General features: G+C 49.6%; 59 protein-coding genes and 4 pseudogenes (1 of these 63 running past the window's edge). 14 read left to right on the top strand and 49 right to left on the bottom strand.

From position 1 onward, the window contains the following. From IPG22_05415 to IPG22_05445, 7 genes and pseudogenes are all read right to left on the bottom strand, one after another. Positions 1-685, bottom strand: a pseudogene (locus IPG22_05415) (ABC transporter ATP-binding protein). Positions 686-1,013: 328 nt separating this feature from the next. Then, the gene (locus IPG22_05420) at positions 1,014-1,505 is read right to left on the bottom strand and encodes a hypothetical protein (GenBank protein ID MBK6587741.1); all 492 of its coding nucleotides are present in this window, start codon (positions 1,503-1,505) and stop codon (positions 1,014-1,016) included. Continuing rightward, a complete protein-coding gene (locus tag IPG22_05425) occupies positions 1,450-1,917 on the bottom strand; it encodes an ABC transporter permease (GenBank protein MBK6587742.1) in 468 nt (155 codons plus the stop codon). Before IPG22_05425 ends, IPG22_05420 begins: the two co-directional genes overlap by 56 nt. After that, positions 1,914-3,323: an efflux RND transporter periplasmic adaptor subunit gene (locus IPG22_05430; protein MBK6587743.1), complete on the bottom strand. Its 1,410-nt coding sequence runs from the start codon at positions 3,321-3,323 to the stop codon at positions 1,914-1,916. The genes IPG22_05425 and IPG22_05430 overlap by 4 nt, the downstream gene beginning before the upstream one ends. Positions 3,324-3,399: 76 nt before the next feature. Further along, a complete protein-coding gene (locus tag IPG22_05435) occupies positions 3,400-3,801 on the bottom strand; it encodes a hypothetical protein (protein MBK6587744.1) in 402 nt (133 codons plus the stop codon). Positions 3,802-4,030: 229 nt separating this feature from the next. Continuing rightward, entirely contained in the window at positions 4,031-4,411 is a 381-nt protein-coding gene (locus IPG22_05440; protein MBK6587745.1) for a hypothetical protein, read from the bottom strand. 152 nt (positions 4,412-4,563) lie between these two features. Beyond that, positions 4,564-5,145: a Crp/Fnr family transcriptional regulator gene (locus IPG22_05445; protein MBK6587746.1), complete on the bottom strand. Its 582-nt coding sequence runs from the start codon at positions 5,143-5,145 to the stop codon at positions 4,564-4,566. 413 nt (positions 5,146-5,558) lie between these two features. On the opposite strand from IPG22_05445, the gene IPG22_05450 reads away from it, so the two are divergent. The 11 genes and pseudogenes from IPG22_05450 (at position 5,559) to IPG22_05500 (ending at position 15,991) form a co-directional block, all read left to right on the top strand. After that, a complete protein-coding gene (locus IPG22_05450) occupies positions 5,559-6,647 on the top strand; it encodes an MFS transporter (GenBank protein ID MBK6587747.1) in 1,089 nt (362 codons plus the stop codon). A 6-nt stretch (positions 6,648-6,653) separates the two neighbouring features. Further along, positions 6,654-8,885 (top strand): nitrate reductase, encoded by a 2,232-nt coding sequence (locus IPG22_05455; GenBank protein MBK6587748.1) that lies wholly within the window; start codon positions 6,654-6,656, stop codon positions 8,883-8,885. Positions 8,886-8,888: 3 nt separating this feature from the next. After that, complete coding sequence (locus tag IPG22_05460; protein MBK6587749.1) at positions 8,889-9,539, top strand: 4Fe-4S dicluster domain-containing protein; 651 nt, start codon at positions 8,889-8,891, stop codon at positions 9,537-9,539. Continuing rightward, positions 9,529-9,810 carry a hypothetical protein gene (locus IPG22_05465; GenBank protein MBK6587750.1) on the top strand — a complete coding sequence of 94 codons (282 nt, stop codon included), beginning with the start codon at positions 9,529-9,531 and terminating at the stop codon, positions 9,808-9,810. The genes IPG22_05460 and IPG22_05465 overlap by 11 nt, the downstream gene beginning before the upstream one ends. Continuing rightward, the gene (locus IPG22_05470) at positions 9,807-10,115 is read left to right on the top strand and encodes a Rieske (2Fe-2S) protein (GenBank protein MBK6587751.1); all 309 of its coding nucleotides are present in this window, start codon (positions 9,807-9,809) and stop codon (positions 10,113-10,115) included. The genes IPG22_05465 and IPG22_05470 overlap by 4 nt, the downstream gene beginning before the upstream one ends. Beyond that, a complete protein-coding gene (locus IPG22_05475) occupies positions 10,105-10,356 on the top strand; it encodes a hypothetical protein (GenBank protein ID MBK6587752.1) in 252 nt (83 codons plus the stop codon). Before IPG22_05470 ends, IPG22_05475 begins: the two co-directional genes overlap by 11 nt. Further along, positions 10,352-10,810, top strand: coding sequence for a cytochrome c nitrite reductase small subunit (nrfH, locus tag IPG22_05480; protein ID MBK6587753.1), 459 nt, complete (start codon positions 10,352-10,354; stop codon positions 10,808-10,810). Before IPG22_05475 ends, nrfH begins: the two co-directional genes overlap by 5 nt. Positions 10,811-10,846: 36 nt before the next feature. After that, a pseudogene (locus IPG22_05485) lies at positions 10,847-12,349 on the top strand (ammonia-forming cytochrome c nitrite reductase subunit c552). 55 nt (positions 12,350-12,404) lie between these two features. Continuing rightward, positions 12,405-13,892: an MFS transporter gene (locus tag IPG22_05490; GenBank protein ID MBK6587754.1), complete on the top strand. Its 1,488-nt coding sequence runs from the start codon at positions 12,405-12,407 to the stop codon at positions 13,890-13,892. An 11-nt stretch (positions 13,893-13,903) separates the two neighbouring features. Next, the gene (locus IPG22_05495) at positions 13,904-15,247 is read left to right on the top strand and encodes a NarK/NasA family nitrate transporter (GenBank protein MBK6587755.1); all 1,344 of its coding nucleotides are present in this window, start codon (positions 13,904-13,906) and stop codon (positions 15,245-15,247) included. 102 nt (positions 15,248-15,349) lie between these two features. Next, positions 15,350-15,991 (top strand): molybdenum cofactor guanylyltransferase, encoded by a 642-nt coding sequence (locus IPG22_05500; protein ID MBK6587756.1) that lies wholly within the window; start codon positions 15,350-15,352, stop codon positions 15,989-15,991. A gap of 107 nt (positions 15,992-16,098) precedes the next feature. Here IPG22_05500 and IPG22_05505 read toward each other — a convergent pair whose 3' ends face one another. From IPG22_05505 to IPG22_05555, 11 genes are all read right to left on the bottom strand, one after another. Next, complete coding sequence (locus IPG22_05505) at positions 16,099-16,488, bottom strand: VOC family protein (GenBank protein MBK6587757.1); 390 nt, start codon at positions 16,486-16,488, stop codon at positions 16,099-16,101. A gap of 145 nt (positions 16,489-16,633) precedes the next feature. After that, entirely contained in the window at positions 16,634-17,284 is a 651-nt protein-coding gene (locus IPG22_05510) for a methyltransferase domain-containing protein (GenBank protein MBK6587758.1), read from the bottom strand. An 18-nt stretch (positions 17,285-17,302) separates the two neighbouring features. Beyond that, the gene (locus IPG22_05515; GenBank protein ID MBK6587759.1) at positions 17,303-17,716 is read right to left on the bottom strand and encodes a hypothetical protein; all 414 of its coding nucleotides are present in this window, start codon (positions 17,714-17,716) and stop codon (positions 17,303-17,305) included. A 14-nt stretch (positions 17,717-17,730) separates the two neighbouring features. Continuing rightward, a complete protein-coding gene (locus IPG22_05520) occupies positions 17,731-17,952 on the bottom strand; it encodes a hypothetical protein (GenBank protein MBK6587760.1) in 222 nt (73 codons plus the stop codon). Beyond that, entirely contained in the window at positions 17,949-18,467 is a 519-nt protein-coding gene (locus tag IPG22_05525) for a sigma-70 family RNA polymerase sigma factor (protein MBK6587761.1), read from the bottom strand. The genes IPG22_05520 and IPG22_05525 overlap by 4 nt, the downstream gene beginning before the upstream one ends. A gap of 374 nt (positions 18,468-18,841) precedes the next feature. Further along, positions 18,842-19,909, bottom strand: a complete 1,068-nt coding sequence (locus tag IPG22_05530; GenBank protein ID MBK6587762.1) for a site-specific integrase — start codon at positions 19,907-19,909, stop codon at positions 18,842-18,844. Between the two features lie 1,142 nt (positions 19,910-21,051). After that, positions 21,052-22,671 (bottom strand): PD40 domain-containing protein, encoded by a 1,620-nt coding sequence (locus IPG22_05535; protein ID MBK6587763.1) that lies wholly within the window; start codon positions 22,669-22,671, stop codon positions 21,052-21,054. Further along, complete coding sequence (locus IPG22_05540) at positions 22,646-23,275, bottom strand: RHS repeat-associated core domain-containing protein (GenBank protein MBK6587764.1); 630 nt, start codon at positions 23,273-23,275, stop codon at positions 22,646-22,648. Before IPG22_05540 ends, IPG22_05535 begins: the two co-directional genes overlap by 26 nt. Before the next feature lie 65 nt (positions 23,276-23,340). After that, entirely contained in the window at positions 23,341-26,907 is a 3,567-nt protein-coding gene (locus IPG22_05545) for an RHS repeat protein (protein ID MBK6587765.1), read from the bottom strand. Further along, positions 26,862-27,293: a hypothetical protein gene (locus IPG22_05550; protein ID MBK6587766.1), complete on the bottom strand. Its 432-nt coding sequence runs from the start codon at positions 27,291-27,293 to the stop codon at positions 26,862-26,864. The genes IPG22_05545 and IPG22_05550 overlap by 46 nt, the downstream gene beginning before the upstream one ends. 62 nt (positions 27,294-27,355) lie before the next feature. Further along, the gene (locus IPG22_05555) at positions 27,356-27,907 is read right to left on the bottom strand and encodes a hypothetical protein (protein ID MBK6587767.1); all 552 of its coding nucleotides are present in this window, start codon (positions 27,905-27,907) and stop codon (positions 27,356-27,358) included. Between the two features lie 794 nt (positions 27,908-28,701). Between IPG22_05555 and IPG22_05560 the strand changes: the two genes are divergently transcribed. Next, complete coding sequence (locus IPG22_05560) at positions 28,702-29,697, top strand: hypothetical protein (protein ID MBK6587768.1); 996 nt, start codon at positions 28,702-28,704, stop codon at positions 29,695-29,697. After that, positions 29,691-30,122 (top strand): hypothetical protein, encoded by a 432-nt coding sequence (locus IPG22_05565; protein MBK6587769.1) that lies wholly within the window; start codon positions 29,691-29,693, stop codon positions 30,120-30,122. The genes IPG22_05560 and IPG22_05565 overlap by 7 nt, the downstream gene beginning before the upstream one ends. A gap of 953 nt (positions 30,123-31,075) precedes the next feature. Here the strand turns inward: IPG22_05565 and IPG22_05570 are convergent. The 23 genes and pseudogenes from IPG22_05570 to IPG22_05680 all read right to left on the bottom strand — a co-directional run bounded on the left by IPG22_05570 (position 31,076) and on the right by IPG22_05680 (position 49,425). Then, a complete protein-coding gene (locus IPG22_05570; GenBank protein MBK6587770.1) occupies positions 31,076-32,023 on the bottom strand; it encodes a hypothetical protein in 948 nt (315 codons plus the stop codon). Between the two features lie 190 nt (positions 32,024-32,213). Beyond that, positions 32,214-33,707, bottom strand: coding sequence for a hypothetical protein (locus tag IPG22_05575; protein MBK6587771.1), 1,494 nt, complete (start codon positions 33,705-33,707; stop codon positions 32,214-32,216). Continuing rightward, positions 33,667-34,248 carry an RHS repeat protein gene (locus tag IPG22_05580; GenBank protein MBK6587772.1) on the bottom strand — a complete coding sequence of 194 codons (582 nt, stop codon included), beginning with the start codon at positions 34,246-34,248 and terminating at the stop codon, positions 33,667-33,669. Before IPG22_05580 ends, IPG22_05575 begins: the two co-directional genes overlap by 41 nt. A 694-nt stretch (positions 34,249-34,942) precedes the next feature. Then, positions 34,943-35,104, bottom strand: coding sequence for a hypothetical protein (locus tag IPG22_05585; GenBank protein ID MBK6587773.1), 162 nt, complete (start codon positions 35,102-35,104; stop codon positions 34,943-34,945). A gap of 96 nt (positions 35,105-35,200) precedes the next feature. Beyond that, positions 35,201-35,503 carry a hypothetical protein gene (locus tag IPG22_05590; protein MBK6587774.1) on the bottom strand — a complete coding sequence of 101 codons (303 nt, stop codon included), beginning with the start codon at positions 35,501-35,503 and terminating at the stop codon, positions 35,201-35,203. Between the two features lie 236 nt (positions 35,504-35,739). Continuing rightward, positions 35,740-36,021, bottom strand: a complete 282-nt coding sequence (locus IPG22_05595; protein MBK6587775.1) for a hypothetical protein — start codon at positions 36,019-36,021, stop codon at positions 35,740-35,742. A gap of 65 nt (positions 36,022-36,086) precedes the next feature. Next, positions 36,087-36,731, bottom strand: a complete 645-nt coding sequence (locus tag IPG22_05600; GenBank protein ID MBK6587776.1) for a hypothetical protein — start codon at positions 36,729-36,731, stop codon at positions 36,087-36,089. 87 nt (positions 36,732-36,818) lie between these two features. Continuing rightward, positions 36,819-37,250 carry a hypothetical protein gene (locus tag IPG22_05605; GenBank protein ID MBK6587777.1) on the bottom strand — a complete coding sequence of 144 codons (432 nt, stop codon included), beginning with the start codon at positions 37,248-37,250 and terminating at the stop codon, positions 36,819-36,821. A 62-nt stretch (positions 37,251-37,312) separates the two neighbouring features. Next, positions 37,313-37,864: a hypothetical protein gene (locus IPG22_05610; protein MBK6587778.1), complete on the bottom strand. Its 552-nt coding sequence runs from the start codon at positions 37,862-37,864 to the stop codon at positions 37,313-37,315. 784 nt (positions 37,865-38,648) lie between these two features. Further along, on the bottom strand, positions 38,649-39,128 hold the full coding sequence (locus IPG22_05615) for a tyrosine-type recombinase/integrase (protein MBK6587779.1): 480 nt from the start codon (positions 39,126-39,128) through the stop codon (positions 38,649-38,651). Between the two features lie 31 nt (positions 39,129-39,159). Then, positions 39,160-39,489: a site-specific integrase gene (locus tag IPG22_05620; GenBank protein ID MBK6587780.1), complete on the bottom strand. Its 330-nt coding sequence runs from the start codon at positions 39,487-39,489 to the stop codon at positions 39,160-39,162. A 1,489-nt stretch (positions 39,490-40,978) separates the two neighbouring features. Beyond that, positions 40,979-41,365, bottom strand: coding sequence for a DUF302 domain-containing protein (locus IPG22_05625; GenBank protein ID MBK6587781.1), 387 nt, complete (start codon positions 41,363-41,365; stop codon positions 40,979-40,981). Between the two features lie 38 nt (positions 41,366-41,403). Then, the gene (locus IPG22_05630) at positions 41,404-41,643 is read right to left on the bottom strand and encodes a hypothetical protein (protein ID MBK6587782.1); all 240 of its coding nucleotides are present in this window, start codon (positions 41,641-41,643) and stop codon (positions 41,404-41,406) included. Between the two features lie 19 nt (positions 41,644-41,662). After that, positions 41,663-41,869, bottom strand: a complete 207-nt coding sequence (locus IPG22_05635; protein MBK6587783.1) for a hypothetical protein — start codon at positions 41,867-41,869, stop codon at positions 41,663-41,665. Positions 41,870-41,937: 68 nt separating this feature from the next. Beyond that, positions 41,938-42,195: a hypothetical protein gene (locus IPG22_05640; GenBank protein ID MBK6587784.1), complete on the bottom strand. Its 258-nt coding sequence runs from the start codon at positions 42,193-42,195 to the stop codon at positions 41,938-41,940. A 27-nt stretch (positions 42,196-42,222) separates the two neighbouring features. Then, positions 42,223-44,348: pseudogene (locus tag IPG22_05645) on the bottom strand (cation-translocating P-type ATPase). 246 nt (positions 44,349-44,594) lie between these two features. Next, positions 44,595-45,200, bottom strand: coding sequence for a class I SAM-dependent methyltransferase (locus IPG22_05650; protein MBK6587785.1), 606 nt, complete (start codon positions 45,198-45,200; stop codon positions 44,595-44,597). A 21-nt stretch (positions 45,201-45,221) separates the two neighbouring features. Beyond that, entirely contained in the window at positions 45,222-46,172 is a 951-nt protein-coding gene (locus IPG22_05655; GenBank protein ID MBK6587786.1) for a VWA domain-containing protein, read from the bottom strand. 85 nt (positions 46,173-46,257) lie between these two features. Next, positions 46,258-46,407 carry a hypothetical protein gene (locus tag IPG22_05660; protein MBK6587787.1) on the bottom strand — a complete coding sequence of 50 codons (150 nt, stop codon included), beginning with the start codon at positions 46,405-46,407 and terminating at the stop codon, positions 46,258-46,260. Positions 46,408-46,456: 49 nt separating this feature from the next. After that, on the bottom strand, positions 46,457-48,139 hold the full coding sequence (locus IPG22_05665; protein MBK6587788.1) for a ZIP family metal transporter: 1,683 nt from the start codon (positions 48,137-48,139) through the stop codon (positions 46,457-46,459). A 129-nt stretch (positions 48,140-48,268) separates the two neighbouring features. Then, positions 48,269-48,562, bottom strand: coding sequence for a winged helix-turn-helix transcriptional regulator (locus IPG22_05670; protein MBK6587789.1), 294 nt, complete (start codon positions 48,560-48,562; stop codon positions 48,269-48,271). Between the two features lie 315 nt (positions 48,563-48,877). After that, the gene (locus IPG22_05675; protein MBK6587790.1) at positions 48,878-49,234 is read right to left on the bottom strand and encodes a hypothetical protein; all 357 of its coding nucleotides are present in this window, start codon (positions 49,232-49,234) and stop codon (positions 48,878-48,880) included. Between the two features lie 50 nt (positions 49,235-49,284). Continuing rightward, on the bottom strand, positions 49,285-49,425 hold the full coding sequence (locus IPG22_05680; protein MBK6587791.1) for a hypothetical protein: 141 nt from the start codon (positions 49,423-49,425) through the stop codon (positions 49,285-49,287). A gap of 16 nt (positions 49,426-49,441) precedes the next feature. Between IPG22_05680 and IPG22_05685 the strand changes: the two genes are divergently transcribed. Continuing rightward, positions 49,442-49,672, top strand: a complete 231-nt coding sequence (locus tag IPG22_05685) for a hypothetical protein (GenBank protein MBK6587792.1) — start codon at positions 49,442-49,444, stop codon at positions 49,670-49,672. 51 nt (positions 49,673-49,723) lie between these two features. Here IPG22_05685 and IPG22_05690 read toward each other — a convergent pair whose 3' ends face one another. The 8 genes and pseudogenes from IPG22_05690 to IPG22_05725 all read right to left on the bottom strand — a co-directional run. Further along, positions 49,724-50,146: a hypothetical protein gene (locus tag IPG22_05690; GenBank protein MBK6587793.1), complete on the bottom strand. Its 423-nt coding sequence runs from the start codon at positions 50,144-50,146 to the stop codon at positions 49,724-49,726. 118 nt (positions 50,147-50,264) lie between these two features. Then, the gene (locus IPG22_05695; protein ID MBK6587794.1) at positions 50,265-50,558 is read right to left on the bottom strand and encodes a DUF3703 domain-containing protein; all 294 of its coding nucleotides are present in this window, start codon (positions 50,556-50,558) and stop codon (positions 50,265-50,267) included. Next, the gene (locus IPG22_05700) at positions 50,497-50,706 is read right to left on the bottom strand and encodes a hypothetical protein (GenBank protein ID MBK6587795.1); all 210 of its coding nucleotides are present in this window, start codon (positions 50,704-50,706) and stop codon (positions 50,497-50,499) included. The genes IPG22_05695 and IPG22_05700 overlap by 62 nt, the downstream gene beginning before the upstream one ends. Positions 50,707-50,713: 7 nt before the next feature. Further along, positions 50,714-51,610, bottom strand: coding sequence for a cation transporter (locus tag IPG22_05705; protein ID MBK6587796.1), 897 nt, complete (start codon positions 51,608-51,610; stop codon positions 50,714-50,716). An 8-nt stretch (positions 51,611-51,618) separates the two neighbouring features. Then, positions 51,619-53,544 (bottom strand): cation-translocating P-type ATPase, encoded by a 1,926-nt coding sequence (locus IPG22_05710; protein MBK6587797.1) that lies wholly within the window; start codon positions 53,542-53,544, stop codon positions 51,619-51,621. A gap of 57 nt (positions 53,545-53,601) precedes the next feature. Further along, on the bottom strand, positions 53,602-53,835 hold the full coding sequence (locus IPG22_05715; protein MBK6587798.1) for a hypothetical protein: 234 nt from the start codon (positions 53,833-53,835) through the stop codon (positions 53,602-53,604). A 313-nt stretch (positions 53,836-54,148) separates the two neighbouring features. Continuing rightward, a complete protein-coding gene (locus tag IPG22_05720) occupies positions 54,149-54,427 on the bottom strand; it encodes a P-II family nitrogen regulator (GenBank protein ID MBK6587799.1) in 279 nt (92 codons plus the stop codon). Between the two features lie 2 nt (positions 54,428-54,429). Then, positions 54,430-57,530: pseudogene (locus IPG22_05725) on the bottom strand (efflux RND transporter permease subunit); it runs 6 nt beyond the window's last position.

The following is a 57,530-nucleotide window of genomic DNA, read 5'->3' on the forward strand; positions in this document are numbered from 1 at the left end:
GAATTCAAATGTTCAACCTGAAGAATTCCATCGTTCAAGTGATAAATGCGGTCGAAGCCTTTAACCATGAGCAACGCCGGGTTACGACAATGACTGCTGCTCGTTTCTCGTGTCCGAGTTGCCGTAATAAATCCATCACGGCTTTGCCTCTTTCGGAATCAAGTGCGGCGGTTGGCTCATCGGCGAGAATCACTACCGGGTCGTTGACGACGGCACGAGCAACTGCTACTCGCTGTTGTTCACCACCGGAAAGCGTGGCTGGGTAAATATCTGCCCGATGAGCTAAATCAAGTCTTTCCAATAATGCTCTGGCGCGTTTTAGAGCTTCTCGATTTGAAACGCCGTTGAGGGTTAAGACAAGAGCAACATTTTGGACAACCGTTAGAAACGGAATCAGATTGTAGGATTGAAAAATGATTCCGTTCGCTGTCGCCGCAGCAATCGATCATCAATCAACTTTTCTTTTCTTCGAAAATCGTCTCTCCGGCAATTTCGATTTTTCCGCTGGTTGTGGATCAATCAGCGAAACAGCCCGTAAAAGTGTGGTCTTTCCTGATCCGCTCGGTCCCATTAAGGCGACCACTTCACCTGCTTCAACATCCAAACTCGCATCTTTGAGAGCGATAACCTCCGTATCACCTTCCCCGAAAATCTTGGTTAAATTTTGAGCCGAAACCTGCTGCATTATTCTCCAACAAGCCCGAAAAGTCTGAAATTTGCGTGAGTATTTTACCCCGCCATGGCCGTCGTCGCGTCAATACTCAGAGCTTTGTGTATGCCAATCCCACTGGCCGCGATACAAATACCAATTACGATTCCAAAAACCATTATTTGATCGCTGACCAGCAACACGAGCCGACGCGGAAAATACTCGTAAGTCAAACCTTAATTATGGTTTCGAATACAATCCAAGGAATCCCAAGATCAACGATTGCTGCAAAATCAAACCGACTATTTTGAGTTTGGGGCCCTGATAATTTTCAGGGTTGCAATATTCTGGTTTTCCTCAGGTGTCATCGTGTAGACGATGAAGGGCGATGATCTGCAGCCGCCACGACCAGAGAATTGTGGAATAGAAGGATTTGTTGTCTCGCTCTTTCGATTACATTTTTCGCTAAAAAATCTTCTTGCTGCTGGGTTGTCAAAACATTGTAATGCGTCCAGCGTGCTATATTTTTTGCCACTTCTTCGGCATTTGCCCAGGATTCCAGCCGAACCAAAATAACATTGGCGATATGTGAACTTTGGAGTAACGAAGAAAGATTCTCGGCAGAAACACCGGCAAGTTTGGGATTTTCTGACAAATCTGCTTGCAGACGTGCCCGGTCGTTACGAATCGCTTCATTGGATTTAAGAAACTGAAGCTCCTGTGCATCTTCAAGCGTGATAAACGCTGCTGAATCTCCCGAATTTGAAACAACGCCTCCGTCAATCCGACAACCTCTAAAGTTATTCGTCCGAATTCGAATTGAGTTCCAAGCGGAAACACCGGCTTTTGCGGTCAACTACCATCTCATATCGGTTCTTCAGAATTGGGCGCCCCGCAGCGATTGCGGGAGGACCGCCGAGACCACCCAAACGATAACCGATGACCTGAAGCCGCAGGATTTTCTCCTGATGTTCGATCTGCAACAATTGATAAGCAACAGGACTAGCTTCGCTCACACCCGAAACCGTGAGGATATTGCGATAGAGATCTTCGGGAACCCGAGAACTTTCCGCAAATGGACCATTGGTATCTTTTTGCACAACCCATAAATCAACTTTGGGGGCACGAACAATGCTCAACGCGTCTTCAACCATACCCGCGTAAATTCCATTCATCGCCATCACTGTTGTGAGCAGCAAACCGAGACCTACAGCAGTTAAAATAAACCGACCCAACCGATATTCAACATCATGGAGTGCGAGGTTCATTGTTTCACCTGCGGCTCTTCTTTACTTTCTTCGGCAGCGCTTGAAACTCGCCGACCTTCATTGCTCAAATCGGATAATTTACCCGGCGAAACGACAACCTTATCTCCGCTTTCAAGTCCTGAAATCACTTCCGCCCAGCCGCTTGCATCAACCATTCCGGTTTGTATTTTTCTAAACTGCAAACGATTTTCAATCACCAGCCAAACGCCGATTCCTTCTTTTGAGCGAATCAATGCAGATGCGGGAATAACCTTCAAAGTCCTTGTTTTTGGTCGAATTATTGCTTCTAGCTGTTCGCCAAGCCTGATATGTTCGGGTATTCGCTCAAACGAAATATCAACGGCAATTTGTTCGGTTACGCGATCACTTTCACGCTGAATCCGTGTTACTTTTCCCTGCAAATTCCCCGTCTGCATCGAACGCAAAGTAATTTCGGCAAGATCACCAACTTCAAAAGAGTTTGAATTGCTTTCATCAATAAAAACAGTCGCCCAAATTGTTGTTGGGTCGGCAATTTTGAGTATCGGGGTTCCGGGATTTACTACTGCACCGGGTTCTAGTTCACGACTGACCACATATCCGCTTATTTGACTGACGATCACACCTTCAGATTTCCGCGCATCTGCTGATGCAAGTGCAGCTTCGGCAACACTTATATCTTGCTCAATTACTTTCAACCCGGTTCTTAGCGTTGCGACATCGTCATTTGCAACTTTCAGTTGGGCTTGAGCCTGCTTAACATCTTCGCCGACTGTATTGATTTGAGCCTCGATGTTTTTCACATCTTCCAATGCTGTATTTCGTTGAGCTTCGGCATTTTTTACATCATCGTCAGCGGCTTTCTCCTGCGTCAGACGTTCTTCCAATTCCATTTTTGAAACATCGCCGGATTGATAAAGTTTTTGCCACCGATTAGCGTTGTTTTGTGCTTGTAAGCGAAGAGTGCGCAATTTTGAAATGGTTGAATCGAATGAGGTTACGGCAGATTTCGCCCGACGCAAAGACGCTCTTGGAACTTCCCTATTAGTCATTATTCGTTGAACAGATGCTCGCTGAACTTCAACGGCGGACAGCGCCCGTTGAATCTCCGCCCGACGAACTTCCGCAGTTGACCTTGAACGCTGCAATGTGGATTCGGCACGCTCCATTTCAGCCCGTAATTCAGAATCTTCGAGCGTCGCTAAAACCTGTCCATTTGAGACCGTATCGCCTTGATCCACGTCAATTGAAATTAATCGCCCAGGTATTTTCGAAGCAATATTTACAACGATTTTTGATTCAACCGTTCCAATGCCTTGAATCGATGGCGTGATTCTCCTCTCCGATATTTCTGTAACCGTAACTTGTGGCGGGCGCAGCCAAAACCACAAAAGCCCCCCGGCCAGAGCCAAAAATCCTACTGCCAAAAGGACTCTCAAGAACGATTTTGTGTATCCGCCTTTCATTAACTGCTCATCGTTTCCAGTAAGCTCTTTCGAAAAATCACTTCTCCTTGAATTTGGTCAATAATACGGAAACTTTTGATAAAGCTCTTATTTCGTGAACGACATTTGGTTCGATCGTAACCAACACACCTACTTTTAGTTCAACCTCTTCCTTTTCCTCGCCGACAATTAATAGGCCTTTTCCCGCAACACATTGAATCGTAATCGGTTCGGCGGCTTTATGAGCATCCAAAATGGCTTTATTGCGTAGCGTGATTTGGACGATTTTTCGGCGATCACCATCAAAAAGCGGCGTAACCTCTTTATCTTTGCCGTCGCCGATTTTAGTTTGTAAATTCAACTTTTGCATATTTCTTTCCTGACTATTGACATTAAAACCGATGAACGTAATCATCAGAGCAACTCCTAAAACTACAGTTAAAAACAAAATTCTCTTCATTTTTGACAAACCCCCAACCTGCCTCCGAAACTTTATTAAGATTCAGACAGTTGAAAAATACTCGATTAGCCGATCAGATCATTTCCATCTGGTTGAAATCCGAAACCGCGCGCAAAGCGGGCAAAAACTAATCAAACTCATCAGTAAAAACGCAATTCGGTCAATCGCCGGGCCGCAATGGTCGGACCGGGAAAATCCGTTGTTACCTCAGATGGTCGTATCATGCGGCTTAGCACGCGGCGTCGCCCTTGGGGTGAGGGTAGCGGTCAGACTGGTCTTCGTCGTTGTGGGCATTTAGACAAACAAAGTCCTTTTCGATCAATATTCTGAGTTCGGTTTGTTCGTCCGCAAGAAACGTTCCGGCAAGGCTAACCTCGTCGGAGTTGGCCCAGCTATTGGCGTCGGAGGCAGGTACGCGAACCACGATTATTCCGTCCGCAAAAGAGGCCGAAAAATTACTGTTGGGCGTCTTTTCGAGCAAGTAGCCAAAGTCGTTTTTACCTAGCCCAAACCGCACGTTGTCCCCGATGGTTCCTGTTTGATCAAAAGTCTCGACTTCGGAACGGGCCAACCGAAAACGAAGAGTGTTTTCTCTAATTCGAAGTTTCATGATCCATCCTCAACGCAAGTCTTAGAATAAGGAACGTAACACGAAGCACGGTCGCCGAAATATGATCCAGATCACTTTTTTTGCATATGGCTAACGGATAAGAGTGCGAAGATGCTCAGTCGTTTCGACGAATATTCTTCCGCCGACTATTTTCAGATATCCCTTTCCGCGAGCTTTCGGATAGTCCGGATCGTGGTCTCGAGCGAAAGCCCTGCCATCTCAGCTATATCTTGCCGTCGATGGGTGATCTTCTTAACTTCGCCCGCATTCATTTCACCCGTAAGCCTCAAAATAATGCTCGCAACACGCTGCTCGGCGGATGGCGTGGCCAAAATCTGAACGGTATCGGCACGGTCACGGAGAATGCCGCACATTCGGTTAAGCACCAGGGAAGAAAATTCGGACGATGATTCCATTAAAGCAAGAAACTCACCCCGCGGGACCATTAGAAGCGAGCTGTTCTCGATTGCAACGGCTGTTGCGGGAAATCGCTTTCCGTCCATCGCCGGCGGAATTGCGAATATCTCGCCAGCCTGAAACGTGCCAATGATGATCTCCTTACCCGCCTCAGGATAGCGAACCATTTTGATCTTTCCAGCCAATATGATCGGTAAAAATGTGGCCTGATCACCCTCGAAAAAAACGTGCTCGCCGCCACCGAACGAACGTCTGCGTCCAATAGCAAAGAGACCTTCTGTTAGTTCGGCACTAAAATGGTCGGATATTTGACTCATGAACGTATGAAGCCCCCCAGCGATTCCCAAAACAATAGTTACATTTCATGAGCCAAATCATAAATCGAACGGCCGGAATTTGATATTTAATAAGGGAGCACGAGGGGACTCACATGAAGTATTTTCTCCGTACATTCTTACTAACAGGAAATTCGACTGTGATCTATCCCGTTTTCGAAGGGCCTTTTACTCATTCTTACATTACTCGCTATCGATCCGGATCTTCTGTGACCGCTAGTTTTAACGCGGCCTATCCGCATAAGTACGCTCACTTGTATTTTCGCCTGTAACGTTTCGAATATATGATAACTATCTAAGCCCAAGGAATTGCTCATTAGTTGTACGCACCATATTCTCTTTTAGGTTGGCACTCATTTTGCAGACGACAGATGGTTGCCCTATAGAAAAAACGAATGCCCATCGAGATCACCAAGCCAGCTACTTCGATTAATTATCGCAACCCGACCTTGATCGGGCTCGGGGCATCAATGGCTCTGACGGCACTTGTTATTGTCGGTTCGCGAAATCTTGAGCATTTCGATTCGGCGCTATTCGGATATCTGATCGCAAGTATCGTCGCGATCGGTGCGATTTTTTTCCGCTATGCACTTTGGCTTCAGCGTCCGGCGACGCGAGCATATTTTTCTAGAGGGTTGAAGCTATTTTTCCAGCGAAAGAAATTTGCACGCAACACACTAGACGCTACAAAAACGGTAGGCATCAATATGCTCGCCCAGAAGTTTATCTTCAAACGGGCCAAATCAAGATGGCTGATGCATTTTCTGATCATGTGGGGCTGTATTTTGTCAGCGGCCATCACATTCCCGCTGGTATGGGGCTGGATACACTTCAAACTTGAGAGCGAAACAGGCTACAAGGCCTACGTATTCGGCTTTCCAATGCAATCGATGGACGTCCACAGCGTACTGGCATTTTTCACGTTCAAGGCTCTCAATTTCACGGCTCTCATGGTGCTCGCGGGTTGTGCTATTGCGATCCATCGCCGCTTAAAAGACCGCGGAGCAATAGCGGTCCAGCAATTTCTTTTGGATTTTGTTCCCCATCTTTTGTTGATCTCGATCTGCGTTTCGGGACTTATGTTAACGGCATCGAGTACATATTTCGGTGGGTATATGTACTCGTTCATTGCCCTGACCCATCAAGCGATAGTGATAATGACACTATTCTTCCTGCCGTTTGGCAAGCTATTTCATATTGTTCAGCGTCCGGCGTCGATCGGCGTTGAGCTATATCAACAGCGAGCGAAAGAAATGGAGCAGGCAAAATGTCGGCGGTGCGGCGTAGAATTCGCGTCTGTTATGTGGCTCGGCGATCTGAAGAGCGTCGTCGAAAAAGTCGGGTTTGACTACACAATGGAAAATGGTGAGAAGTTGCAGGATTATTGTCCGCGTTGCAAACGTGTAATCCGGGGCCTTGCATACTCCGTCCTAATGGATCGCCCCGATAAGGTCTTTCACGGCTCACGCTCCGGCACCGAATAGCAAATAATGTCAAAAGTTGAGAATCTCGCAAGTATCATTGATCGTTTCGGCCCTCATTTGCACGATGAGCCTATAGGCGGTTGGAGCGCCGAACGAAAAGTCGACAAGATGGTGCCCACCCACTGTCCGTATTGCGGAATGCAGTGTGGCATGAATCTGCTGGTTGAAAAGAATCATGTTGTCGGCGTAGAACCGCGTTACGATTTTCCGGTAAACGAGGGCCGATTGTGTCCAAAGGGAGTGACGGCGTATCTACAGACACATCATCCCGATCGGCTGGAATACCCGCTGATAAAACAAAATGGCAATTTCGAGCGAGCGAGCTGGGACGAGGCTCTCGATCTGATCGTGGCGAAATTTAAGGGGCTGCAGGAAAAATACGGAAAGGATTCAATCGCTGTTTATTCAGGCTCGTCGCTGACGACCGAAAAGACATATCTCGTCGGTAAATTCGCCCGCCTTGGTTTGCAGACCAGATACATTGATTACAATGGACGACTTTGCATGGCGTCCGCTGCAGGCGGCAATAACAAGGCGTTCGGCATCGACCGGGCGGCAAATCCATGGAGCGATATACCGCACGCCGAGGTTCTGATAATCGCCGGAGCAAACTGTGCTGAAACGTTTCCCATCCTTAACGGATTCCTTTGGAAACAACGTGATAACGGCGGCGTCTGGATCGTAATCGATCCCCGCGAGACCGCGACAGCTCGTCAAGGCGATCTGCATTTACAGCTCAAGCCCGGAACGGATGTGGCCGTTGCGAATGGCATCTTGAATGTCCTGATCAATGAGAACCTCATCGATCAGGCGTTTATCGACAGCCGCACTAATGACTGGGAAGCGGCCAGGGCGGCGGCATTGAATTATCCACCCGATGTCGCTTCAGAGATCTCCGGTGTCCCGGCGGGGAAGATCATTCAGGCCGCTCGCCTCTACGGTCGTGCAAAGACCGGAATGATCATGCATGCCCGCGGCATCGAGCATCACTCGAACGGGACGGAGAACGTGCTGAGTTATATCAATATCGCACTTGCGACCGGTAAGATCGGCTCGGAAGGCCGCGGCTACGGCACGATCACCGGTCAGGGCAACGGCCAGGGCGGCCGTGAGCATGGACAGAAGGCCGACCAACTTCCGGGCTATCGGTCGATGCTTAATCCTGAACATCGGAAGTACATTGCCGAGGTTTGGGGGATCGACGAATCTGAAATGCCTGAACCTGGCGTATCCGCCGTCGAGCTGTTTAACAAAATGCGGGAAGGCGAGATCAAAGGCCTTCTCTCGATATGCAGCAACATGATGGTCTCGCTGCCGGATACCAATCAGGTGCGGAAGTCGCTCGAGGGACTCGAATTTAACGTCTGCATCGACTTCTTTATGTCCGAGAGCGCCCGTTATGCCGACGTTGTCCTCCCCGGTACAACATGGTCCGAAGACGAAGGTACGACCACCAGCGGCGAGGGCCGCGTGATAAAGATCAATCAAGCGATAGACCCGCCCGGTGAGGCTCGCCACGATTGGCGCGCCCTCCAGGAGATCGCTCATAGGATGGGTCGCGGAAAGTACTTTCAATTTGAGTCTCCTCGGGAGATATTTGACGAGCTCCGAGTCGCTTCCAAGGGTGGGAAGGCAGATTATTTCGGGGTCACTTACGAAAAGATCGACAAACAGGACGGCGTGTTCTGGCCATGCCCAACCGAGGAAAGCACGGGGACGCCGCGTCTTTTCGAGGAACGTTTCGCTCACGATGACGGCAAGGCAAGATTTCACGCGATCGAATATAAAGGTGCCGCAGAGAAACCCGATGAAGAGTATCCTTTGATCTTTACCAGCGGGCGTATCGTTCACCAGTATTTGTCGGGCAATCAGACCCGGCGTATTGGCTTTCTTGTTCAGCAGTGTCCGGAGCCATTCGTTGAGATGCATCCTGAAACCGCAATGAGATACAAGATCAACGATGGCGAGCGGGTCAAGGTGATCTCGCGTCGCGGTGAAGGTATATTCCCCGCTCTGGTAGTAAAAACCATCAGGCCCGATACGATCTTTATCCCGTACCACTGGGGAGAGGAACTCGCGGCAAATCAGATAACCAACGCCGCACTCGACCCGACCTCGAAAATACCGGAATTCAAAGCATGTGCCGCCCGTCTCGAGAAAATACACACGAGAGAATTGCCGATACTGGGCGAGGTGCGAAAGGGAACGTCGCAAAATGAAGTGCAGAAAGGAAAATAGAGCATGAATGAAACGATGTTTATCGATCCGCAGCGATGCATAGGGTGTAGGTCCTGTGTAGCCGCATGCCGCGAGTGTTCGACGCATAAGGGTTACTCGATGATCTTCGTCGACTATATCGACCGCAGCGAGACGACCGCTACCATGCCCACCATATGTATGCACTGCGAAGAGCCGACTTGTGCGCTGGTTTGCCCCGCGGACGCGATCAAACAAAATGAAGATGGCGTGGTCATGTCTGCACTGAAGCCACGATGCCTCGATTGCCGCAATTGTGTGAACGCGTGCCCTTTCGGTGTGCCGAAATATAATTCCGCGATGCATCTGCAGATGAAATGCGACATGTGCTACGACCGAACGAGCGAGGGTCTCAAGCCTATGTGCGCAAGCGTCTGTCCGACAGGAGCAATTTCGTTCGGTACTTATGAACAGATCGTTCCGCTACGTAGAACTAAGCCCGTCAATGCTCACGTTTTTGGCAATCAAAGCGTTAAGACAAAAGTCTACATGATGCTGCCGACTGACGCTGATGAGGTAAGCGTCGACGGGTGCGGCGTTTTCGAGGGACAGACAGCGCTTGACGGAGCTAACGTAAGCGAAGAATCGTGGATAGATACTCAAGTGGAGGAATCCAATAAGAGCAATGAATTCTAAAGCATTCCATCAAGATACGATCAATAAGATACTGGCCGGGGATAATGAAATATCGGATGAAGTAAATGTCCGCACAGCGACGGCTCCGTTTCAGGCCGAGTTCCCTTATGAACGAGACAGCGAAGCTCAGGTTACTAGGCGGGAGTTCTGCAACTTTCTCTTTTTAACATCGAGTGCACTGTTTTTGGCGCGGCTGGATTTGCAGGGAAATCTGCATATGATGCCCGATCGCCAAGAACCTTTACGCCGGCGAAGATCGATGGTGCAATGAGCATCGAACCCGGATCAGCCTTGAATTTCGCGTACCCCTCGGAGGAAGATACCGCGATCCTGATACGCGACACCGACGGCACCTATGCTGCCTTTGGGCAGAAATGCACGCATCTGTCTTGCCCGGTCTACTATTCACAAGCAAACGACCGTCTCGAATGCCCGTGTCACAATGGTGGTTTCAGCTCCAAGACAGGCGAGGTATTGTATGGCCCGCCGCCGCGTCCGCTCGACAGAATTGAGCTTGAGACGATCAATGGTGAAATTTTTGCAGTTAAAAGAGAGGTGCGTGGCAATGAAGGATAACGCCAAGCCGAGAAGACCCCAGAGCCGCGGACTTGCCGCCGTTTGGCAGGCCCGGCTCGCGATGCTTGTAATGATCAACGTGGCTCAGCTCTGGATCCTATCGGCAGCGGTCGAGGCGGCTCTTGCTCAGTCGTATGGGCAGTTGGCACCGCTCGTTATTGCATCGGGAATATGCTGGCTGATCGCTCTGAGCATCTTTCTATGGTGGCGCCCCGCCGGCGAAGGAGGTAGACGCTATTAACCTTCAATTCTTAAAACTAGCCGTTTTAGGCATCGCGGTAGGCGGAGCACTTGCGATCGGGGTTTACACCTTTGTGTACGCCAAGGGATATTCGTATCTTTCGAACGACCCTGGAAACTGCGTTAATTGCCACATCATGAATGAACAATTTGATGGTTGGCAGAAGGGTAGCCATAAGAACGTCGCGACCTGTAATGATTGTCACACGCCCCACGATACCATTGGAAAATATATGACCAAAGCCTCGAACGGCTTTTGGCATTCCTATTATTTCACCACTAATACTTTTCATGAACCGATTCAGTTGACCGAGCGAAGCCGGCAGATCACCGAAGAATCCTGTCGGCACTGTCATCAGAATATGGTTGATGCAATAACCGTTTCATTAGATAAAAAGCATACGGATGAGGTGTCTTGTCTCAGGTGCCATCGTTCAGTGGGGCACTTACATTAAAAAATTGGCTCAGTTGTAATACTAGGAGAAGGTAGCATGGAAAACGAAGAAAACACGGTGTCTAAAAAAGCACCGGCCAAATCGAGGTTGTACGGAGGAAAGGTCGTGGTATCGGTCGCGTTTCTAGCGTTTGCCGCGGCCATTCTTGGCCTTGGGCTTCTAACAAATATTCTTGAGCGGAAAAATGAGGCTAAGAACCCTTTTTTTCGTGTGGTTGAATTGACCGACGATACGACCGACCCAGAGGTCTGGGGTAAGAATTTTCCTCTCCAGTATGATGGTTACAAAAAGACCGTCGATCAGGTACGAACTCGTTTTGGCGGCAGTGAGGCGGTTCACAAAACGCCAAAGGACTCTGACCCGCGATCGATGGTAGCCCAGTCGCGTCTGGAAGAGGACCCTCGATTAAAAACGATGTGGGATGGCTATGCTTTTGCTGTCGACTTTCGGGAAGAGCGGGGCCACGCTTTCATGCTGGAAGACCAGATGTTTACTGAAAGGCAGAATGTTGTTAAACAGCCTGGTAGTTGTATTAATTGTCACGCCTCCGCGTACGCTGCTTACAAGAAACTCGGAGGTGGCGACATCGTAGCTGGGTTTCAAGCACTCAACAAACTGCCGTATTTTGAAGCAAAGAAAGAAATTTCACACCCGGTTGCTTGTATAGACTGCCACGATTCACAAACGATGGCATTACGAATTACCAGGCCCGCATTCATGGACGGGATAAAAGCGTATAAGGCGTCTCAAGGGATCCAAAATTATGATGTAAATCGTGATGCAACTCGGCAGGAAATGCGGAGCTACGTCTGCGGTCAGTGCCACGTAGAATACTATTTCAAGGGGAGCCGATAAGCAGTTGACCTATCCTTGGGAAAAGGGGCTAAAAGTCGAAAACATTATGGCCTACTATGATGAGGTAAAACACAAAGATTGGTCACACAAGCAAACTGGAGCCGAAGTTCTGAAAGCTCAACACCCTGAATTTGAGATGTTCAACCAGGAATTCACTCAAGGGCAGGTGTTTCCTGTGCCGATTGTCACATGCCGTATAAACGTGAAGGGGCAATGAAAATCAGCGACCATCATGTTCGGAGCCCGCTCCTGAACATTAGCCAGAGCTGCCAAACTTGTCACAGTACGAGCGAAGCGGAGCTCAAATTCCGGGCCGAGGCGATCCAGGAACGCACTTTCAATATGCGAAACATTGCCATGGACGCTCTTGTGCAGCTCATTGACGATCTTAGGAAAGCGAAGGAAAGGGGCGCCACAGACGAAGACCTCGCAGCGGCACGAGACTTTCAGCGGAAAGCACAGTTTTATCTTGATTTTGTCGAGGCCGAAAACTCAATGGGTTTTCACGCTCCAGCCGAGGCGGTAAGGATCTTAGGCGAATCTGTGAATTTTACACGCCAAGGGCAACTGTCGCTTAAAAATGGAAAAACCCTGCTCGCTACAGCTGCCCGCACTGATTTCTTCATACGATACCGAGAGTGGTTTAGAGACGTTCTAAGGGACAAAGAAGGGACACGGTATTAGACCATTACCTTTGTGCGGCGATTTGTCCGCATTCTCTGCGAAGTTCTTTGCGATTATGGAAACGAGCACGCCTCCTGGGGCAATCCGGATACTGATATTAAATACACTCGCGTTCACCGTATGTTTTTCGGCGTGGATGTTAAACGGCGTTCTTGTTACTTTTCTTTCGGTAAACCAGGTCTACAAATGGACCGCCTCTGAGATCGGTTGGCTGATGGGAATACCGGTTCTTGCAGGCTCTATTTTTCGTCTGCCTGCGGGTATGCTAACCGACAAGTTTGGTGGCAAACCAGTAATGACGGCGACCTTGCTCCTCTGTGCGGTCCCAATGTTTCTTCTTTCAAAGGTCGATTCATTCACTGGTTTCGCTCTGTGTAGTTTCGGATTTGGGCTTGTCGGTGTGAGCTTTTCGATCGGCATTGCCTACACATCGGTTTGGTTCCCGAGATCAAAACAAGGATTTGCTCTCGGTATCTTCGGAGCCGGAAATGCCGGTTCGGCCATCACCACTCTTGTAGCTCCAACATTACTCAACACGTTTACGGCAAACGGTTCGGACATCGATGCCTGGCGCAGACTGCCAATAGTCTATGCCGCGGTCCTTGCGGTTACGGGCGTAATGTTCTTTCTGGCGACGACAAATAAGAAGCCGCTGTGGGTAGCGAAGACTTTTGCCGAACAACTCGCCCCTCTCAAGAATATTCGCGTGTGGCGTTTCGGACTGTACTATTTTCTTGTATTTGGCTGCTTTGTCGCTTTTTCGCAATGGCTCGTCCCCTATTTTGTAAACGTCTATTATTTGCCGTTGGTTACAGCCGGTTTGCTGGCCGCACTATTCAGCTTTCCCTCAGGTGTTATCAGGGCGTTCGGCGGCTGGCTGAGCGATCGTTTTGGCGGTCGAAAAGTGATGTATGGCGTCCTCGGCCTGTCGTTACTACTATCCGCTCTGTTGATAATTCCCAAAATGGAAATATCGTCACCGGGCAAGGGGGTCGTAGCCGAACGTGATGGCGTTGTAACAGGTGTCGACGCTGATTCTGTCACTGTGGACGGCAAAAGATATCAGGTCAATGCCAAAAAGGAAACGGGCTCGGTCGAACAAGACCAAATGCTTATCTTCCCTACAAAAGAGATATGGCAGGAACCCGTTGTACAGATCGGACAGGAAGTAAAACGAAAAGAACTGCTGGCGAAAGGGACCACCAAGATCTTTTTTCAGGCCAATGTGTGGATATTCGCCGGGATCGTGATGTTTCTGGGTATTGTCTGGGGCGTCGGCAAGGCTGCTGTATACAAACACATACCTGAATATTTTCCCGAGGAAGTTGGCGTCGTTGGCGGAATGGTTGGAGTTCTGGGCGGCCTTGGCGGTTTCGTAAGCCCAATCATCTTTGGCTATTTACTTGATGAAACCGGCCTTTGGACTAGTTCGTGGATGATGATGCTCGTTCTTTCAGCGATCTGTTTGGTCTGGATGCATCGCGTGATTCAGAAAATGATGCACGAGCAGCAGCCGGATCTGATGAAGAAGATTGAGGATTAAGGAAGTACTTTATGTCAGCCTGGTTAGAAAAATGGACCCCCGAAGATGCTGATTTTTGGGAAACAACCGGAAGCAAGATCGCCTGGCGTACACTGATCGTCACAACGACAACGCTAACGCTTTCATTCGCGACGTGGTTTATGATGAGTGCGATCGTCGTCAAACTGCCCGGGATCGGCTTTAAATTTTCCACCTCACAGCTCTTCTGGCTTGCAGCGATGCCGGGTCTTGCCGGCGGAACGCTCCGAATGATCCATACGTTTTTACTGCCTATCTTCGGTACGCGAAAGATCATAACCATCGCCACATTTCTCAAACTGATCCCATGCATCGGACTAGGTTTGGCAATAATGAATCCGGAGACTCCGTTCTGGTTATTTATGGTTTTGGCATTTTCTGCCGGGTTTGGAGGCGGCGACTTTTCGTCCTACATGCCCAGCACGAGCGTGTTCTTTCCAAAGCGATTGCAGGGTACGGCATTGGGCATTCAGGCTGGAATTGGCAACTTCGGCGTAAGTCTCGCTCAATTCGCGACACCCATGATCATCACTTTTGCGATGATCGGTGGTTCGCAGACGATCCAAACGATCGATCCAAATACGAAGGCAGTCACGGGATCAAATTCGATATGGCTGCAGAATGCAGCATTCTGGTACGTTCCCCTACTGATCATCATGGGCATCTTGGCCTGGCTGTTGTTGCGGAGCGTGCCCATTAAGGCGTCGTTCACCGAACAGCTAGATATCTTCAAAGACAAACACACCTGGTTTTGCACAGTCACTTACCTCATGACCTTCGGAGGTTTCTCCGGTCTCGCCGCAGCGTTCCCCTTGCTCATCAAAATTCTATATGGAGGCTTTCCTAACCCGCCGGATCCGCTCAAGTATGCATTTTGGGGACCTCTAATTGGATCTGCCAGTCGCGTCCTATTTGGGTTTGTAGCGGACAAGGTCGGCGGAGCGATCTTGACGACGATCTGTGGACTCGCACTAATTACAGGGACGATCACAATGATCGCGTTGGGTCTATTTGCACCGACATCGGTTGATCAGTTCGGACTATTTGTGACGCTTATGCTGACCCTCTTTTTCTTTACGGGAATGGGCAATGCCGCAACATTTCGCCAATTTCCGATCATTTTCGGACACAATCCACGACAGGCTGCGGGCGTTATAGGTTGGACGGCAGCCGTCGCTGCTTACGGCCCATTCCTGTTCTCGATGTTGATCAGCACAGTACTTTCGGCGACCGGAACCGTCGATCTATTCTTTATAGGCCTAACTGTATTTTTTGTAGTTGCCACCTTTATTAATTGGTGGTTTTACAACCGAAAAAACTGCGAGAGGCCGAGCTAAGCTTTGCTAATTTTACGGAAGTCTCTCTTGAGGCTGGTACTCCCGCCCATTCCTTAGCAGTAATAGAAGACGAGGAGACACTTTTAGAATACTTTTGAGGCAATGAGATTGATCGATGGATTTGTTTTGGCAGGCGGACAAAGCCGGCGGATGGGGCAAAACAAGACGGCACTGTTGCTCGGCGGCAAGACGCTTATCGATCGTGCGGCCGATGCATTGTTTCCCGTTGCAAACACAGTTTACGCGGTCGGTAATTTAACCCACCAAATTACTTCGCTTCCGATAATTCAAGATCATCCCATTACGGGAGATACCCGCGGAGCGATCGTGGGGTTATATACAGCGCTTGTGAACGCTAAGACCGAGTGGGTAGCCGTACTCGCGTGCGACCTGCCATTTGTCACTGGCGAATTGATGACTCGGATGGTAGACATTATGCGGCACGGCGCGGAGTTGCAAATGAACGATGTCGATGCCGTCTTCGCCGAACAGCCAGATGGACGCATTCAGCCACTTTGTGGGCTGTATCGTCGAGATAGGTGCCTGCCCGAGATTGAGAAAATGTTGTCAGATGGTGAATGGCGATTGCAGCAATTGGGGGTGCGACTCAAGACACGGGTAATTGGGTTTTCCGAGATCAAGGATATTCAAGGCGCCGAATTCTTGTTCTTTAACATGAACACACCCGAGGAATATCGATTAGCAGTCGAAATTGAAAAGAGATGCGACTCCAGTCCGTTTTAAGGCAGCCAATTCGCTAGGCCCCATAATCCAGGTTGTATGCGATCATGTTCCTTTCCTTTTTCATACACAATCCCTATTTGCTTATGCATGATTAGAAATTCTTTACCTCACATCTCCGGTTTCGTGGGCGACGCGAACGCTAAAATGTATCCGTCAGCATCAAGACTGTATGCAACCAACTCACCCCAGTCTCTAGGTGCCAGCGGGCTGAGTTCCTGGGCTCCGGCAAGGAGAGAGCGCTCGTGAAATGCGGCCGGATCATCCACCACTAAATAGATCTCGCCACGCAGAACGTCGGGCATTGAAGACGGATCGCCGATGCGACCTAACAGCCGTATAATCCCTTCCGACGGCATAAGGCCGAGAATCGTTTGTTCTCCAATCGAAAACTCCGTCATTCCAGGCACATCAAGAATAGGATCTTTCCCAAGAACCGTCGAATAGAATGCTGCACTATGCTTCTGGTCGGATACGTATAAGATGAAATGCACCTTCATTTTCCTCTAAACCTCGTGAAACTTAATTTCAGTACAACTTGCTGGCGGCGTTTTGCCAGAGTAAAGGGAGGCATCGCTCGCGTTTGCAACCGGATCTGATAGCTTGGACTCGTGGCCCCCTAAGTAAAGTAGTTGTACAGCCTACTTACCTTTTCTTGACGAAAGCTCCAGAAACGAGAAACATCAAACCGAAGAAAAATTCTCTAATTTCAATCCCGTCAACATACTTCGACAAGATCTGCCACGGCTCAGCGTTCGGTCTCGGCGTTGTTTTGAATGAGAGGTTGTGAAGCGTCTTCAATATCGGATTGAGGAGGTTTCCTGAGCGAGCACTCGAAGCTTTAGCTCCGAAAGCTACGACCCGCGCGCCAACCTTCAAGTGTAGCAAAATATTTTCCAACGCCCCTTCTAATGCATAGACATCAGGAGCCGCAAACATAACAAGACCATCGAATTCACCCGTCAAATTTGCGTCTTGCGCCGCAGCGACGATCACTTCTACATTATCCCAGTGGTTTGCCGCAATACGCCTCCGTGCGAGTTCGCTGTGCTTGGGGCTGATATCGACACCGACGACTTGGCCGGAGGGCCCAACCGCGTCAACAAGAAATGGAAAACTGCCTCCCGGACCGCAACCAACATCCAAAACACGGTCCCCTTCTTTGAGATTCAGGAGTTCGACAGCCTTTCGACGGACAGGCTTAATGAACGAGAAATCGAAGTTCGGGAATGGTTTCGTCAACTCAATCAGCAAGCGGCCATAAAGCGGCGTTAGTTCTTTGTCTTGTTTTTCCATCGAAACGACCTCTCTTGTTCAGTCAATCCCCAGAATTGCGTTAAAGAAAGAGACCACATGTCTCCAAACGAGGTAGAAAACGATCACCAAAACTGGGAAGCCGAAAGGAAACGCGCTCGCTACGACCGACGGGATTTCAACGTCAGTGAGCTTAGCTATTCCAAATGCTGTCATTGCCTGTACAAACGTAAGAAGTGCCCCATGAAGACCGATAGACAAATACCGATTTCTTCGCAATCGTACGTAAGCCATATTCCAAATGCCCCATAGATTTGGAACTATCGCCAAAGGAAAAACTATCAATCGCTCAATCGGGATAAGTTCGCTGTATTCGTGACGAGCAAACGTAAAAACAGTAACGAACAAAACAAGAAGAATCGTAGGGATAGTGATTCCTGCCATATATGCTCGAAGATAAGGATACGTTTTCATATGGATCTCCTGCGCTAGAGGTTGAACAGCAGCCCGGTAATCGCCTCCGGGACAAACAGGCAAAGAATCACGACAATGGCGACGAGGACGAAATCAAACCAGCGCACACGAATGCCCGAATCACTTAATTTTAGATGTACGCGAGGCCACAGATCTTGCGGTGGTTCCTGCTCGTCCATTGGAGCAATCGCGTTCCTAAGAAATTTGCTAAATTGTTCGTCATCAAGACGGTTCATGATTCTATACCTAGTTGTTTTAAGTGTTCGCGCAAAAGGCGTGTGGCCCGGAATAGACGCGACTTAACCGTTCCAACAGGAATACTCAGCGCCTCCGCAATCTCTTCATACGGTCTTTCTTCAATCAGTGCCAACGTTGCAGCCACTCGAAGTTTCGGTGGCAATTGGCTGAATGCTTGTTGAATCCGTTCCCGCGTATCCCGTTGAATCGCAGCATCGGGCGGCGTTTCAAGTGACCGATTTTCCTGAAATTGAACCTCCGGTCGAACATGTTTCAAATGGTCAAGAGCAAGATTTGTTGCAATACGTCGCGCCCAAGCCCCGAAACTTCGCGTTGGATCGAATCTAGCGTGAGAGCGATAAAGACGCCAGAATGTTTCCATTGTGAGCTCCTCTGCAACTCTCGGATCTCGAACTATTCGGACGATCCAGCCATATACTTCTTTCTGGAACTGCCGGAATAGTATTTCAAAAGCATCGAGATCGCCATGTGTGAACTTCTCTAGCAATTCCATTTCTTCTATTAAACTTACTGCCTACGTCGCATTTTAGTTCACTTTACCGATCACATTTCTGAAACAAAATATTTTTTCCGAGTCCAGTCAGGTTTTCCTGAAATTTGAAGAAAAAATATACGGGTCCTTGCCCCTTCGGCAGACAGAAGAAGAGACGTTTTCGGAACTCACCGCTCCTAGATTATTCTACGGTCTTTTCTTGAGCGAATTCAGCAAGACGACGTAAAGTGGGCGCAACGATCGTGGGCAAGTCTTGTCCAGCAATCTGTTATGAACGAGATACGTCAAATAACGACCCCCGACCGCCACTTCCGACAGGGCTCGTTATAAATTCCAATCAGAAGCAATTTGAAGCGCCGTTTCTTGACGGGCTCTTAGTCTGCGGTATCGAGCCTTTTTACCGCTTCCAGCAAGAGTTTGTCATCAGTTTGAGCGTAGACCGTTGTGATGCTCATGTCAGAGTGCGCAAACAGATTCTGCACTATAAGCGGGTTCGTATTTCGCCGGATTAGCTCGCTGGCGAAATAGCTGCGAAGATCGTGGAAGTGATAGTTCTCTTCTCTCGTTCCGCCTTTTTTGTTTATCCCAGCGTTACGGAGTGCAGTTTGCCATCGTTTACGGAAGTCTTTTACCGGGAACGGCAACTGTTTTTCATCGATCATCGCTTTCAATATCTTAGTCGCAGTTGCATTAAGCGGAACTAAACGCGGCGGTCTTCCTTTCGATCCAATGACGAATACATGTTCGTTTTCAAAATCGATAACATCTTCCGTGATCGCGACAAGTTGTCCGCGACGTAATGGAAGATTCACTGCGAGGACTATCAGTCGATAAAGCAGTGTATCCTTCTCCAACTCCGTCCAAAGCGCTTCCTTTTGTTTCGGATTTAGCAACCGTCTTCGAGGGGGCGGTTCCGGTAGAGCCTTCACGTATTGCATCGGGTTGCGTTCCAGAATTCCCTCTTCACACGCTAAGCTGAAGATCTTCGACAACGTGGACATGATCCGGTTGATCGACGCCGATGAGAGTGCACTTTCTTTCTTCCGTTTGTTTTGGCGAGTCTGAAGTTTGGTCCGGCAGTTTCGACAGTCCTGAGGACTGATGCTGGACAAAGTTTGCTTCTTGAAGTGACCAAGTAGAAGCCTTATATAAAGTTCCTTAGCTCCTTTGTTGACGTTGTTCTGCTGGACATAGGGCCGATATTTCTCGTCGATGAACGAGGCAAGAGTCGTGGTGGTATCGGTAACGTTATAGCTATGATCAAAGGACGCTTTAATGATCTGCCTCTCAGCCAGCTCAGCTTCCTGTTTGGTCTTCGCTTCGGGAATACTCTGATGAATGACCTTCCCTTTCAGCCGCTTATAGATCCACCATCGGGCTTTCGAATAGTCGGGATGGGAGGATGAGACTCGCTTACCGTTGTATCTTTTGTAGACAGACATATTCTTCGTTAGTAGATTTGCTCTGGTCAGTAGTCGAGGGACGTGACAAACCGGTGCCTCTCGCGTAGCCTTTCGCAAGTTCTATTCCGCTGACTGTTAGCCGCTTATTTGCTCGGAATCGGAGTGAAAAGGTGAAATTTGGAACGCCGATGCAACAGTTGGTTTTTTCCTCGCACCGTGGTTGGTGCGTCTGTTCACCAAAACGGCTCTAATTTGAGGTGCAGAAGGTTGGTTGCAAAATGGAGGCGCTTTTTCTGACGGGTGGTAGGCCGTAAATGCGGCAATCAGGGGGCTTAGCAACCCGCCCTCTCGTGGCTGTGGAGAAACTACGAAAAATGGGACTTTCGGATTTCTCCGAAAGCCCCATGTTTATTGGTCGGGACGGCGAGATTTGAACTCACGACCTCTCGCACCCCAACCAACCTGCGCGCTTTTCACAACTTCTCACAATCCCTCAAAACCAATCAAAATCGGCAACTTGCTTGTCGCTTATAAGGTTTAATTAGCTATGCGTCGGGAAAAGTGCAACCATCTTGCAACCAACTAAACAGCCCCATTCTCAAATAGATCGTCGATAAAAAATGTAGTTGGGAACATCAAAATAACACATTCTGATCGAAGATAAAACACTTATTTCTGAGATGTTGGTGCTTTGTGACATTTCTTATAGGAAATATCACAAAGGACCAAAAAGCCCTTTGATATTATGGATCAATAATAAGCCATCGAGCCGACAATATATCAAAGCCAGTGCTGCTAGTCAGCTCACATAGGCGTGAGCATACAAACAATCTGGGGACCGACTGGCTCGTTTCGAGAGGCTTCGCGTTTGGGCGGGTCGGACTCCGATCCAATTACTTAAATGCATGAGCAATCTGGCAGCCTTGCTTTTTTGAGTCGACCAGCATGGCCCTCAATGCATTGTAAGTATTCGCGGAGCGTGAGTCGGGACTTGATCGTAAACTGAGGTATTCAAGGATCTCCAAAAAAGGTGGTGTGGTTCGGAGATGAGAACACTGACTTTTAGGGATCGGCCAGAGCACGTAGCCGAGCCTATCCCAAAGTCGTTGTTCGCTGAACATTGAGATCAGGTTCGCGTCGTGCACGCTGTTAGTTGAAGTCGACTTGCAAGTATTCCACAGTTACAACTTCAGAACTACGATCTCTCCTTTGCTAGTTCCATAGGCAATATGCTTACCATCCGGAGAAAAAGCGAGTGATTTCACATCTCCTAAGGCTTTAATATTCTTTCGAGTTTGGTTCCCCGACATAGCCCAAACAGCCACCATTTCACAACACGTAGACACACCAGAGGACGCAAGCAATCCGCCATCAGCTGAAAATACCATGTTATAAGTAAGCTGAGATTCAGGTAGCAACAGATTTAAGGGATTATTTTTAGGAGTTCTTTGGCTCAAATCCCAGATTCTTAAACTACGAATTCCGCCGTTGTAACCACCTACCGCGAGCGATCTGCCATTTGCCGATACCGCTATTCCCGTGATTTGTCCTAGCCGTTCCGGAATCTCCTGTACGATCTTACCTGAAATCAGGTCGTAAACCGCGATCATAGGACCAGCATTGTCCCATCCGACTGCGGCAGCAACGACTAATTTGCCTTCTGATCCAAACAGAGGCTTCCCGATTTTTTTGACTGAAAACCGTTTAATCTCTTTACCATCATTGGTGCTCCAGATACGAGCCATTTTTTCTGGTCCAACTGTGACAAGAGTCTTGCCGTCAGGAGAAAATACAAATTCGGAATCGTCATTTGAGAGGATAGTCTTAACTCTTAGGTTTACCGGGTCAATTAAGGCTATTCGGTTTACTTTATCGCTCTGTAAAACTTTGTTAACTACACTCGTTTGGCTGTATGAGATAGATATCAAATCTCCCGCAGACGACACCGCCATTTGGCGAACGTGGGAAATTGTCTCCTTATGCTCACTTTTTTTTTCGTCAAGATCGAGAAACCCACTGCGACCCCCCGTAGTCAGGTTCCATTTCGCAATAGTGCCATCCCAACTTGCAGACAACAAATGACTTCCGCCGTCTGTAAACCACAACGAAATAATGTCACCGTTGCCGTGTTTCAGTTTCGCATCCTGGGACTGCGCTAGTCCCTTCGATGACCCGGCGAACGTGATTAACATAAAAATGGTTACGATTTTTACTTTTCTACTTATCTTTAATCTCATAACTCGGTTGAATTGTTCTTCCACTCGGCGCCCCGTCAAAGCTTTATAGATATTGACCGGATCCGCTCCGTTGATTGCGTTCCAAGCATGTGCGGTACCGCTACACCCCTTACAACCTTTCCCTCTTTCGTCGGCGTCCATATCCAGGGCTCCGAATTTCTCACTCGTCGCGAATGACATCTGTATCTGTCCGCGATCATAGTTTTCGCGAAATGTAACATCGTAGATCACTCCCGTAGAGTCATTCTTGTGTTCAACGTCCTGACCTCCGGGGCCGATGAAGCGTTTGTCTGCCGCCGCTTTTTTGCTGCTAATACCTTCCATCTGTGTGTTAAGTTCGGCATCTGCATTCGCATATATTCGTTCTCCTTTTTTGTAACCAGTAATGCCCGTGACGTAGTTGATAGCGCTCTTTCCATTCGCAAACTTGATATCAGCCAGAGCAGCCGTCATGTTGAGTATCCCAGCCAACTGCTTTCCACCATCGACAGTCTTTAAACGTTCGTAAAGATCCTTTCCCGATAGAGAGTCTTTCCCCTTATCGACCGCAATTTTTTGAGCCATTGAAAACTCTCTTTTCTTCGTCTGAAAGCTTGTCAAAGTCTTTCCAGACGTACTCAGTTTTCATGCCGGTTGGATCGATCGCTCTTATTGGATTGTTCAAGGCATATGTATATCTGTTCCAACTTTGTGGGACATCGGCGACTGCACTCGCTTGTAACGGATCTAGAGATGAAAATCGCCCTAAAGTACAGCCGAAGTATCGAGCCTGGGCAAAATCTAGCCCACTTTCGCTGTCCCTCTCATAACCTGTAAACTTCTGCCTCGGGGCTGATACAGAGGACCAACCACTGCCGCTTGAACGCCCCGCACCAGACGTGACTTCTTCGCCGAATGGCATAAAGTCTCGGCGTTGCGTTACTGTTGCGGAAGAGTTCGTGACGACTCTTGGGCTACCGAGATGATCGGGCGTAAGGTACTCGGTGCCGTTTGTTGGGTCGATGACGGCGGTTAGGCCGCTGGCTCCGTAGAGATATTCTTTTGTGATCGCATTCGTAGAGCCGTTGTATTCGGCGAGAAGTTCGCCGCCGATGCCATAGACGAAGCGTGTGTTTTCGCCGACGTATTTTCTTACGCGCTTGCCTTCGCCGTCGTAGGCGTAAGCCAAAACGGTGTCGAGTTTAAGGATTTTGTTTTCGGCATCGTAGGTGTAGGCGTGGCTCGGGTCAACAGTTAGGTTGCCCGCCGCGTCGTAGCTGTAGCCGCTGGTCGTGATCCGGTTTGTTGTACTGCTGAACGTCGGGGCTGTTCCGCTTCCAACTCCCGCCGTAATGGTTCGGTTTCCATAGCGGTCGTAACCGTTCGTCTGAGTCCAGCTGGAGCCGCTTTGCTCCTGTGCGGTTGCGAGGCGATTGAGATTGTCATAGGTAAAGTCCTGCGTAAAACTCGTTCCGCCCCGCTGTAAGCGATGCTCGTGATATTTCCATTATTCGTTGAGCTGGTGCCGTAAGTATAGCTAAGCGACATCGTAGCTCCCGACGATCCAAGTTGAATACTTGTCGGCTGAAGTCTTGTGTTGTATCCAATTGCATGAACCAGCCCATTACCCAAGGTCTGGCTCGCAATTCCGCCCTGAGCTGCATACGAAACGCTCGAAACACTGGCAGCCGCAAAGCTTCCTACGTTGTACGTTACAGCACTGGTGCTCAGGGATGACATTCTGCCAGCCGCGTCGAATGAATAGCTGACCGAACGCCGGGCGGTTCCATCACCCGGATAGGTTTGGCTCGTCATACCGTTAGCCAAATCGTACGCGGCGTCTATCTCGTAGTTCGTTGTGTCAGTTCGCTGCCACTGCTCGGTTACGCGTCCCAGTTTATCGTAGGCTCGGTACGTTCCGTTCGAACTGCTCGATCCATAAGTCACCGCAACTAGTCTTCCGATGGACGAGCCTCTTGTGTAACTCGGTGCTCCAGACGGCAGGCTTTGGCTGTCGTAGTAGAAATAAACGGGGGCCGTAACTCCGCCATCGTTCGAATAGGTGCGAGAGGTAATTCGATTTAAGTCATCGTAAGCGTAGGAAGTCGTCCAGTTACTGCCGCTGGTTGTTCGCGGATCAACTTTGCTGGTCAGATTTCCATTTGGGTCGTAGCCATAGCTGACCGTACCCGATTCTGGATTCACCGCCTGTGTAAGTCGGCTCAGATTGTCATAACTGAACGTTCGCGTCTGGGAGCCTTGCGAAACCGTAAGCAGATTATTTAACACGTCGTAGGTGTAATCCGTATTCACATTCAACGTGCCGCCCGAATCCGGTTCGTAGACAGTTTTCAAGCGCCCAAGAGCATCGGTTACGGATTTTCTTTGTTTGCTGGCCTGATCTGTCACGGTTACTGTGTTTCCGCTGTATGAAGTTCCAACGGACGATCCGTCGGATGTTGCGACGGCCGTTACGCGCCCCAGTGCGTCGTAAGTGTTCTCCGCGTAGCCGTATGTCGTGTCCGACGTAGTGCGAAACGGATTGTATGACCGTTTGATGCGCCCAACAGCATCATAGGTTTGCGTAGTTTTTATATAAGTCGAACTGCCCTCATATCGCCGAGTCTCGGTCGTTCGGCCAAGGCCGTCGTAGAAACTCTCCGTTTTCAAAGCATTGTCATTGTAACTCGCCAGATCGCTGGTCGTGGTTACTTTCTTGTTCGTGTCGTCATAAGCGAAAGTGGTTTGACTCTGCTCTGACTGCCCCACCGCCCGAATGATCTGCGTCGGACGGTCGAGCGATTCACTCGTCGAGTACCCGCTCGTCACTACGCCATTGACGTCCTGCCCATCGACCGGCATCCCGGTGTAGAAATCGAATTGAGAGGAGACCGTTTGGCTCAAACAGTTAGTAACGCTCGTCGCAAAGGCGTAGCTCGTCTGTGAAACGCCCGATAGCTCGGACGGAGATGTGTTAGTTGTGGCGTTTCCATTTGGCGCACCGTAGCTATCGCCATAAGCTGCCGAGGTCTCACATCCACGCGGATCGCGAATTTTCACGACGTTCCCAGCGATGTCGTATCGTTGGAAGCTTTTGACCTCGCCGGTCTCGCCTGCGGCGTTTTCATAACGCTTGATCGCAGTAGCGTTGCCTCGCGTCAGGTAGCTGGTAGTGTAGCCTGAATCATGGCCACTGATCGACGATCTACTGGTGAGTCCCTCGTTGTAGCTGGTCGAATACTGATCGTATTCAAACTTTGTCCTCGACTTTATCGTTGAACCGGCCGAGTCACTGGAAACCCACGTCTGAGTCGGCAGATTGCGAATGTGGATCGTTCCCTGAGCCGGTGTTGCGGTCGGGGTTGGGGTCGGAGCCACGTTAATGTAATCCGTACCGTTTACGGTCGTTGCGTAATCGGTGTGAGTTCGACGAACAAACGATCCGACTGCTCCCGACCCATAGTCGTACTCGAATACATCGGTCTGATTGTTGAATTGATCGAATCCTCGTGAACTGTCGTTTGGGTTGATAGCAGAGGTTTTCGACTTTTGGCCGTCGTCGAGAGTTGTTACGGTCTCAATGAGTCTGGGGTCGTAACCCGGTGCGTCGTCAGCCGTACCAGACCACCAGCTGAAGGGCGATGAAGCGGTACGCTGCTCCCAGGTATAATCCACTGTACGAAGAACGGTCGATCCGTTAGTCGCATATGCCTCTGTCTTATACTCTTTCGCCTCACGCCATTTAGTGTAGCTGTTCGCATCCGAGGTCTGACTGAATGAATAAAGAGCACTTCCGAAATACGATGATTTTTGTTTGGCAAGCAGATTGTTGCTTGCATCGCGAGTTTCGGTGACGACAGAACTTTCAGTATTACTGTTGAAATCTGTAGGTCGTTCAATGATCAGCTTGTTCTCAAGAGTAGAGCCATCAACGTATGTTCTTCGCTCAAGAATGCGTCGATAGACTGCGTAGTCCATGTACGTCGCCGTTGCGACCACGCCGCCGTTTGTATTTCCGTATTCACCGACATCCCAGTCGTATTCTATAGCCCCGCCCGTTGGCAGATCGATCCGCGCGAGTTCGCCGTAACTTGTGTATTTGAATTGATAACTCTTTCCATTGGGAAGTATGACACCACTCTTAACCTCTGGATTGAAGTAGGTCGACGTCGAACCGTTAAGACTCGGAAAAAGCTGCGCGTAGGTTTTCAGAGTTTGGCCAGACTTTAATACGTTCGTCAGGTTGGTTTTCGTAACAAGTATGGTTCGCGACGCTCCGCCGAAGCCTTTATAGGTTATTTTGTCGCAGAGGCCGTAGGTTCCGTCAGTATAGCCGAGAGCTATACTGACGACACGATTAAGAGAGTCCGTAACCGTGAGCGTTCCGCTGGACCCCGAGAACGTGACTTTGTTTCCGTTTCGATCCCGGATCTCGGTCAAGCTTCCGCCGACAAAAGTCCACCTGGATCCGTCCTTTAGGTACATAATTCCGGAAGCCTCTGGAACGAAATCATCTGCGTCGGCATATGCCTCGTCAACGATGTCCGCCCCCGAAACAAAAGTCGCCGCCGAGCCGTCCGTCGTCACAAAGATCTGCCCACGGTTCTGAGCTGCTGTCGTTGGACACTGGTACATGTTACGGGTCGTATTCTTTGGCTCTCCTCCGACGCGTGAATCACGAAACTCATATTCAGTCCCATCAGCGAGCGTTACGTTTATTCTGGACAAGGTCTTTATATAGACAGGACGGTCAGGCAAGACGTGGCTGACGCAGGTCACCGTCGCTCCGCCACCTCGTCGAATTTCGGCTCTGGCTCCCATGTATGGCGGCCGGGGATCCAGCTGTTGTAGTCGGGGTAGTTGACGATCGTGTTGTAGTCCGGATCGACTATCTCACGTCGCACATTCCATTTCTGATCGATCTGCACTGCTAACCCGGTCGAAGCACCGCCGCGTCCTCCGACCGAGACAAGCGGCAGGCTGAAATTGAGGTTGCCGTTGTATGAGTTCACACTTTCAAAACCGCTCAACGAATACGATCCGGCGGGAGCTCCAGGGGTCAACCCGGACGGTGTTACCCCACTCAGTGCAGCCTGTGCGGACACGGACGCGGTCAGAGCGACGGAAAGTATTATCGCTACAAGAATATTTCGTGATCTGACTGACCCAGCCAAATCGGAAAAACAGGCTGTTGACAAACTAAACATGGCACACCTCTCTTTTTCTTTACCCCTGGAGAATGAAAACAATGAGCGAATTAGACGATTTTCTATTCGGTTATCTCAAGACTTAGACTACGTGTCGGTCTTTGAATATCGACGATCCTGTATCGTCCCGGCTCGAGGGTCATCGGAATGCTAAGTCGGCGGCGATTTCGAGGCATCTCGACAGTGCGGAGCATTGAGCCATTGACTTGCTCCAATCTGAGCGTCATAAGAGGCAGTTCCGATCTGTTTACCATCGCAAGCAATACCGGGCCTTTTGGCCGACGGATCGTACTGGGCTCAAAACCTCTTGGACTGATCAAGATCAGTTCTGCGGTCATACGTTGTTCTACAGGAGGCGTCGCCGCAGCGGTTGCTTGAGGTGGAGTCGGCTGCGTCTTCGCGTCTGCTGTAACCGCAAGTTCCGGAACTCCACTTGTCACAAAAGTGAAAACGGATTCAGGAAGCACTTGCTTTGCCGCGAACACAGCCATCGATAAGAGGCCCAGAGCAAATATCACGATTACAGTCGTTTTGCGGTATTTGCGTTGGTTTCGCAAATTTGCCGTTTCCTGACCAGGCAACGGGTTGAGATCGAATTCATTTTGTTTTGACATTGATAGCTCCTCTCTCGTCAGAGACAATTAACAGGCTGGAAATAGCGGCAAATGAATACGCCGATATCTCACTTGAGATTCGAAACGAAAAACGATTGATAAAAACTAACGAGGTGTGTAAAATGCAGAGTTGTTGGGGCTCGCTTTTACGGACACTTCGTCCCTAAACGTGAACCGAACGCCTGATCGATAATTGGCGTTATCGATCAGGCCTTTTTCAGTCCAGGTATTAATTTCAAAAAACATCTTCACCGTACAAACGGCAAAGAAAAGTCGTGTGTCACCGACGGACGCACGACTTAACTAGTAACCAAAACTCCAACCCGTAATTTTGTAAGTTTGAATTTGGAGGCACTTCGTTACCGGCTAGTTGTAAATCCTTCGGGAGATTCAAACCAGTAACGTAAAGCTGATTGCGGGAAGCACTCGACATTTTTACCCCTTAATTCCTCGGTTTAGACAGCTAAAAAAGCCGCTGCCACTGTAGCAATCTCCGAAATAACCGAAGACTTCAAAAAACCTAAAGGTCGAATACCAAGAGCCTATCACCGAACCGTTAGCCGTGTCAATATCTTTTTTAATCTTGTTAAACGTAGTAGAGTTGGGGCAATCTTTGTTATCGGCTTTAGAGGTGTCGTTCTCAAGCTCGGCCGAATACAGCAGAGCCTGCTCACAGTGATTATCCGCCGCCCATTTATCGTTGGAGCATAGCTATGTCTTTATGCTAACATGATATATGCACAGTAACATTGATGCTGTTACTGTGCACACATCATGTTATTATGCTCTTGGCTATGAAACGAAAGCTCATTCAGGAATTGGGAAATTATATTGAGGAAACTCTTGGTCTTTCGATCAAAGTCGACCTGTGGATCGGTAGCAGTAGTCTTCCGCTATTTCTCCGAAACCAATACGAATTCTATGAAATCACGATCATCGACAGAAATTTTCTTACCCTTGTAGATATAAGCCCGGATGAAAAGACGCCTGGAGTAATAAGAAAGCATTTCGATTACGTTCAAAAGAATTGGAATATCGACTCAATCTATGTAACAGATTCGATGCCAGCATATAACCGTAAGAGATTGATTGCGCACAAGATCGCCTTTATCATCCCCGGCAATCAAATGTACCTGCCGGATATCGGTGTTGATCTGCGCGAACATTTTGCCGCCACACGGATTCCACGAAGTTCGATAATACTTAGCCCTTCAACCCAAACCGTGATCCTACACGCTCTGCTCTGTACGACCGAGACGACGTTCACCCCATCTTCCTTGGCGGATAATCTGAATTATTCCCAGATGACGATGAGCCGAGCGTTCGACGAACTTGAAGCCTTTGACTTGGGAAAGATCGAGATTAAAGGACGAGAACGGGTTTTATATTTCGATAACGACAAGAAACATCTTTGGGAATCGGCCAAAAATAACCTCTCTAGTCCCATCAAGAAGCGATTTCATGTACGATCCACGATAAACCATTTCGGGGTTCGCACGGGACTGACTGCACTCTCGACCTACAGTATATTGGCCGAGCCCACGACCCCAGAGTTTGCAATTAGCCCGGAAGAATGGAAAGAATTACAGAATAACGAGAAAGTTGAAACCTTTTCGGTTCCCGAGTTCGATTCGACCAATATTACGATTGAGGTTTGGAAATACGACCCTAAGCTCTTTGCACAATCGGGAGTTGCAGATCGCTTTTCCCTGTTCTTGAGCTTGAGAAATCAGAAGGATGAACGCGTCGAGGCCGCTCTGAATGAAATGCTGGAGAATATCGAATGGTAAAAGGAATCGAAAAATTCAAAGAACATTTCGCAGGATTTGACGACAAGTACATATTGATCGGCGGTTCTGCATGCGATCTGGCAATGGCGGAGGTCGGGGGCGATTTCAGGGCGACAAAGGACCTCGACATCGTAATCGTGGCTGAAACGCTGAATCCGGAATTTGTTACTCGCTTCTGGGAATTTATAGAAACAGGTGGGTATGAGTCTCGTCAGAAGAGCACAGGAGAACGACGCCTATATCGCTTTCACTCGCCTACGGATGATTCTTTTCCCTACATGATCGAACTCTTCTCGCGGATTCCTGATGCCATTTCATACGAAGGTGAAGGGAGATATACGCCTCTTCCGATAGGCGAGGAAGCGTCGAGCCTATCCGCCCTTTTGATGGACCATGCTTATTATGAACTGGTACACGGGGAATGATTGTGATTGATGGACTGCCAATTCTCAGGCCCGAGTACATCGTTTTGTTGAAAGCCAGGGCGTGGCTGGATCTGACTGCGAGGAGGGAGAGCGGCGAGATCGTAAATAGTAACGATATAAAGAAACACAAAAACGACCCGTTCCGACTATTCACAATTCTTTCGCCGGAATTGTGACTTGAGATATCGGAACCAGTCCGGTCCGATTTTGAGAAGTTTTTAGAAGGAATGTCCGGAGAATCTATAGACCTTCATAATCTTGGAATCCGGGATATGGATCTGGCGGAGGTTATTAGAAACTTTAGGCAAATTTATGGAATCGACGACAGTTAAACGGCGGATAGCTCCGACTTTCTAGTTTTTAATAGCAACCATTATCCGAAGGAATGCTCTCTAGATTTCGCTATCAAAAGGTGGAAGCCGCCGGTCGCTCGCGCCTTACAGCCCCGAAGCGTTCTCGATCCTTCAACCCTGTTTTCCTTGAATATCATTGCATCTCAGCAATGTCATAACATACATAGGGCAAGTCAGGCAATTTGCTCTAAGTCAATAGGTTTTGGCCAGGTGGTGATCCCGACGCTGGAAGCCCCTCCAACATAGGACCTTCTGCTGCTGGTACGTCCAACTGCGGGGCGTAAGAATCCTAGTTGCAGAGGAGGGGGCAAAGGGGTAGGCAAAATCGACGACGAGATAACACTGATTATTCTTCAGGCAACTGTCAAAAAATGACAGGCCTTTGCAATAGAAGTGATAGAACATGGAACTGATATGGTTACTCTAAGTCAATTGGTTTACGAGGGCTGCCATCTCAAACATCGGAGTCCAAATTGCTGAACGGCTCACAAGGAGAATATGTGAAATCAGTTGCGGTATAGTGAAATGCTTCCATCATCCGATCCCGCCGCAACGATATTAGACGAAGAATACGCAAGTGCAGTTATGGGCCTTCCAGTGCTATAGGTCTTTTTTTATGTGACGCCTTTCAACATCAAAAACAGCGATGTTTGAATTGATCGAGTTGGGAAATGCAGATATCAGCTGTTTTCCGTCGGCAGAAAACGTCAAGCCCTCACCCACCGGATGAGATTCAAAGATTTTCGATGTCCATTTCTTTGTATTAAGCAACTTAAGCACTAATCGACCTATGCCCCGTTGATTCTTGATGCCTGCAACCGCAAGCACCTTACCATCCGACGAGAAATCGACATCGAAGATTCCCGATAGTGTCGAATCCCGATGTAGTTCACGACCATTTTGGCTATTCAACACGTAAAATGTGCCGAAGTCCTTCGGGCCACTTACGCCTTTTCCAGTTCCTATCACGATCATTGATCCATCAGGTGAAAAAGAGCTGGCAGAAATCCCAGAGTCTAACGTTAAAAAACTAGGATTTAGCACTTTAATCTCTTTAATATTTCGGAGGTCAAGAAGCTTAACAACTCCTATATCTAATCCAACTATCAACGTTTTATCGTCAGGCGACACTGCAAGTGACGTTATTAACGCCTTTGTTGGGTCGCTTTCGGTGTAGGTCGAAATTTGATTTTCCGCCTGAACATCCCAAACCGACAGCACTGATTTTCCGTTCTTTACACTCGCCGAAAAAAGAAACTTCCCAGAATGTGAAAATTCTACATCGATCACATCCGATCCGTTATTTGTTTCAAATAAGACGTTCCACGATTCGGTGCTCCACACACTGATCTTCCCCCCAGCTCCAGCTGCGGAAAGCATGCTTCCATCTTTTGAAAAAGCCAGATCGTGAACAAAGTCTTTCAGTGACAATTTCGGTAGCTTCTTGGCACTCAATATATGAGTAGATTGACAAAGGTATTCGCTTCTTAAGAAACTGCACACAAAAAGAGCCATTGAAAAAAATATAATGGGACGAAGTAATCTCACGGTTCAATTCTCCTCACCTGTTAACTTCATAGCTTAATTTAACACCCCGACTGCGTAAGATGTCGTAAACCGAATATGGGTTAGTAACTGCGTCACCGCGTGTGCCAATCAATTCGACTCCGTGACCGATTGCTCCTACTATCTTTTCAGGGGATTTTTGACTTTAATATTGTACAAATCCGTATCGGCATCAAGCCCCCGTCCATCTTTGGAAAATGACGCTTGCAGATTTTCCCTTCAAGGAGCGATTGTCCTTCCAACTATCGTCATACCCCTCATGTCCCGGAGCTCGAGAAAACCTTGGATCCTTTGATACCAGTGTTCTAAGCTCAGATCCTACTGTCGCATATATCCTATCTGGTGCGATTCCGACAACGCTGTCAACGAACGAAAGAGCACTTCTCGACCCGCCATCAACATTAAAAGTGATAGAGGCCAGTTGAGCGGTTTGGTTTAGGAAGCCTGCAAGAGCCGCAGGATTATTTGCTGCAAGATGATCAAATAAAGCCTCACCAGTTAATTTAATAGGTTCGAGATTTTCACCAATCATCTGCTTAACAGTAAATTCGGAATTTTCAAGAATGCGGCGCTCGTCCGCACTTAATTTGTTCCAATCAAAAGCTGGTTCTGGGGTTAATCCGCTTGGGTCAACTATTTTTAACGGATTGTTTAGCGAATAAGTATATCTATTCCAATTTTGTGCATTCTTGAGATAAATATTCAAATCGCTACGGTTTGACGAGTCTACAACTATATTGTAGGGATCGGCGCTACTGAACCGGCCCACGGAACTTCCGAAATACCTCGCCTGGGCAAAATCTAGCCCACTTTCGCTGTCCCTCTCATAACCTGTAAACTTCTGCCTCGGGGCTGATACAGAGGACCAACCACTGCCGCTTGAACGCCCCGCACCAGACGTGACTTCTTCGCCGAATGGCATAAAGTCTCGGCGTTGCGTTACTGTTGCGGAAGAGTTCGTGACGACTCTTGGGCTACCGAGATGATCGGGCGTAAGGTACTCGGTGCCGTTTGTTGGGTCGATGACGGCGGTTAGGCCGCTGGCTCCGTAGAGATATTCTTTTGTGATCGCATTCGTAGAGCCGTTGTATTCGGCGAGAAGTTCGCCGCCGATGCCATAGACGAAGCGTGTGTTTTCGCCGACGTATTTTCTTACGCGCTTGCCTTCGCCGTCGTAGGCGTAAGCCAAAACGGTGTCGAGTTTAAGGATTTTGTTTTCGGCATCGTAGGTGTAGGCGTGGCTCGGGTCAACAGTTAGGTTGCCCGCCGCGTCGTAGCTGTAGCCGCTGGTCGTGATCCGGTTTGTTGTACTGCTGAACGTCGGGGCTGTTCCGCTTCCAACTCCCGCCGTAATGGTTCGGTTTCCATAGCGGTCGTAACCGTTCGTCTGAGTCCAGCTGGAGCCGCTTTGCTCCTGTGCGGTTGCGAGGCGATTGAGATTGTCATAGGTAAAGTCCTGCGTAAAACTCGTTCCGCCCCCGCTGTAAGCGATGCTCGTGATATTTCCATTATTCGTTGAGCTGGTGCCGTAAGTATAGCTAAGCGACATCGTAGCTCCCGACGATCCAAGTTGAATACTTGTCGGCTGAAGTCTTGTGTTGTATCCAATTGCATGAACCAGCCCATTACCCAAGGTCTGGCTCGCAATTCCGCCCCTGAGCTGCATACGAAACGCTCGAAACACTGGCAGCCGCAAAGCTTCCTACGTTGTACGTTACAGCACTGGTGCTCAGGGATGACATTCTGCCAGCCGCGTCGAATGAATAGCTGACCGAACGCCGGGCGGTTCCATCACCCGGATAGGTTTGGCTCGTCATACCGTTAGCCAAATCGTACGCGGCGTCTATCTCGTAGTTCGTTGTGTCAGTTCGCTGCCACTGCTCGGTTACGCGTCCCAGTTTATCGTAGGCTCGGTACGTTCCGTTCGAACTGCTCGATCCATAAGTCACCGCAACTAGTCTTCCGATGGACGAGCCTCTTGTGTAACTCGGTGCTCCAGACGGCAGGCTTTGGCTGTCGTAGTAGAAATAAACGGGGGCCGTAACTCCGCCATCGTTCGAATAGGTGCGAGAGGTAATTCGATTTAAGTCATCGTAAGCGTAGGAAGTCGTCCAGTTACTGCCGCTGGTTGTTCGCGGATCAACTTTGCTGGTCAGATTTCCATTTGGGTCGTAGCCATAGCTGACCGTACCCGATTCTGGATTCACCGCCTGTGTAAGTCGGCTCAGATTGTCATAACTGAACGTTCGCGTCTGGGAGCCTTGCGGAAACCGTAAGCAGATTATTTAACACGTCGTAGGTGTAATCCGTATTCACATTCAACGTGCCGCCCGAATCCGGTTCGTAGACAGTTTTCAAGCTTCCAAGAGCATCGGTTACGGATTTTCTTTGTTTGCTGGCCTGATCTGTCACGGTTACTGTGTTTCCGCTGTATGAAGTTCCAACGGACGATCCGTCGGATGTTGCGACGGCCGTTACGCGCCCCAGTGCGTCGTAAGTGTTCTCCGCGTAGCCGTATGTCGTGTCCGACGTAGTGCGAAACGGATTGTATGACCGTTTGATGCGCCCAACAGCATCATAGGTTTGCGTAGTTTTATATAAGTCGAACTGCCCTCATATCGCCGAGTCTCGGTCGTTCGGCCAAGGCCGTCGTAGAAACTCTCCGTTTTCAAAGCATTGTCATTGTAACTCGCCAGATCGCTGGTCGTGGTTACTTTCTTGTTCGTGTCGTCATAAGCGAAAGTGGTTTGACTCTGCTCTGACTGCCCCACCGCCCGAATGATCTGCGTCGGACGGTCGAGCGATTCCTCGTCGAGTACCCGCTCGTCACTACGCCATTGACGTCCTGCCCATCGACCGGCATCCCGGTGTAGAAATCGAATTGAGAGGAGACCGTTTGGCTCAAACAGTTAGTAACGCTCTCGTCGCAAAGGCGTAGCTCGTCTGTGAAACGCCCGATAGCTCGGACGGAGATGTGTTAGTTGTGGCGTTTCCATTTGGCGCACCGTAGCTATCGCCATAAGCTGCCGAGGTCTCACATCCACGCGGATCGCGAATTTTCACGACGTTCCCAGCGATATCGTATCGTTGGAAGCTTTTGACCTCGCCGTCTCGCCTGCGGCGTTTTCATAACCTTGATCGCAGTAGCGTTGCCTCGCGTCAGGTAGCTGGTAGTGTAGCCTGAATCATGGCCACTGATCGACGATCTACTGGTGAGTCCTCGTTGTAGCTGGTCGAATACTGATCGTATTCAAACTTTGTCCTCGACTTTATCGTTGAACCGGCCGAGTCACTGGAAACCCACGTCTGAGTCGGCAGATTGCGAATGTGGATCGTTCCCTGAGCCGGTGTTGCGGTCGGGGTTGGGGTCGGAGCCACGTTAATGTAATCCGTACCGTTTACGGTCGTTGCGTAATCGGTGTGAGTTCGACGAACAAACGATCCGACTGCTCCCCGGCCCATAGTCGTACTCGAATACATCGGTCTGATTGTTGAATTGATCGAATCCTCGTGAACTGTCGTTTGGGTTGATAGCAGAGGTTTTCGACTTTTGGCCGTCGTCGAGAGTTGTTACGGTCTCAATGAGTCTGGGGTCGTAACCCGGTGCGTCGTCAGCCGTACCAGACCACCAGCTGAAGGGCGATGAAGCGGTACGCTGCTCCCAGGTATAATCCACTGTACGAAGAACGGTCGATCCGTTAGTCGCATATGCCCCCTGTCTTATACTCTTTCGCCTCACGCCATTTAGTGTAGCTGTTCGCATCCGAGGTCTGACTGAATGAATAAAGAGCACTTCCGAAATACGATGATTTTTGTTTGGCAAGCAGATTGTTGCTTGCATCGCGAGTTTCGGTGACGACAGAACTTTCAGTATTACTGTTGAAATCTGTAGGTCGTTCAATGATCAGCTTGTTCTCAAGAGTAGAGCCATCAACGTATGTTCTTCGCTCAAGAATGCGTCGATAGACTGCGTAGTCCATGTACGTCGCCGTTGCGACCACGCCGCCGTTTGTATTTCCGTATTCACCGACATCCCAGTCGTATTCTATAGCCCCGCCCGTTGGCAGATCGATCCGCGCGAGTTCGCCGTAACTTGTGTATTTGAATTGATAACTCTTTCCATTGGGAAGTATGACACCACTCTTAACCTCTGGATTGAAGTAGGTCGACGTCGAACCGTTAAGACTCGGAAAAAGCTAGCGTAGGTTTTCAGAGTTTGGCCAGACTTTAATACGTTCGTCAGGTTGGTTTTCGTAACAAGTATGGTTCGCGACGCTCCGCCGAAGCCTTTATAGGTTATTTTGTCGCAGAGGTCGTAGGGTCCGTCAGTATAGCCGAGAGCTATACTGACGACACGATTAAGAGAGTCCGTAACCGTGAGCGTTCCGCTGGACCCAGAGAACGTGACTTTGTTTCCGTTTCGATCCCGGATCTCGGTCAAGCTTCCGCCGACAAAAGTCCACCTGGATCCGTCCTTTAGGTACATAATTCCGGAAGCCTCTGGAACGAAATCATCTGCGTCGGCATATGCCTCGTCAACGATGTCCGCCCCCGAAACAAAAGTCGCCGCCGAGCCGTCCGTCGTCACAAAGATCTGCCCACGGTTCTGAGCTGCTGTCGTTGGACACTGGGTACATGTTACGGGTCGTATTCTTTGGCTCTCCTCCGACGCGTGAATCACGAAACTCATATTCAGTCCCATCAGCGAGCGTTACGTTTATTCTGGACAAGGTCTTTATATAGACAGGACGGTCAGGCAAGACGTGGCTGACGCAGGTCACCGTCGCTCCGCCACCTCGTCGAATTTCGGCTCTGGCTCCCATGTATGGCGGCCGGGGATCCAGCTGTTGTAGTCGGGGTAGTTGACGATCGTGTTGTAGTCCGGATCGACTATCTCACGTCGCACATTCCATTTCTGATCGATCTGCACTGCTAACCCGGTCGAAGCACCGCCGCGTCCTCCGACCGAGACAAGCGGCAGGCTGAAATTGAGGTTGCCGTTGTATGAGTTCACACTTTCAAAACCGCTCAACGAATACGATCCGGCGGGAGCTCCAGGGGTCAACCCGGACGGTGTTACCCCACTCAGTGCAGCCTGTGCGGACACGGACGCGGTCAGAGCGACGGAAAGTATTATCGCTACAAGAATATTTCGTGATCTGACTGACCCAGCCAAATCGGAAAAACAGGCTGTTGACAAACTAAACATGGCACACCTCTCTTTTTCTTTACCCCTGGAGAATGAAAACAATGAGCGAATTAGACGATTTTCTATTCGGTTATCTCAAGACTTAGACTACGTGTCGGTCTTTGAATATCGACGATCCTGTATCGTCCCGGCTCGAGGGTCATCGGAATGCTAAGTCGGCGGCGATTTCGAGGCATCTCGACAGTGCGGAGCATTGAGCCATTGACTTGCTCCAATCTGAGCGTCATAAGAGGCAGTTCCGATCTGTTTACCATCGCAAGCAATACCGGGCCTTTTGGCCGACGGATCGTACTGGGCTCAAAACCTCTTGGACTGATCAAGATCAGTTCTGCGGTCATACGTTGTTCTACAGGAGGCGTCGCCGCAGCGGTTGCTTGAGGTGGAGTCGGCTGCGTCTTCGCGTCTGCTGTAACCGCAAGTTCCGGAACTCCACTTGTCACAAAAGTGAAAACGGATTCAGGAAGCACTTGCTTTGCCGCGAACACAGCCATCGATAAGAGGCCCAGAGCAAATATCACGATTACAGTCGTTTTGCGGTATTTGCGTTGGTTTCGCAAATTTGCCGTTTCCTGACCAGGCAACGGGTTGAGATCGAATTCATTTTGTTTTGACATTGATAGCTCCTCTCGTCAGAGACAATTAACAGGCTGGAAATAGCGGCAAATGAATACGCCGATATCTCACTTGAGATTCGAAACGAAAAACGATTGATAAAAACTAACGAGGTGTGTAAAATGCAGAGTTGTTGGGGCTCGCTTTTACGGACACTTCGTCCCTAAACGTGAACCGAACGCCTGATCGATAATTGGCGTTATCGATCAGGCCTTTTCAGTCCAGGTATTAATTTCAAAAACATCTTCACCGTACAACCGGCAAAGAAAAGTCGTGTGTCACCGACGGACGCACGACTTAACTAGTAACCAAAACTCCAACCCGTAATTTTGTAAGTTTGAATTTGGAGGCACTTCGTTACCGGCTAGTTGTAAATCCTTCGGGAGATTCAAACCAGTAACGTAAAGCTGATTGCGGAAGCACTCGACATTTTTACCCCTTAATTCCTCGGTTTAGACAGCTAAAAAAGCCGCTGCCACTGTAGCAATCTCCGAAATAACCGAAGACTTCAAAAAACCTAAAGGTCGAATACCAAGAGCCTATCACCGAACCGTTAGCCGTGTCAATATCTTTTTAATCTTGTTAAACAAATACGGCTTCCGGAGACGGATGTCTTCGAAAACGCCTATATTTATTCTTGGCAGGGGTCATCATCCACCGGTCTACTTTGAGTTGTTGCGAAGCGCTAGAAAAGGCGTACCTTCAAAGGTTCCTCCACCAGCTGCCTCGGAACCGGTAATCATTCGCCGCCCATTTTTAGTCGCTTCATTGATCCAAAGCAGCCGATTACGCCGTTTCATCGAGCCGCTTCACGGCTTCAAGTAGTAGCTTATCGTCCGTCTGGGCGTAGACGGTCGTGATGCTCATATCGGAGTGAGCAAACAGATTCTGCACGATTAGGGGATTTGTGTTTCTTCGAATCAACTCGCTCGCAAAATAGCTTCTAAGATCGTGGAAGTGATAGTTCTCCTCCCTTGTCCCACCTTTCTTGTTTATCCCTGCACTAAGGAGCGCGGAATACCAACGCTTACGGAAATCCTTAACCGGAAAGGGCAACTGATGGTCCTCGATCATAGCTTTTAGAATCTTGGTTGCGGTGGCGTTGAGCGGAACCAGACGGGGCGGCCTGCCCTTCGATCCGATGACAAAAACATGTTCATTTTCGAAATCGATAACATCTTCGGTAATCGCAACGAGTTGTCCACGCCGTAATGGAAGGTTGACTGCGAGGACTATCAGTCGATAAAGCAGCGTATCCTTCTCCAACTCAGCCCACAGGGCTTCCTTTGTTTCGGATTTAGCAGTCGTCTTCGAGGGGCGGTTCCGGTAGAGCCTTCACGTACTGCATCGGGTTGCGTTCCAGAATTCCCTCCTCACACGCTAAGCTGAAGATCTTCGACAACGTCGACATGATCCGGTTGATCGACGCCGATGAGAGTTCACTTTCTTTCTTGCGTTTGTTCTGGCGAGTTTGGAGCTTGGTCCGGCAGTTCCGACAATCCTGAGGGCTGATGCTGGATATAGTCTGTTTCTTAAAGTATCCGAGGAGAAGTCTAATATACAGCTCCTTTGCCCTTGATTGACATTGTTCTGCTGGAAGTACGGCCGGTACTTCTGTTCGATAAATGTGGCCAGTGTGGTCGTGGTGTCTGTGACGTTATAGCTATGATCGAAGGAGGCTTTGATGATCTGCCTCTCGGCCAATTCAGCTTCTTGTTTGGTCTTGGCTTCGGGAACACTCTGATGAATGACCTTCCCTTTTAGCCGCTTATAGATCCACCATCGAGCTTTCGAGTAGTCGGGATGTGAGGATGACACTCGCTTACCGTTGTATCGTTTGTAAACAGACATATTCTTCGTGAATAGATTCGCGTTGGTTCGTAGTCGAGGAGCGACAAGCCGGCTCCTCTCGCGTAGCCTTTCGCAAGTTCTATTCCGCTGACTGTTAGCCGCTTATTTACTGGGAATTAGGGGTAAAAAGGTGAAATTTGGAACGCCGGAGCATCAGTAGGTTCTTCCTCGCACCATGGTTGGTGCGTCTGTTCACCAAAATAGCTCTAACTTGAGGTGCGGAAAGTTGGTTGCAAAATGGAGGCGCTTTTTTTGACGGGTGGTGAGTCGTAAATGTGGCAATCAAGAGGTTTAGCAACCCGCCCTCTCGTGGCTGTTTAGAAACCAAGAAAAATGGGACTTTCGAAATTCATCGAAAGCCCCATGTTTATTGGTCGGGACGGCGAGATTTGAACTCACGACCTCTCGCACCCCAAGCGATTTGGGTAGGTTTGTATAATTTGTCAAAACTGCTCAAAACCTCTTAGAATCAACAGCTTACGGCTACAGGGATTCGTCGTTAATTAGCCATGATCAGGAACGCTGCAACCAACCTGCAACCAAGTCACCCAATAGAAATCGAAGTCTTGATAGCGTGCTATTTGCGAAAAGGACCACACTTCGCTCGGGATCTCGTGAAACATAATAACATATCCTAGCCAATGCCATCCGCTCATTTTTCATACGTAATCTCAACACTGGCAATCGTCACAAACTCTTCCGCGTACCTTCCTTGGCGATGATCGGAACCATTAAGGGTGCCGCAACGGGGTCTGCCCGGGCAACACAGACGTTCGTAAGAAACAAATTCTGCGGCATTTTTGACACTCTGTTCGTTTGCATCGTAGGTCAGTGAATAGCCGTCGGGAAGCTGGGATTGATTGATGGGAACAAAAGAAATCTAACCGCTCTGATATAAATCTCAAGTGGCCGTTTTGGCGCTGAGTGTCAAAATACGGAATGCACCGCGGGCTACGACGAGGAAGATGAGCCAATTATGAGGTCGGGATATTTTGAGGCTGTGAAGAAAATAAATACCCCCGCCAAGATCACTCCGAAATTAATAACCACATCGTTGGAGAGAAAGACATAGTCTGGCCTGCATGTGCGCTTCCTCGCGTTTCGCCGCGTGGTGCTTCGATGTTTTTTTTGGTGGTGACCTGAACCAAGAGACCATAAACTCAACGAGAAATTTCTGGTAGCGCTACGAATGCGGTTTTGTATAGGCCTAAAAACAGCCTGTGTTCCCTTAGCATCCAAGTCCATTCGCAGAATGAATAGCTCCGCTATTTGGCCTCATCAACAATTTTGAGGACTGTGCTTTCGACTTCGGTAGCAAGTTGATCGATATCGGCAGCCGGAAAAAATTCAGTAATCGAAGTCGGAAGGAGTGTGCTGAGGTATGTTTTGCCTTCCTCTACATAAACGCTGATAGGACAGGGCAGCATCAGTGAGAGCTTCACATCCTTTTTTAACACCTCGCTCGCATATCTTGCATTGCAGATCTCGACGATATTCAAAGGTTCGCGAGGAAAGCCCTTTTCAGCGAGAGTCGCCGCCACATCGTGTGTGTACAAAACGCGAAAGCCGTTTTCCGCCGCTTTCGTCTGGACGGCCTCAACTGCTTCGCCGAATGGTTTGTCTGTAGTTACTGTATATTCAAATGTTTTCATGGTGATGATGATTCTCCAATCTAAGGCGTCTCCTGTTCCTATTCTGAATTTCCTAAGTTGCTCGGAATATTGCGTTGGTACCACCCCCACGCGTAATTGGCCAAGGCGATCGTTAGCAAGACATTAACCGTCAGAGGAACAATATTCCATGTTGGGGCTAAAGGAATACCGAAAACCGTTATTGTTGTGCCGGATAGCAATAAAGTTGCATGGAACAGGGCGTGGAACGCCTCGAACCCACAAAAGAATTTGGCGATTTCCTTCTTTCGACTTGCCATTTCGCCCACCAAATCGTGTTTACTGTCCCTTTTGGATCCAAGCGTAATAGACCAGCAAAACCAGAACGATTGCCCATACGATGGCGGCCGCGGTGTTCAATCCTCTGGTGAAGCTGATAACGCCGAATAGCGTAAATTCGACGCCGCTAAGAGCAAAAACTCCGTGGGTCAACACCTGATTCGCCGCGACTCCGGCGAAAAATTTGGCAACTTCCTTCTTACTCATGATCTGTGTGCTCCTATGTTTCGGCCGTGATTGTCGTGTCCGAACAACATGAACGCCTAGCGTCGGAGCTAAGTGTTCTCGGGTTTCCCAACAGTCGTGTAGAAATAGCTCGTATCTCCCCTCTTTTTCGCGACGATAAAGTGAACGAAGTGGATCAAGAAAGCTGCCACGCCCAGGGCAAACAACATCCATCCGGCCCAGGCGGGTATCGGCTGGCCAGTTTTTAAAATCCAACCCATGGCCATGAGAATAATCCCTAAAAGGATTCCGCTTATGTCCAAAAGGGTGTAAAAGCTTGATTGTATGTATTTAAAAAGTCTACTCATTTCAACCTCCTAGTCCGCATCCGCAGCCTAAGATCTAAGCATTCGCAATCCGCTCCCAATTACTATGAATTCGCTGATCTCGTGGCCAAGGACGGCGATCGGCAAAGAGAAATAACCGGTAACTGCGCCAATAACCAGGGCGGTAATAACAAAAGCTGATAAGGCCAGATTCTGGTTGACGACCGACTTGTTCCGTTTGGCTAGACGAAGCGCATAGACCAATTTTTCAAGGTCGTCAGCCATCAGCGCTACATCCGCTGTTTCTAACGCAACGTCTGTGCCAGCCGCCCCCATGGCAATGCCTACGGTTGCTTCCGCCAAGGCCGGCGCATCGTTCACACCGTCGCCGACCATCGCCACATGACCGTATTTCCTTGCGATCTCTCGAACCTTTTCAACCTTATCTTCCGGTTTCAGGTCAGAATAGAAGTCATCAATTCCTACCTCGCGTGCGATAGCCTCAGCCGTTCGATGGTTATCGCCCGTGAGCATAATGACCTTTTCCACGCCTACTGCGTGTAAATCCGCAATCGCCCGGGCCGCATTCAGCCGCACATTGTCCCGGATCGCAAGGAGTCCCCACGCGCTGTTTTCGTCGCCGACAACAACTACGGTCTTACTTTCATCTTGTAGGTGAGTTATGTCATTAAATGTACCGGCCATACTAATGCTTAACTGGTTTTGGAATAGTTGGGGGCTGCCGATATAGACGGTCGATGGCCCGATCTTCGCCTTGGCCCCTGATCCGGTGAGCGAGCGAAAATCGGAGACTTCAACGGGATCGATCTTTTGCTCTTCGACGTAGCGGACGATGGCCTGTGCGAGCGGATGCTGACTCCGTCGCTCGATGCCGGCAGCTATTGCGAGTATTTTGTTTCTGTCTGGCACATCTTTTGATTCAGGATTTATCAAAAGAAATTCCGTCACTTCCGGCCGGCCGGCTGTGATGGTACCCGTCTTATCAAGAGCGACGACCTTGATCTTGGCCAGCTCCTCAACAAAAAGACCGCCCTTGATCAACACGCCGTTACGTGCGGCCGTTCCAAGGCTGGCAACCAAGGTTATGGGAATCGAGATCGCCAATGCACATGGCGCCGCCGCAACAATAAAAACGGTTGCCCGGACGATCCACGAAGTCCAATCTCCGCCGAAAGCCAAAGGCGGCACAAGAGCGATCAAAATGCCAACCAGAAGAACCGCAGGGCTGTAACGTTTGCCAAAACGCTCTATAAAACGCTGACTGTTTCCTTTTTTCTCCTGCGCCTCTTCGACCATGTGAATAATGCGCGAAATGGTATTGTCCGCAAACGTCTTTGTTGCCCGAATCTCAAGCGATCCTTCGCCATTTATGCTTCCGGCAAAACCGTATCGCCGACCATTTTTTCGACCGGAACGCTCTCGCCCGTGACGGGAGCCTGGTTAACGCTCGATTCGCCGACTATAACTTCACCGTCTGTGGCAAACGATTGTCCGGGTTTGACTATGAAAACATCGCCGACGATCAGATCCTCGATCGGAATTTCTGTCTCATGTTCTCCGCGTCTGACGAGGGCCGTCTTCGGAGTTAGATCCATCAGTGCCTTTATGGCCCCACGGGTTTTTTCTTCGGTGTAGCCTTCAGCGGCTTCGGAAATCGAATACAGAAAAGCGAGCATTGCTCCCTCGCCTGGCAGCCCGAGCAACGCGGCTACAACCGCCGCAATGCTCATAAGCAGCTCAATGCCGACCTCGCGTTCGTAAATGAGCTCTTCAAGAGCCTCGCGCCCGAAGTAGTAACCTCCGACGAGAATGGCTGCAATATAAAGCACCGTCGAAGCGATCTCCGGTGTCGATGCAAAGCTAATTAGATATCCGATGAGCAGAAGAAGGCCCGAAGATAAGGAAGTCAGTACTTTGGGGTTGCGCCAAGGCTTTGGCTGCGATGCCATCGTCCGCCCTTTCTGAACAGGAAACCCTAAAGTGTCAAGCTTTTCCTTGAGCAAGTCAGGCGAAGTTTCGTCAGGATGAAAGGTCAGCGCGACTTTCGCAGACTTGGGAAAAACTTTCACATCCACTAGGCCCGGGAAATTCTTCAAACCGCGCTCTATAGCAGCTGCTTCAGTATCGCAGTCAAGCCCTCCGACCCTAAAATCTATTTTTTTGGTATTGTCCATAAGTCCGGTAACCCCTTCAACTAATCCAATCGATCATGTTTGACGTTTTGTCAAAAGTCCTAAAAAAGTTCGAAGTCCTTCTGGCAAGAAGGCAAAAGTTGGTCTCATTCGTCGCAAGCACGGACGGTCGAAGGAAAGCTCCTTGATATCCGGCATGTCCGCAAGAGACATTCCCACTAACTGCTCCTCCGCGGAGCAGTCCATCTTCGCGATCTTGAATGTGGTTTTATTCATTTGCAAAAGCGGTCACTCACCTTTTGTTCCGACTCCAAGCACCAGGTCAGAAAAAAGCCAGTAAGTATGATTGTCGCCGACATTGACGCCGTTTGTTTCAAGCTCCCTAATAAACTCGGGGCCGGAAAAACGATCTTCCGTCGGATGTTTTAGAAAGGTCCGGTATGACCAACTGTCCAGAGCCTTCCGGGTGACTTCCTCGAAATAGAACTTTCCGCCCGGTTTTAGCACGCGGGCGACTTCGCTAACCGCATTCTGCCACAGCGGAGCGTGATGAATAATCCCAAAATCGAAAACGGCATCGTAGGAGTTGTCCGGCGCATCAATCCCTTCCGCATCGCCGACGTAAAGCTGCAGCTTTTCGGCAGGAAATTTCGCCAACCGATTTCTCGCTAGCCCGATCATCTTTGGGTCGAGATCAAAAGCGTGAACTTCTCCCGCGCCGAATCGCTCAAGAATGATCTGCGACCCGACACCCCGTCCGCATCCGATCTCTAGTACTATCTGACCAGTCGTTTTACCACCAAATTTCTCGAACATTCGGGCCTCGTGATGCCGCTGGATAAAAGCGCGCACCGGATTGTTCATCAAGAATTTTTCGATCGAATTCAGTTTCATCTTCGATTAATACCAACAAAACTACCGACTGGGCTGCTTTGTTTCGCGGACAGCCATATATCCTTTTCGGGTTCTTATCACAACCCTGCCGCCGCCTGGACCTTTGGGCAATTTAACCTCCATTTTGTGCCATTTATTGTCGGCAATATCAGGCGGTGTAAAACCTATCGAGTATTGATGCCGAAGCTCAAGGGCGAGTTTCTCAAAGGCCTCATCCATTTCGATTTCATTCTTTGGAAAAAAAGCACGTCCGCCGGTGAGGCTGGCGAGCGATTCGAGATTGGCCTGACCGAGATATCCGAGCTTTCCGGTTGGAATTGTCTCGATGCCAACGGCATAGATCAGAATGTCGGTCTCCTTCAGCAGGGACTTAACGTCACGGAAGCTGTCTCGTGACCTGTTGTCCTGCCCATCGCTGATGATGATGACAGCCTTCTTACGATAGGCGGTTCGCGCGAGAGTCTGAATCCCGAGAGACAACGCATCATAGAGTGCTGTATTCCCGGACGGCTTTAGCATGACAAGTTTATCCACCACGGCCTGCCCATCGCGAAGGCCTTTGTCCAACACCTCAACGCGATCATTGAAAGCGATTGAGAAGTATTCATCCGAGGGATGGCTCGTCATCAGGAATCGGTCAAGAGCGGTGCGCGACTTACGGAGCTTTTCGACCGACATCGACCCTGAGACATCAAACAGAAAGAGAACAGAGGCTGGCTCATCCGTGTCTGAAAAGAACTCGATCTCGACGGGGCGGTTATTGTCGAAAATCAAAAAGTCAGATTTCTTCTTTCCCGCAACGTATCTGCCGACTTCGTCCTGAACTGTTATCGTGAGCACGACAAGGTCGGTTTGGACGCTGATCCTCTCGTCAACACTCGGTGTAGGCGTGGGCAGCGGCCGCAAGCTATCTTGGGCTAGACTTCCAACACTGCTCGCCAGCAAACACAGAATGGCGTAGGTACGTCTCATAAGTTCCGATAATGTTAGCGGCCTTGCCTGCGGTAAAGACTCCAACCGTAATTAGCTAATGCGATCGTAAGTAGTATGTTCACTGTCAGCGGTATATGTGCCATGTCGGGGCCAAGGCAATTCCCAGGATAGTGATCGTAGTACCGGATACCAGAATCAAAATATGTGCGAGCGCGTGTGCTGCCTCGAACCCGCAAAAGAACTTAGCGATCTCTTTCTTTCGATTCACGTCCATATAACCTCCCACTTGGCAAAAATCATCATGACAAAATCGACTCTAACGACTACGGAATCAAGGCCGATCCTACTCGCTCGGTCAACGATCTAAATTCAGCCGCAGGGACAGGACGATTAAGGTCAGGCGGTTCGAGTGACTTCAATATGTCGTTTTGAAGTTTGTCCAAAGCGGCTTGACCGTCTGCGTTTACATGGATGGCTGCATTTCCGGTCATGAACGTCTCTCGCATTGCCTGCAAAAAGCCCCGCGCGTCCTGAAACTCGATGAGGTTGTCCTTACCTGGCGTACCTGCCTCGACAATCTCGATCTTGTCGCCCTCGGTAGCCGTCGCATATTCACTTGCGGCGGTTTCCAATACAAAACGAGCGGCCCTGATACGGAAATCCGGTTTGTCGTAAGCAGTTCCGGCAATCGCCTTGCAAGCTTGTTCGGTCGTAGTTATCACGGCCTGATACTTGCTATCGATGTCCGCCTGTGGAACGTCGCTTTTGCCCGCGACAGCAACATATTCCGTCAATGCATTATTTACCGAATCAAAAACGCCGTGGTCGCGCAAAAGCTTTTGCAGCACGAGAGCGTCCGGCTCATTGCCCATTAATAGTTCGTGTTGAGGATGGCCCGCGTGCTTACTTGTTCGTTTTAGATCAAGCGCCGGATTAGGTCCCTCATTCTTCGTGCCGCGGTCGTGCAAGGCTTTAGAGGTTCGAACGTGGCCTTCCAAGATCATCAACGCGCCAACCGCATTGACCTCGTCGGTCAACGGTTCAATTGCTCCGCCGGGCTGAACGACAATTGTTCCCGTGCCACTCTGTCCTCGCTCATCGACTAATGCATATTTGCCTTCATTACCAGATGCGGTGACTGTAATACTGCCCGACGCAGGAGCAACGACCTCACCGACAAACAAACCGTTGCCTTCAAAGACCAAAGGAACGTTTCCATCGTTTTGAATTGTGAACGCCTGTCCACGAGCCAACGTTATCGACGGTGGATCGACTTGTTTATTGGCGAAGCGAAGTGTGGCTGTTGATTTTGTGTTTGAGGAATTTGCGGCTGCTTTGGACTGTGCAACACCAACGACAAGCTCCGTTCCGAATCCAAGAAAAAAACCGAAGGCCAAAGCCGCTGTAGCGCCAACGGCGCCGAGTTGTGGAAATCGAAGCCGGAACAATTCACGAGTGACATAAACGAGTGAACCAACCGCAACGGAAAGAAATAAGAGTTCCAACGAAGGATTCACCCAAATGCCGCCCACGAACGATCCAATTGCTGTCGGAACGCCTCCTATCAATCCGAGCACCAATAAGCGTGTCCAGGAAATGTCGCGTCCAACAAGCGGGCCCGCGATGCCAAAGCCTTCGGTAGCGTTATGCAAAGCAAAACCGACGACAAGCAACGTTCCTAAAGCCGCATTGCCACCCGAAAACGATTGTCCGATTGCCAGACCTTCGGCAAAGTTGTGCAGACCGATACCGATTGCGATCATTGTTGCAACTTCGAGAGCATCGACGCCTGTAGATTCGACTCGTTTCTTGCGGCGTTCCTCAAGCCATGCCAAGCCGACCAAACCGAGGGCAAATCCGCCAACAAGGATTATTCCCTGCACGATGGCGGTGTTTACTAAGCCGCCTTTCGCAGACGTTTCGACCGTTTCCATCGCGTGATAGCCGACCTCAACAACAAGAAACAAAAGGACGCCAGCCGACGCAAGTGCGAGAATTCCGCGCAAGCGTTCTGAAGCGCCGCGCCAACGAGCAATCGGAAGACCTAGAAAAATTGTTATTCCGGCAATGGCGCCGAGTAATATGTTTGTTGAAATCATTAAAATAAACCTCTCATAAAATTGCTTTTAATATTCTTAATCCAGTAGTTCTTCAACATGGCGAAAGCCTTCATCGAGTAAATGTTCGATATGTTCGTCGTCTAGTGTGTAGTAAGCTATTTTTCCCTCTTTTCGAAACTTTACAAGCTGCATCTCACGAAGGACCCGCAAGCTATGCGAAACGACCGATTGCGAAACACCAAGTAGATTTGCAAGGTCACAGACGCAGAGTTCTTCCCGCGAAAGAGCGAAAGCGATGCGAATGCGTGTTGGATCTCCAAGCGCTTTGAACGTGTCTGCAAGTAAACGAAACGCAGCGTCCGTTTTCATCGCCTGAATGACGTTAGAAACCTTTTCGCTGTCAACGAATTGAATCTCGCACGCGTAAGCACGTTTTTTGTCCGAAGCTGCTGAAGTCATTGTCTGTATGTTATATGAACGGACGTTCATATAACAATGACATCAATAAGAAAGATGAAAAAAAATGCTTTGTGCTTGCAACAAAAAGGGCATCGTCAATAACGATCCCCAACAGGCTTACGCGGAACGTCTCACCCAAAATTCACTCAACGCAAAACTAGATGATGATCAGACAGGCGAGCAAACGGCGACGACTTACATAACGCGATATTGGAATGTCTTTTTTCATTGGATAAAGATCAAAAGAACCCCACACGGGTCCCAAACGTGGCAGATCTTTGTATCACCGATCATTTCGGGTTCTGCGATGCGGGCATCGCTGTATTTGTTTTCGTCGAGAACTTTCTTAATGTGTTCGAACCACTCCTGAACGTCTTCGACATCGAACTTCATCATAAAGTTCTCCGCCCAATCCTTGACGTAATAATTCTGCAACCGAAACACCGCACCGCCGAGACGACAATCCATTGTCCCGCCCCAACCCTCAGTTAACTCAAATCCAAGTGCAGCGTAGAAACTCTTTGAGATCGCGAAATCCTCGGCGGGCACGTAGATAACAAGTTCTTTTATAGTTGGCTTCATATTAGATAAAAGAGGCCCCGAAGCCTCTTTATTAGTCGTAAAATTAACGGTTATACAGCGGGTGTGTCTTTCTTTTCCTTGTCCTTTTTACAGCAGCCGCAGCAGCAGTCTTCGTCGGAAACGACCATTACGACGTTTTTCATTTCAGGATTGGTTTGAACCGGCTTCTTGTCGACCGTTTTCTTCTTCATCGGGCACGAATCGCCTTTGCAGCAATCGCAGTTGTCACAGCACGAAGCTGTTTCTTTTCCCGAAGCGTTTTTCTTCTTTATCGGGCAGGAGTCCCCGCTGCAGCAGCACGATATTGCCGTTTTCGACGAAGTATTTGTCGAAGTGAAAGCAAATGCAACGATCCCGAGTCACATGACCATGACCGCTACAATTGTTAATATGACTTTCTTTTTCATGATTACTCCTCTTTTATTTAGAAATTATTAATGCAGCCGAAACGCATAGAGCGTCGGCATTAGTGAACGCGCAAAAATACTTCTAAATACGAAAGACACAGTTCCTGATAAAAGTGCCGTGTCTGTCGGGCGTCCGCTTGTGAAACGCGGGGAATGAAGTTGTGATCTTAGTGACTGTGGGAAGTGTGAACTTTATGGCGACAACTGTCAGTGCCGGGGCAATCTGCTTTTCGGTTTGGTTGATCTTTCGCGATTTGTCGAAGACTATCGGCAAGAAACCGCAGCAGTCCATGCTGCTCTCGTCGGTGAGACCAATAACCGGACTGTTCGCTTGCTTTGCCTTATCGGAATGCTCGGACATCTTAGCCAACGGGCAAGATTCCATGTCCATCGACTGGCCGTTAAGCGTTTCGCAGCAAAACAAAAAGACGAATCCACTCAACCACAACGCCATGAATCCGGCGAAGGTCTTGTGCGCGATCTTCTTTACTGTTTTAGCTTTCATACAACCTGCCCTGATAATATCAGGGACTGCAAACTTTCAGCATTTGATCTGCTACCGTGCTGTGTCTAGAATCTTCTTCAAATCGTCAGGAACCGGCATTGATTTGAAAAACCACACGTTAGCTCCGCCCGTGTTGCCGGTTGGATAGATGCCGAAAGGCGTTTTGGTCGAGGCTCCGATAAGCCGAACGATCTGTCCCCCAAATCTCGCGAGGCGAACGCTGCCTGACCGCGAGCTTAAACATTCGCCAATGGATGCAAGTGTGCTGATAGGTCGATGCCTGACCTAGAACGTGAGCGCGTTCGAGGTGATGAAAGGCTAAATTCAAGTCGCCGCTTTCAACAAGCGATTCAGCCAATGTTAACTCTTGAGAAATTGCGGTTGCCAACACTTTGCTGTTCTCGGTTTTCATTTTGAGCCTCCTTCGAACGCCTCTCTGATAGCTTACCGAGAAGAAAACCTATTCCTACTAACAGGGCGATAATCAGTAAGCTTACACCTACGAAAATTATAAGCTGATGCTGCGTAAAAACATGAAAAAAGTCTGTTTCTTGTTCCATTGCGTTCTTAAATATGTGTCTCGTGACACGCAAAGCCCTCGCGTTCGGTTTGGGCGGTTACGTGTGCGATCTTAAATTCGCTCGTGCATGAATTGTGGACACGTTGCAGAACGTCGTCGTGCTCTGCTCCGTCGGCAAGCACGGCGTGGACGCTCAAGGCATTTACGCCAGACGTAAGCGACCATACGTGTAGATCGTGAATCTCCGCGACGCCTTCGATCTTAGAAAGTTTGTCTCGCACATTAGCTATGTTTACGTCAGACGGCGTACCTTCTAGCAAGACAGCAACGGCATCTTTTAGCAACGCCCACGTTCGCGGCAAGATAAACAGGCCGATTCCCGCCGAAATTAACGGATCGGCGTAATACCAGCCGGTCGTGAGCATGATTATTCCAGCGATTATCACACCGACAGACGTGAGCGTGTCCGAAAGAACCTCATAATATGCGCCTTTCATGTTCAGGCTTTCTTTGGAACCGGAACGCAGAACAACCATCCCGACAATATTGACCACCAACCCAATCGATGCGACGCCGATCATCACCGCACTCTGCACTTCGGGCGGGTTCAGAAACCGCTGATAGGCTTCGTAGAGAATATAAATTGAGATAAGGATCAGTACGATGGCGTTAGTGAGGGCCGCGAGTATCTCTACGCGATAAAAGCCGTAGGTGCGTTCCGGCGATGCTGGCTTTTCTGCGAACCATATTGCTAACAATGCTAGCCCGACGCCCGCAACATCCGTCAACATATGCCCTGCGTCCGCAAGAAGAGCGAGACTGCCCGTCCAAAACCCGCCGATCACCTCTACTATCAAGTAGAAAAACGTCAGGCAAAAAACGATCATCAAGGGCTTTTTATTTCTGCCCGCCGCCGAAATCTCGTGTCCGTGTCCCTTTCCCATTTCTTTCCTCACTTAAAATTGAGCAATCTTAAACTGTTCAAAATGACGAGCACAGTCACGCCAACATCGGCGAATATCGCCATGGCCAGGCTGCTCAGGCCCATGATCGCCAGCACAACGAATACGAGTTTGGTAATCACGGCGGCGGCGGTGTTGAGCCGGATGGTCGAGATCGTTTTGCGGCCTAGGCGAACTAGATACGGGATCAGTTCGAGGCGGTCGTTGAGAATGGCGATCGAGGCGGCTTCGATGGCCGTGTCGCTGCCTGCCGCGCCCATGGCAATACCAACGTTCGATAATGCGAGGGCCGGAGCGTCATTGACGCCGTCGCCGACCATTGCCACGGTGCCGTACTTTTTGAGAAGTTCGCGAATGCCGTCGGCCTTGTCCTCGGGCATCATATCGGCCTTTACTTCGGTAATCCCGACGATGGCGCCGACCGCCTCGGCCGGAGCACGGTTATCGCCGGTCATCATTATTGTCTCGATCCCCAATTCCCGCAGATCGGTCACGGCCTGCCTGCTTTCCGGTTTCAGCTCGTCGGTGAGGGCGATGATCCCTTCGACGCCGCCATTGCTGCTGACCACGATCGAGGTTTTGCCTTGCTGCTGCAACTCTTCGACCTTATTGACGACCTCTTGCTGAACCGAATGCTCCTCGGTAATGAATGGCAATTTGCCGATGCAGTGATGTTTGTCGTAACAGATCACACAGTCGGCCTGTGCGCCCTTGCCCATCACGGCCTGAAAGTTCTCGACGCCGTGGATCTCGATCTTCTCGTCGCGCGCGGCGTCAACAATCGCCTGCGCCAGTGGATGTTCGGAATACGTCTCGATACCGGCGGCACACGCCAGGAGATGTTCCCGCGTCGTTTCGCCGAAAGGGATGACGTCAGTGACCTTTGGCTTGCCGTATGTGAGGGTACGCGTCTTGTCCATCGCGATCGCCTTGACCTGGCCGATGGCCTCGATGTACTTGCCGCCTTTGACAAGAGCACCGCGGGCCGAGGCGTTGCCTATCGACGCATAGATCGAGATCGGCGTGCTGATAACGAGCGCACATGGGCACGCGATGACGAGGATCGTGATCGCCTGTTCGAACCAGACGTTGAACGGCTGAGCAAACAAAAGCGTCGGAACCGCCACGAGTAGCACCGCGATAAAGATGATCGACGGCGTGTAATAACCGGCGAACGTCTCGATAAACTTCTGCGTCTCCGCTTTGGTCTTGGTCGCCGCGAATGTGGTTTCGATGATCTTGGCGAGCGTCGAATCCTTTGCCAGCTTTGTCACACGAGCTTCGAGATAGCCCTGCATATTCAAAGTTCCGGCGAAAACGTTATCGCCAGTGTGCTTGTCCCGCGGCAGCGGCTCACCGGTAATGGTCGATTCGTCCACGGACGAAGCCCCGCTAATGACCTCCGCATCCATAGCGACCATATCGGATGGCTTGAGGACCAGAATGTCGCCGAGTTTGACGTCGTCAAGGGGGGTGTCGGTAATCTGCCCGTCACCGCCCTTGATCGCCGCCGTTTTTGGAGCCCGATCGACGAGAGCCTGGAGGGCCGATTTACTTGTGGCGAGCCCAAACTTCTCAAGCGTCTCGCCTAGCGTGAACAGCACAACGACAACCGCCGCCTCCTCGTACTCGCCAAGATAGAACGCCCCTATGATCGCGATCGTCATAAGCAGATTTATGCTCTTGAAGTTGAGCTTCGCTAGTGCGGTCAGGCCGCTCAAGAGAGTTTGCCAGCCAATTGCCAGAATGATTACGGCAAACAAGACCGCCGCGCCCCACCGTGAATACGGCTGCCAAGCCGGAACGGGAGTGAGCAGATACCTAAAAACATCAAAATCCGCCAGCGAAAAGAATTCGAAGACAGCGACCAGTGCAACACTAAACACAAGCCACTGAAATTTGCGGTCGGCCAGCACCGATGGTTGTTTCCCGCTCGCGGCGGTTTCTATTGCCAACATCCCTTGTTGCTCCATTCAATTCGGTCTAGGGACAAATTCGCCACATTCATGAGCGTCTAAATAGTTAAATACCTCGCTGATCCAAGATTTACCGTTGTACGGGCGCTTGCCCGTGTTTGCCATCGCGATAGCGCTTCTTGTCACAAAAGCCTCGGTCATGATCCTTGGTTGTGACGGCGGACTTTCTACCGTCCCGCCCGCTCGATGATCTTGTTCGAGTTCGCCGCGATCAGCGATACGCCGCGACATTTGGAAAAGTAATCGATCTCCGCACGTGCAAACTACATAAATGGCATGTAAGGCAAGGCCTTGTCCCATAACAGCTGCCTATTTCAAAACCTAAATCTCCGACTATTACGTCTTTTTTCTGCCTTCATTCGCCCTAGTCGTTTATACCGGCTCTCTCTTTTTTCGCTAGGATGCGTTTTGATCCCATGCTTATTCAAATAGAGCATTAGCCAAACTAGACCAAGAATCAGGCCTGTTCCGATCACCGCTCCGACAAGCATTTGAAAAGGCCGTTCAGAAAACATCTTGGTTCGCTCAAATCAACGTGGCCGCTTCAATTGGAACGACCGTTATTATTCCATCGCCCTTCTTTCCTGTGTGCGTTGTGCTTAATTGCCGCAACGATCTCGTCGGCCATTTCGTCACTTACCGCGATCTCAATCCGTTTGTTCGCCTTGAACGGATCGAGTGAGTCGTATGTTCCGGTACCCATTCGCTGGCCAAATCCTTCGGAATCTATCAAGGTCATTCCCGGAAAGCCTTCGATGTTTTCAAAGGCCGTTACGATCTTCTCTACCGTGAATGGCCGCACTATTGCGATTATCAGTTTCATTGTTATTCCTCCGTGAACTCTCCTTCCACGTCCTTTTCAAACCACGCATAAAGCGTCGGCAGGATCAATAGGGTCAACAGCGTTGATGTTATGAGTCCGCCAATTACAACTGTCGCAAGCGGGCGTTGAACTTCCGCACCCGCCGATGTTGCCAGAGCCATCGGGATAAATCCAAGACTCGCAACGAGAGCAGTCATCAGAACCGGACGCAAACGGGTCATTGAGCCTTCGTTAACGGCTTCGATCACGGATTTTCCTTCTTCGCGTAGATGATTGATAAAACTTATCATCACGACGCCGTTCAATACCGCAACGCCAAATAAGGCGATAAATCCCACGCCCGCCGAGATCGAAAACGGCATTCCGCGAAGTGCGAGTGCAACCACACCGCCGACAATCGCGAACGGAATCCCGGTGTAGATCATTAAGGCCTGCTTTGCCGAACCGAAGGTCGAGAACAGCATTACAAAGATCAGGAACAACGCGATCGGTACGACGATCAACAGGCGGTTGGTCGCACGTTCGAGATTTTCGAACGCTCCACCCCACTGGAGATAATATCCAGGCGGCAATTTCACTTCTGTTCCTATCTTTTCCTTTGCCTCGGCGACGAAACTTGCAATATCGCGGTCGCGTACGTTGGTCGAGACGACTATCCTTCGCCGTGTAGCCTCGCGGGAGATCTGCGCCGCACCCTCGACCAGAGCAATGTCGGCGACCTGTGCGAGCGGGACACGCTGACCATTTGGGGCCGTTAGGATCAACGCCCGAACCGATTCGACAGACTTACTAGAGTCCTCATTCAACCGCAGGACTATATCGAAACGCTGTTCGCCCTCAAAAACCTCGCCCGCTTTCTGGCCCGCAAAGATCGACTCGACCAGCTCATTTACATTCTCAACGTTTAAACCATAGCGGGCTATCGCCGCACGGTCCGGTTTGATCTGTAGCTGCGGCAAGCCCGTCGTGACCTCGACCTTTGTCTCCTCCGCACCATTGACCTTCGCAAGAGTTCTTTCGATCTCTTCGCCTTTTTCTGCCAGAACTTCAAGGTCGTCTCCAAAGAGCTTTACGGCAAGATCCCCTCGTGTTCCCGCGATAAGTTCATTTACGCGCATTTCGATAGGCTGTAGATATTCTAAAGAAGCCGCTCCCGGAACTTCCGATTCAAGCTTTTTCGACATTTCTTCGATCAATTTTTCTTTAGACCACCCCGACTTCCATTCATCAATCGGATGGAGCATCACGAAAACGTCGCATTGATTTAGACTCATCGAATCCGTCGCGACTGCTGGAGCACCGCATTTAGAGACGACTGTCTTGACCTCAGGAAAGCCTTTGAGGGACTTTTCCACTTGGGTAGTTACAACCATCGATTGTTCGAGCGAGACGCTAGGTAAAAGCTGCATTCCAACCAAAAGGTCGCCCTCATCAAGGCGCGGGATAAACTCTCCGCCGAGATAGGGGAAAACGATTCCCGAAATGATAACGGTCGTTACAGCTATTGCCAGAACTTGTGAGCGGAACTTCATTACGAATGCAAGCGAAGGCTGATAGATGTGCTTTGCCCAACGGATCAAAAAGCTTTCTTTCTCCGAAACATTGCCGCGAAGTATCAATGCAAGCATTGCCGGTACGTAGGTCAGCGACAGAAGCAATGAACCAAGAAGCGCAAAGATAACCGTCAAAGCCATCGGTACGAACATCTTGCCCTCGATGCCGCGAAGGCTGAGGATCGGCAAATACACGATGCCGATGATCGCCACTGCGAAAACTACGGGACGCGCGACTTCGAGACAGGCTTCGAGAATCGTGCGCTCCGGCGGCTCACGTGATCCTTCGTGCTGCGCCTCCGCTCGGCGACGAACAACGTTCTCGACCATTACTACCGCCCCGTCAACTATCAACCCAAAATCCAGTGCACCCAGACTCATCAGGTTTCCTGATACGTTGAAAATTCTCATCAGAATCGCGGCAAATAACATCGAAAGCGGAATGATCGTCGCAACCAACAATGCTCCACGCCAGTTTCCCAGTAGCACCAGCAAAACCAAGATCACAAGTGCCGCACCTTCCAGTAGATTTTTTTCCACCGTCGCGATCGCCCTTTTGACTAGAGAAGTCCGGTCGTAGAATGGCTCGATGGTTACGCCCTTCGGCAGAGTTTTGCTGATCTCATCGATCTTCGCCTGGACGCGTTCGGCAACTACGCGGGAATTTTCGCCTTTCAGCATAATCGCTATACCCGAAACGATCTCGCCTTCTCCGTTGGCAGAAGCTGCACCCTGTCGGATACTTTGCCCCTCGACAACTTCGCCGAGATCGCGGACAAATATCGGAACACCTTCCTTGCCGGTTTTGACCACGATGTTGGTAATGTCGTCCATCTTTTCGACAAGACCAACGCCTCGCAACAAATACTGCTCCGCACCTTTTTGAATATAACCGCCGCCGACCGTGCCGTTATTTGCGGTCACCGCCTCGTGAACATCATGCAGCGTCAATCCGTAGGATTGCAGCTTTTCGGGCGATAGACGCACCTCATACTGTTTGCCGTAGCCGCCGTGCGAATTGACTTCGGTCACACCCGGAACGCCCATCAACTGTCGGCGAATATTCCAGTCGTGGATCGTCCTGAGGTCGGTCGCCGTGTAATTGCTTCCCGGTTCGGCGCGGACTTCGTATTGGTAGATCTCTCCCAAGCCTGTTGCTATCGGCCCCATCTCCGGCGAGCCGATGCCCGGTGGAATGTTTTCGCGGGCGGTTGCCATGCGTTCGAGAATTAGCTGACGAGCGAAATAAATGTCGGTCGATTCTTCGAAAACGATAGTGACGTTCGAGATTCCGAACTTCGAAACCGAGCGTATTTCTTCGACTCCCGGAATTCCCGACATCGCAACCTCGATGGGGAAGGTGATCTGCCGTTCGATCTCAAGCGGCGCGAGGCTCGGAGCGTTGGTCAATACCTGGACCTGAACATTCGTCACATCAGGCACGGCATCGATTGGTAAATTTATAAGGCTATACGCGCCCGCCGCCGCCATGATCGCAACGAGCAAAGAACGATCAGCTTTTGAGCAATGGAAAATCTTATTAATGCGTT

Source organism: Acidobacteriota bacterium, from assembly GCA_016703965.1.
Taxonomy (GTDB): domain Bacteria; phylum Acidobacteriota; class Blastocatellia; order Pyrinomonadales; family Pyrinomonadaceae; genus OLB17.

Excerpts from the sequence above, each read along its gene's own strand:
- IPG22_05425 (MBK6587742.1), bottom strand. The coding sequence starts at position 1,917 with ATGAACCTCGCACTCCATGATGTTGAATATCGGTTGGGTCGGTTTATT.
- IPG22_05435 (MBK6587744.1), bottom strand. The coding sequence starts at position 3,801 with ATGAAGAGAATTTTGTTTTTAACTGTAGTTTTAGGAGTTGCTCTGATG.
- IPG22_05440 (MBK6587745.1), bottom strand. The coding sequence starts at position 4,411 with ATGAAACTTCGAATTAGAGAAAACACTCTTCGTTTTCGGTTGGCCCGT.
- IPG22_05445 (MBK6587746.1), bottom strand. The coding sequence starts at position 5,145 with ATGAGTCAAATATCCGACCATTTTAGTGCCGAACTAACAGAAGGTCTC.
- IPG22_05450 (MBK6587747.1), top strand. The coding sequence starts at position 5,559 with ATGCCCATCGAGATCACCAAGCCAGCTACTTCGATTAATTATCGCAAC.
- IPG22_05455 (MBK6587748.1), top strand. The coding sequence starts at position 6,654 with ATGTCAAAAGTTGAGAATCTCGCAAGTATCATTGATCGTTTCGGCCCT.
- IPG22_05460 (MBK6587749.1), top strand. The coding sequence starts at position 8,889 with ATGAATGAAACGATGTTTATCGATCCGCAGCGATGCATAGGGTGTAGG.
- IPG22_05465 (MBK6587750.1), top strand. The coding sequence starts at position 9,529 with ATGAATTCTAAAGCATTCCATCAAGATACGATCAATAAGATACTGGCC.
- IPG22_05470 (MBK6587751.1), top strand. The coding sequence starts at position 9,807 with ATGAGCATCGAACCCGGATCAGCCTTGAATTTCGCGTACCCCTCGGAG.
- IPG22_05475 (MBK6587752.1), top strand. The coding sequence starts at position 10,105 with ATGAAGGATAACGCCAAGCCGAGAAGACCCCAGAGCCGCGGACTTGCC.
- IPG22_05490 (MBK6587754.1), top strand. The coding sequence starts at position 12,405 with ATGGAAACGAGCACGCCTCCTGGGGCAATCCGGATACTGATATTAAAT.
- IPG22_05495 (MBK6587755.1), top strand. The coding sequence starts at position 13,904 with ATGTCAGCCTGGTTAGAAAAATGGACCCCCGAAGATGCTGATTTTTGG.
- IPG22_05500 (MBK6587756.1), top strand. The coding sequence starts at position 15,350 with ATGAGATTGATCGATGGATTTGTTTTGGCAGGCGGACAAAGCCGGCGG.
- IPG22_05505 (MBK6587757.1), bottom strand. The coding sequence starts at position 16,488 with ATGAAGGTGCATTTCATCTTATACGTATCCGACCAGAAGCATAGTGCA.
- IPG22_05510 (MBK6587758.1), bottom strand. The coding sequence starts at position 17,284 with ATGGAAAAACAAGACAAAGAACTAACGCCGCTTTATGGCCGCTTGCTG.
- IPG22_05515 (MBK6587759.1), bottom strand. The coding sequence starts at position 17,716 with ATGAAAACGTATCCTTATCTTCGAGCATATATGGCAGGAATCACTATC.
- IPG22_05520 (MBK6587760.1), bottom strand. The coding sequence starts at position 17,952 with ATGAACCGTCTTGATGACGAACAATTTAGCAAATTTCTTAGGAACGCG.
- IPG22_05525 (MBK6587761.1), bottom strand. The coding sequence starts at position 18,467 with ATGGAATTGCTAGAGAAGTTCACACATGGCGATCTCGATGCTTTTGAA.
- IPG22_05530 (MBK6587762.1), bottom strand. The coding sequence starts at position 19,909 with ATGTCTGTCTACAAAAGATACAACGGTAAGCGAGTCTCATCCTCCCAT.
- IPG22_05535 (MBK6587763.1), bottom strand. The coding sequence starts at position 22,671 with ATGGCTCAAAAAATTGCGGTCGATAAGGGGAAAGACTCTCTATCGGGA.
- IPG22_05545 (MBK6587765.1), bottom strand. The coding sequence starts at position 26,907 with ATGGGAGCCAGAGCCGAAATTCGACGAGGTGGCGGAGCGACGGTGACC.
- IPG22_05550 (MBK6587766.1), bottom strand. The coding sequence starts at position 27,293 with ATGTTTAGTTTGTCAACAGCCTGTTTTTCCGATTTGGCTGGGTCAGTC.
- IPG22_05555 (MBK6587767.1), bottom strand. The coding sequence starts at position 27,907 with ATGTCAAAACAAAATGAATTCGATCTCAACCCGTTGCCTGGTCAGGAA.
- IPG22_05560 (MBK6587768.1), top strand. The coding sequence starts at position 28,702 with ATGAAACGAAAGCTCATTCAGGAATTGGGAAATTATATTGAGGAAACT.
- IPG22_05565 (MBK6587769.1), top strand. The coding sequence starts at position 29,691 with ATGGTAAAAGGAATCGAAAAATTCAAAGAACATTTCGCAGGATTTGAC.
- IPG22_05575 (MBK6587771.1), bottom strand. The coding sequence starts at position 33,707 with ATGCAGCTCAGGGGCGGAATTGCGAGCCAGACCTTGGGTAATGGGCTG.
- IPG22_05590 (MBK6587774.1), bottom strand. The coding sequence starts at position 35,503 with ATGGGCCGGGGAGCAGTCGGATCGTTTGTTCGTCGAACTCACACCGAT.
- IPG22_05595 (MBK6587775.1), bottom strand. The coding sequence starts at position 36,021 with ATGGACTACGCAGTCTATCGACGCATTCTTGAGCGAAGAACATACGTT.
- IPG22_05600 (MBK6587776.1), bottom strand. The coding sequence starts at position 36,731 with ATGAGTTTCGTGATTCACGCGTCGGAGGAGAGCCAAAGAATACGACCC.
- IPG22_05605 (MBK6587777.1), bottom strand. The coding sequence starts at position 37,250 with ATGTTTAGTTTGTCAACAGCCTGTTTTTCCGATTTGGCTGGGTCAGTC.
- IPG22_05610 (MBK6587778.1), bottom strand. The coding sequence starts at position 37,864 with ATGTCAAAACAAAATGAATTCGATCTCAACCCGTTGCCTGGTCAGGAA.
- IPG22_05625 (MBK6587781.1), bottom strand. The coding sequence starts at position 41,365 with ATGAAAACATTTGAATATACAGTAACTACAGACAAACCATTCGGCGAA.
- IPG22_05630 (MBK6587782.1), bottom strand. The coding sequence starts at position 41,643 with ATGGCAAGTCGAAAGAAGGAAATCGCCAAATTCTTTTGTGGGTTCGAG.
- IPG22_05635 (MBK6587783.1), bottom strand. The coding sequence starts at position 41,869 with ATGAGTAAGAAGGAAGTTGCCAAATTTTTCGCCGGAGTCGCGGCGAAT.
- IPG22_05640 (MBK6587784.1), bottom strand. The coding sequence starts at position 42,195 with ATGAGTAGACTTTTTAAATACATACAATCAAGCTTTTACACCCTTTTG.
- IPG22_05650 (MBK6587785.1), bottom strand. The coding sequence starts at position 45,200 with ATGAAACTGAATTCGATCGAAAAATTCTTGATGAACAATCCGGTGCGC.
- IPG22_05655 (MBK6587786.1), bottom strand. The coding sequence starts at position 46,172 with ATGAGACGTACCTACGCCATTCTGTGTTTGCTGGCGAGCAGTGTTGGA.
- IPG22_05660 (MBK6587787.1), bottom strand. The coding sequence starts at position 46,407 with ATGGACGTGAATCGAAAGAAAGAGATCGCTAAGTTCTTTTGCGGGTTC.
- IPG22_05670 (MBK6587789.1), bottom strand. The coding sequence starts at position 48,562 with ATGAAAACGGACGCTGCGTTTCGTTTACTTGCAGACACGTTCAAAGCG.
- IPG22_05675 (MBK6587790.1), bottom strand. The coding sequence starts at position 49,234 with ATGAAGCCAACTATAAAAGAACTTGTTATCTACGTGCCCGCCGAGGAT.
- IPG22_05680 (MBK6587791.1), bottom strand. The coding sequence starts at position 49,425 with ATGAAGAAGAAAACGGTCGACAAGAAGCCGGTTCAAACCAATCCTGAA.
- IPG22_05690 (MBK6587793.1), bottom strand. The coding sequence starts at position 50,146 with ATGAAAGCTAAAACAGTAAAGAAGATCGCGCACAAGACCTTCGCCGGA.
- IPG22_05695 (MBK6587794.1), bottom strand. The coding sequence starts at position 50,558 with ATGAAAACCGAGAACAGCAAAGTGTTGGCAACCGCAATTTCTCAAGAG.
- IPG22_05700 (MBK6587795.1), bottom strand. The coding sequence starts at position 50,706 with ATGGAACAAGAAACAGACTTTTTTCATGTTTTTACGCAGCATCAGCTT.
- IPG22_05705 (MBK6587796.1), bottom strand. The coding sequence starts at position 51,610 with ATGGGAAAGGGACACGGACACGAGATTTCGGCGGCGGGCAGAAATAAA.
- IPG22_05715 (MBK6587798.1), bottom strand. The coding sequence starts at position 53,835 with ATGTCGCGGCGTATCGCTGATCGCGGCGAACTCGAACAAGATCATCGA.
- IPG22_05720 (MBK6587799.1), bottom strand. The coding sequence starts at position 54,427 with ATGAAACTGATAATCGCAATAGTGCGGCCATTCACGGTAGAGAAGATC.